The sequence below is a fragment of the Methylobacterium oryzihabitans genome, assembly GCF_004004555.2.
In the GTDB taxonomy this organism is placed as follows: domain Bacteria; phylum Pseudomonadota; class Alphaproteobacteria; order Rhizobiales; family Beijerinckiaceae; genus Methylobacterium; species Methylobacterium oryzihabitans.
The window spans coordinates 1-57399 of sequence record NZ_SACP01000009.1 but is presented as its reverse complement, the minus strand read 5'-3'; the positions used below and the strand labels follow the sequence as shown (position 1 = coordinate 57399).

Annotated in this window: 52 protein-coding genes (1 of these 52 only partly in view); 37 read left to right on the top strand and 15 right to left on the bottom strand. The window is 68.2% G+C overall.

Annotation, left to right across the window (positions count from 1 at the left end; genetic code table 11):
* The 4 genes in view from EOE48_RS10860 to EOE48_RS10845 are tightly spaced (at most 59 nt apart) and all read left to right on the top strand, a layout consistent with a single transcriptional unit that may run on beyond the window.
* Positions 1-40: the final stretch of a YncE family protein gene (locus EOE48_RS10860; RefSeq protein ID WP_246154131.1), read on the top strand. 899 nt of this gene lie to the left of the window's left edge; 40 of the gene's 939 nt are visible here — the last part of the coding sequence; its start codon lies beyond the left edge, outside the window; it ends in the stop codon at positions 38-40.
* Positions 37-570 (top strand): hypothetical protein, encoded by a 534-nt coding sequence (locus EOE48_RS10855; protein WP_127728821.1) that lies wholly within the window; start codon positions 37-39, stop codon positions 568-570. Before EOE48_RS10860 ends, EOE48_RS10855 begins: the two co-directional genes overlap by 4 nt.
* A gap of 55 nt (positions 571-625) precedes the next feature.
* Positions 626-1105 (top strand): response regulator, encoded by a 480-nt coding sequence (locus EOE48_RS10850; protein WP_127728820.1) that lies wholly within the window; start codon positions 626-628, stop codon positions 1103-1105.
* Positions 1106-1164: 59 nt separating this feature from the next.
* Entirely contained in the window at positions 1165-1455 is a 291-nt protein-coding gene (locus EOE48_RS10845) for a hypothetical protein (RefSeq protein ID WP_127728819.1), read from the top strand.
* Between the two features lie 13 nt (positions 1456-1468).
* Here EOE48_RS10845 and EOE48_RS10840 read toward each other — a convergent pair whose 3' ends face one another.
* Positions 1469-2275, bottom strand: coding sequence for a trypsin-like peptidase domain-containing protein (locus EOE48_RS10840; RefSeq protein ID WP_127728818.1), 807 nt, complete (start codon positions 2273-2275; stop codon positions 1469-1471).
* Between the two features lie 123 nt (positions 2276-2398).
* Positions 2399-2779 carry a hypothetical protein gene (locus tag EOE48_RS10835; RefSeq protein ID WP_127728817.1) on the bottom strand — a complete coding sequence of 127 codons (381 nt, stop codon included), beginning with the start codon at positions 2777-2779 and terminating at the stop codon, positions 2399-2401.
* 792 nt (positions 2780-3571) lie between these two features.
* On the opposite strand from EOE48_RS10835, the gene EOE48_RS10830 reads away from it, so the two are divergent.
* The 6 genes from EOE48_RS10830 (at position 3572) to EOE48_RS10805 (ending at position 10623) form a co-directional block, all read left to right on the top strand.
* On the top strand, positions 3572-4213 hold the full coding sequence (locus tag EOE48_RS10830) for a QcrA and Rieske domain-containing protein (RefSeq protein ID WP_127728816.1): 642 nt from the start codon (positions 3572-3574) through the stop codon (positions 4211-4213).
* A gap of 41 nt (positions 4214-4254) precedes the next feature.
* Positions 4255-6033 carry a PQQ-dependent dehydrogenase, methanol/ethanol family gene (locus tag EOE48_RS10825; protein ID WP_127728815.1) on the top strand — a complete coding sequence of 593 codons (1779 nt, stop codon included), beginning with the start codon at positions 4255-4257 and terminating at the stop codon, positions 6031-6033.
* Between the two features lie 1676 nt (positions 6034-7709).
* Positions 7710-7856, top strand: a complete 147-nt coding sequence (locus EOE48_RS10820) for a hemin uptake protein HemP (protein ID WP_246154128.1) — start codon at positions 7710-7712, stop codon at positions 7854-7856.
* On the top strand, positions 7853-8740 hold the full coding sequence (locus tag EOE48_RS10815; protein ID WP_127728813.1) for a heme/hemin ABC transporter substrate-binding protein: 888 nt from the start codon (positions 7853-7855) through the stop codon (positions 8738-8740). The genes EOE48_RS10820 and EOE48_RS10815 overlap by 4 nt, the downstream gene beginning before the upstream one ends.
* Before the next feature lie 13 nt (positions 8741-8753).
* A complete protein-coding gene (locus EOE48_RS10810) occupies positions 8754-9800 on the top strand; it encodes a FecCD family ABC transporter permease (RefSeq protein WP_127728812.1) in 1047 nt (348 codons plus the stop codon).
* Positions 9793-10623, top strand: a complete 831-nt coding sequence (locus tag EOE48_RS10805; protein ID WP_127728811.1) for a heme ABC transporter ATP-binding protein — start codon at positions 9793-9795, stop codon at positions 10621-10623. Before EOE48_RS10810 ends, EOE48_RS10805 begins: the two co-directional genes overlap by 8 nt.
* 112 nt (positions 10624-10735) lie before the next feature.
* On the opposite strand, the gene EOE48_RS29815 is transcribed toward EOE48_RS10805, so the two are convergent.
* Positions 10736-11011, bottom strand: coding sequence for a hypothetical protein (locus EOE48_RS29815; RefSeq protein ID WP_246154127.1), 276 nt, complete (start codon positions 11009-11011; stop codon positions 10736-10738).
* On the opposite strand from EOE48_RS29815, the gene EOE48_RS10800 reads away from it, so the two are divergent.
* Positions 10989-12956, top strand: coding sequence for a TonB-dependent hemoglobin/transferrin/lactoferrin family receptor (locus EOE48_RS10800; protein ID WP_246154125.1), 1968 nt, complete (start codon positions 10989-10991; stop codon positions 12954-12956). The two genes, EOE48_RS29815 and EOE48_RS10800, sit on opposite strands and share 23 nt — an antisense overlap.
* Positions 12957-12990: 34 nt before the next feature.
* On the opposite strand, the gene EOE48_RS10795 is transcribed toward EOE48_RS10800, so the two are convergent.
* Genes EOE48_RS10795 through EOE48_RS10785 form a run of 3 tightly spaced genes read right to left on the bottom strand, consistent with a single transcriptional unit; the run spans position 12991 to position 16251 of the window.
* Positions 12991-14109, bottom strand: coding sequence for a CaiB/BaiF CoA transferase family protein (locus EOE48_RS10795; protein ID WP_127728809.1), 1119 nt, complete (start codon positions 14107-14109; stop codon positions 12991-12993).
* A gap of 35 nt (positions 14110-14144) precedes the next feature.
* Positions 14145-14915, bottom strand: coding sequence for an SDR family NAD(P)-dependent oxidoreductase (locus tag EOE48_RS10790; protein WP_127728808.1), 771 nt, complete (start codon positions 14913-14915; stop codon positions 14145-14147).
* 46 nt (positions 14916-14961) lie between these two features.
* Positions 14962-16251 carry an ABC transporter substrate-binding protein gene (locus tag EOE48_RS10785; RefSeq protein ID WP_425463649.1) on the bottom strand — a complete coding sequence of 430 codons (1290 nt, stop codon included), beginning with the start codon at positions 16249-16251 and terminating at the stop codon, positions 14962-14964.
* Positions 16252-16418: 167 nt separating this feature from the next.
* On the opposite strand from EOE48_RS10785, the gene EOE48_RS10780 reads away from it, so the two are divergent.
* A complete protein-coding gene (locus EOE48_RS10780; protein WP_127728806.1) occupies positions 16419-17177 on the top strand; it encodes an IclR family transcriptional regulator in 759 nt (252 codons plus the stop codon).
* Here the strand turns inward: EOE48_RS10780 and EOE48_RS10775 are convergent.
* The gene (locus EOE48_RS10775) at positions 17159-18004 is read right to left on the bottom strand and encodes an AraC family transcriptional regulator (protein ID WP_093570954.1); all 846 of its coding nucleotides are present in this window, start codon (positions 18002-18004) and stop codon (positions 17159-17161) included. The genes EOE48_RS10780 and EOE48_RS10775 overlap by 19 nt on opposite strands.
* A gap of 180 nt (positions 18005-18184) precedes the next feature.
* Here EOE48_RS10775 and EOE48_RS10770 point away from each other — a divergent pair, with 180 nt between their 5' ends.
* Genes EOE48_RS10770 through ggt form a run of 7 tightly spaced genes read left to right on the top strand, consistent with a single transcriptional unit; the run spans position 18185 to position 26931 of the window.
* Positions 18185-19762 (top strand): ABC transporter substrate-binding protein, encoded by a 1578-nt coding sequence (locus EOE48_RS10770; RefSeq protein WP_127728805.1) that lies wholly within the window; start codon positions 18185-18187, stop codon positions 19760-19762.
* A gap of 5 nt (positions 19763-19767) precedes the next feature.
* The gene (locus EOE48_RS10765; protein WP_187371378.1) at positions 19768-20760 is read left to right on the top strand and encodes an ABC transporter permease; all 993 of its coding nucleotides are present in this window, start codon (positions 19768-19770) and stop codon (positions 20758-20760) included.
* A gap of 1 nt (position 20761) precedes the next feature.
* Positions 20762-21595 (top strand): ABC transporter permease, encoded by an 834-nt coding sequence (locus EOE48_RS10760; RefSeq protein WP_127728803.1) that lies wholly within the window; start codon positions 20762-20764, stop codon positions 21593-21595.
* Positions 21596-21600: 5 nt separating this feature from the next.
* Positions 21601-23277 (top strand): dipeptide ABC transporter ATP-binding protein, encoded by a 1677-nt coding sequence (locus tag EOE48_RS10755; RefSeq protein ID WP_127728802.1) that lies wholly within the window; start codon positions 21601-21603, stop codon positions 23275-23277.
* On the top strand, positions 23274-24596 hold the full coding sequence (locus EOE48_RS10750; protein ID WP_127728801.1) for an ArgE/DapE family deacylase: 1323 nt from the start codon (positions 23274-23276) through the stop codon (positions 24594-24596). Before EOE48_RS10755 ends, EOE48_RS10750 begins: the two co-directional genes overlap by 4 nt.
* The gene (locus EOE48_RS10745) at positions 24593-25225 is read left to right on the top strand and encodes a pyridoxamine 5'-phosphate oxidase family protein (protein ID WP_127728800.1); all 633 of its coding nucleotides are present in this window, start codon (positions 24593-24595) and stop codon (positions 25223-25225) included. The genes EOE48_RS10750 and EOE48_RS10745 overlap by 4 nt, the downstream gene beginning before the upstream one ends.
* On the top strand, positions 25225-26931 hold the full coding sequence (ggt, locus tag EOE48_RS10740) for a gamma-glutamyltransferase (RefSeq protein WP_246154123.1): 1707 nt from the start codon (positions 25225-25227) through the stop codon (positions 26929-26931). The genes EOE48_RS10745 and ggt overlap by 1 nt, the downstream gene beginning before the upstream one ends.
* A gap of 26 nt (positions 26932-26957) precedes the next feature.
* Here ggt and EOE48_RS10735 read toward each other — a convergent pair whose 3' ends face one another.
* On the bottom strand, positions 26958-27893 hold the full coding sequence (locus tag EOE48_RS10735) for a LysR substrate-binding domain-containing protein (protein ID WP_127728799.1): 936 nt from the start codon (positions 27891-27893) through the stop codon (positions 26958-26960).
* Between the two features lie 211 nt (positions 27894-28104).
* Between EOE48_RS10735 and EOE48_RS10730 the strand changes: the two genes are divergently transcribed.
* The 11 genes from EOE48_RS10730 (at position 28105) to EOE48_RS10680 (ending at position 42624) form a co-directional block, all read left to right on the top strand.
* Positions 28105-28884 carry a siderophore-interacting protein gene (locus tag EOE48_RS10730; RefSeq protein WP_127728798.1) on the top strand — a complete coding sequence of 260 codons (780 nt, stop codon included), beginning with the start codon at positions 28105-28107 and terminating at the stop codon, positions 28882-28884.
* Complete coding sequence (locus tag EOE48_RS10725) at positions 28868-29668, top strand: ABC transporter ATP-binding protein (protein ID WP_127728797.1); 801 nt, start codon at positions 28868-28870, stop codon at positions 29666-29668. Before EOE48_RS10730 ends, EOE48_RS10725 begins: the two co-directional genes overlap by 17 nt.
* A gap of 71 nt (positions 29669-29739) precedes the next feature.
* Positions 29740-30561 (top strand): ABC transporter substrate-binding protein, encoded by an 822-nt coding sequence (locus tag EOE48_RS10720; RefSeq protein WP_246154121.1) that lies wholly within the window; start codon positions 29740-29742, stop codon positions 30559-30561.
* The gene (gene fhuB / locus EOE48_RS10715; protein ID WP_127728795.1) at positions 30558-32594 is read left to right on the top strand and encodes a Fe(3+)-hydroxamate ABC transporter permease FhuB; all 2037 of its coding nucleotides are present in this window, start codon (positions 30558-30560) and stop codon (positions 32592-32594) included. Before EOE48_RS10720 ends, fhuB begins: the two co-directional genes overlap by 4 nt.
* Before the next feature lie 161 nt (positions 32595-32755).
* Positions 32756-34981 (top strand): TonB-dependent siderophore receptor, encoded by a 2226-nt coding sequence (locus tag EOE48_RS10710; protein ID WP_210249561.1) that lies wholly within the window; start codon positions 32756-32758, stop codon positions 34979-34981.
* Positions 34982-35452: 471 nt separating this feature from the next.
* Positions 35453-36334, top strand: coding sequence for a helix-turn-helix transcriptional regulator (locus tag EOE48_RS10705; protein ID WP_127728794.1), 882 nt, complete (start codon positions 35453-35455; stop codon positions 36332-36334).
* A gap of 321 nt (positions 36335-36655) precedes the next feature.
* Positions 36656-38791 carry a TonB-dependent siderophore receptor gene (locus EOE48_RS10700; protein ID WP_187371376.1) on the top strand — a complete coding sequence of 712 codons (2136 nt, stop codon included), beginning with the start codon at positions 36656-36658 and terminating at the stop codon, positions 38789-38791.
* A gap of 24 nt (positions 38792-38815) precedes the next feature.
* Entirely contained in the window at positions 38816-39652 is an 837-nt protein-coding gene (locus tag EOE48_RS10695; protein ID WP_187371375.1) for an alpha/beta hydrolase, read from the top strand.
* Complete coding sequence (locus tag EOE48_RS10690; RefSeq protein ID WP_127728791.1) at positions 39640-40764, top strand: ABC transporter substrate-binding protein; 1125 nt, start codon at positions 39640-39642, stop codon at positions 40762-40764. The genes EOE48_RS10695 and EOE48_RS10690 overlap by 13 nt, the downstream gene beginning before the upstream one ends.
* A complete protein-coding gene (locus tag EOE48_RS10685) occupies positions 40761-41840 on the top strand; it encodes a FecCD family ABC transporter permease (protein ID WP_127728790.1) in 1080 nt (359 codons plus the stop codon). The genes EOE48_RS10690 and EOE48_RS10685 overlap by 4 nt, the downstream gene beginning before the upstream one ends.
* The gene (locus EOE48_RS10680) at positions 41833-42624 is read left to right on the top strand and encodes an ABC transporter ATP-binding protein (protein WP_127728789.1); all 792 of its coding nucleotides are present in this window, start codon (positions 41833-41835) and stop codon (positions 42622-42624) included. Before EOE48_RS10685 ends, EOE48_RS10680 begins: the two co-directional genes overlap by 8 nt.
* Positions 42625-42999: 375 nt before the next feature.
* Here the strand turns inward: EOE48_RS10680 and EOE48_RS10675 are convergent, their stop codons facing one another.
* Complete coding sequence (locus tag EOE48_RS10675; RefSeq protein WP_127728788.1) at positions 43000-44109, bottom strand: tyrosine-type recombinase/integrase; 1110 nt, start codon at positions 44107-44109, stop codon at positions 43000-43002.
* 221 nt (positions 44110-44330) lie between these two features.
* On the opposite strand from EOE48_RS10675, the gene EOE48_RS10670 reads away from it, so the two are divergent.
* Positions 44331-45218 (top strand): DUF1403 family protein, encoded by an 888-nt coding sequence (locus EOE48_RS10670; RefSeq protein WP_187371374.1) that lies wholly within the window; start codon positions 44331-44333, stop codon positions 45216-45218.
* A 76-nt stretch (positions 45219-45294) separates the two neighbouring features.
* Positions 45295-45882: an SMC-Scp complex subunit ScpB gene (scpB, locus tag EOE48_RS10665; protein ID WP_127728786.1), complete on the top strand. Its 588-nt coding sequence runs from the start codon at positions 45295-45297 to the stop codon at positions 45880-45882.
* Positions 45883-46061: 179 nt separating this feature from the next.
* Here scpB and EOE48_RS10660 read toward each other — a convergent pair whose 3' ends face one another.
* From EOE48_RS10660 to EOE48_RS10635, 6 genes are all read right to left on the bottom strand, one after another.
* Positions 46062-47639: a hypothetical protein gene (locus tag EOE48_RS10660; RefSeq protein ID WP_127728785.1), complete on the bottom strand. Its 1578-nt coding sequence runs from the start codon at positions 47637-47639 to the stop codon at positions 46062-46064.
* Positions 47636-48298 (bottom strand): hypothetical protein, encoded by a 663-nt coding sequence (locus EOE48_RS10655; protein ID WP_127728784.1) that lies wholly within the window; start codon positions 48296-48298, stop codon positions 47636-47638. Before EOE48_RS10655 ends, EOE48_RS10660 begins: the two co-directional genes overlap by 4 nt.
* Before the next feature lie 285 nt (positions 48299-48583).
* Complete coding sequence (locus EOE48_RS10650) at positions 48584-49867, bottom strand: hypothetical protein (protein WP_127728783.1); 1284 nt, start codon at positions 49865-49867, stop codon at positions 48584-48586.
* Between the two features lie 214 nt (positions 49868-50081).
* A complete protein-coding gene (locus tag EOE48_RS10645) occupies positions 50082-50357 on the bottom strand; it encodes a WGR domain-containing protein (RefSeq protein ID WP_127729041.1) in 276 nt (91 codons plus the stop codon).
* A gap of 267 nt (positions 50358-50624) precedes the next feature.
* On the bottom strand, positions 50625-51335 hold the full coding sequence (locus EOE48_RS10640; protein ID WP_210249560.1) for a type II toxin-antitoxin system PemK/MazF family toxin: 711 nt from the start codon (positions 51333-51335) through the stop codon (positions 50625-50627).
* The gene (locus EOE48_RS10635; protein ID WP_127728782.1) at positions 51325-51792 is read right to left on the bottom strand and encodes a hypothetical protein; all 468 of its coding nucleotides are present in this window, start codon (positions 51790-51792) and stop codon (positions 51325-51327) included. Before EOE48_RS10635 ends, EOE48_RS10640 begins: the two co-directional genes overlap by 11 nt.
* A 212-nt stretch (positions 51793-52004) precedes the next feature.
* Here EOE48_RS10635 and EOE48_RS10630 point away from each other — a divergent pair, with 212 nt between their 5' ends.
* The 5 genes from EOE48_RS10630 to EOE48_RS10610 form a co-directional block, all read left to right on the top strand.
* The gene (locus EOE48_RS10630) at positions 52005-52565 is read left to right on the top strand and encodes a hypothetical protein (protein ID WP_246154118.1); all 561 of its coding nucleotides are present in this window, start codon (positions 52005-52007) and stop codon (positions 52563-52565) included.
* Positions 52565-52915, top strand: a complete 351-nt coding sequence (locus EOE48_RS10625; RefSeq protein WP_127728781.1) for a hypothetical protein — start codon at positions 52565-52567, stop codon at positions 52913-52915. Before EOE48_RS10630 ends, EOE48_RS10625 begins: the two co-directional genes overlap by 1 nt.
* Positions 52912-54189 carry a hypothetical protein gene (locus EOE48_RS10620; protein ID WP_127728780.1) on the top strand — a complete coding sequence of 426 codons (1278 nt, stop codon included), beginning with the start codon at positions 52912-52914 and terminating at the stop codon, positions 54187-54189. Before EOE48_RS10625 ends, EOE48_RS10620 begins: the two co-directional genes overlap by 4 nt.
* An 864-nt stretch (positions 54190-55053) precedes the next feature.
* Positions 55054-57018: an ATP-dependent nuclease gene (locus EOE48_RS10615; protein WP_127728779.1), complete on the top strand. Its 1965-nt coding sequence runs from the start codon at positions 55054-55056 to the stop codon at positions 57016-57018.
* Between the two features lie 3 nt (positions 57019-57021).
* Positions 57022-57399: UvrD-helicase domain-containing protein (locus EOE48_RS10610; RefSeq protein WP_148239781.1), on the top strand; the 378-nt coding region annotated here is incomplete at its 3' end.

The following is a 57399-nucleotide window of genomic DNA, read 5'->3' as shown; positions in this document are numbered from 1 at the left end:
GGCGGACGGCCCCCGCGGCCTCGCGGTCTCCCTCCGATGAGTCTCGGATCGGCCGCCGAGAGGGGATCCGCCGCCCTCGTCCTCGTGGTGCTGGCGGCGTGCGGCGACGAGCCGGCCCGGGAGGAAGCCCGTGACGAGCCTCCTGCCGCCATCGTCGCCCGTCGCGACGACGGCGCCCGGTCCGACTGGCTGACGCCGGACGACCGCACCGATCCCGCCCGCTGGCTCGCTGCCCGCGCCGCCGGGCGGACGTCGCCGCCGGGCGATGCGGCCGTGGCGAGCCTGCAGGCGGCCTTGGCGCGGGCCCGGCCGCACTTCATCGAGGATCCGCGCATGATCGCCAACCGCACGGCGCAGGTGGCCAGCATGATGACGAACGCGCCGGCGCCCGACACGCTGATCGCCGGGCTGACAACGGTCGCGGCTCCCACCGGGCGTCGGCAACTCTACGGCAGTCTGTGCCAGCAATACGTGACCCTGCGGGCCGGCGGAGCCGACCATGACGCGGCCCTCGATCGCCTCCGGAGAAGTTACGGGACGCAAACCACCGGCGTGCCGACGGCCCGGTGAACGACTGGCCTGCGGGTCGGATGTCTGCCCATCACGCACAAGGGAGATGAACGCCATGCCCGACAGCAGCGTCCTCGTCGTCGACGATCACCCTGTCATTTTAAGGGCTTGCGGCATGGTGTTCGAGGAAGCCCATGCGGCCGTCTACTGCGCGAGCGATGTCGAGGAAGGCTATCGCTGCTTCGTTGCGAACCGGCCCGCCGTCGTCGTGGCGGACCTAACGTATCGCGACGGCTCCCTCTCCGGGCTCGCGCTGATCGCGCGCATCCGCGCCCTCGCGCCGGAGGCGCGCATTCTCGTGTTCAGCATGCACGATGATCCGACCGTCGTCGCCCGAGCTCTGGCCGCCGGGGCGACCGGCTACCTGCTCAAGGACACCACGACCTCCGACCTGCTGGCGGCCTTCCATCGGGTGCGCGCAGGGATGTTATCGATCGACCATCGCCTCGCCATCGCGCGACGAGAAGCGATGCCACATCGGTTCCGCCAAGATATCCGCCAAGATACCCGCCACCACACACGGAGCCTGTCTTGATCCTCCATGCCATTTCGTTGTTCGCTCTCGTCCTCACGGCGGCCGAAGCCGCCGAGGGCGTGAGTCCAGCCGATAAGGTCGCGGTCAGCAATGACGCCGTCAAGCTCGCCGGGTTGGTCCGGTTCGTGGCCGAATCCTGTCCCGGCACGACGCCCGACTACGCCCGGTTCCGCGAGGTGGTGGAGCGGCTCGGCACCGATCTCGCGGCTTTGTCCCACGGCGAGGCGCTGATCCGCTCGGCCGCCTACACCCAGGCCTACCAGAAGGACCCGGAGGCGAGCTGCCGGCGGGCGCAGGAGAGTTTCGGTCCGAACGGAACGGTGGTGCCGGGCCTGCTCGGTCCCGGCTGATCGGGCCGATTGCTCACCGGGTGCGGCGGACCGCGTCGCGCAGGGCATCGACGAAGGCGCCCTCGAGCAGCAGGGCCGAGCCGTAATGGAACTCGCCGTCGTAGGGGCGGCGGGAATTCATCGACAGGGACGCGCTTTGCATCGCGATCAGGCGGCCACCGGCATCGAACAGCCCGGAGCCGGATCCGCCATAGCCGTTGTTGCAATCGTGCCGGGCCTGCCGGATGCCGTCCTCGCCCGGCGGGTCGATCTGCCGGATGGTGCAGGCCTCGAGGCTGGTCGCGCTGCCGAAATTCTCGTGGCCGGCCGGCGAGACCATCGTCACCGCGATGGCCTCGCTGCCCGTTCGCAGCCCGGCCGGTGCGTCCGGGATCGGCTGCGCGACCGCTGTCGTGACCGGCTCCTTGAGGTGGAGCAGCGCCCAGTCGTCCGTGATGTGCAGCGCCTCCGCGCCGGGCCGGACCCCGAGTTGCAGGCTGTCCGGCTCGAAATCGTAGTTGCGGCCGGCGATCTGGAAGAAGCAATCCGCCACCGCGCGGGTGACCTCGAGCCGCCGGCTCCGGAAATTGTGGGCGTTGAGCATGACGACCCGCGGCCCGGCGATCAGCCAGGCGGCGGCGGCCCGCTTCGGCACGCCCGAGGCATCTCGGCAGAAGAGGATTCCTGCACCGGGGAACCTGGCGAAATCCGCGCCGGTCATGGCCCGACGGCTATCCTGCGGATAGAGCGCGGCCAGCCGTCCATCGCCGGCCGCCGCCGGTCCGGACAGGGCGGTGCCGACCGCGACCGCAGCCAAGATGCATCGTCCCGAATGGGTCATGGCCGCGACCGCCTCGAAGTCTTGCACAAAATCCGGCGCCGAGATATCTCAGCCCAGCTAACGCCAATGAAGAATGCCCGGTGCTGAAGCGTCAATCGGGAGCAGTGACGCGGCGTGGCGGAATCACTCGTGGGACACCAGGTTTCTGACGTGCGCGACCCGCTCGGCAGCTGGGAGCATGCGGGTGTTGATCGCAACCTGCTGGATGAGAAACTGGCCGGCGCCGACGATTTTGCCGATATAGACCGACACTGAATGCGTTCCTTTTGCCGTGCAGACGATTCGGATGCGCCTCGTCTTGCCGTCCTTCGCCTCACATTCCGTCCCATCGGCCGTGATGCGCCTGAACAAGGATGAGGTCTCTCCAACCGTCTGAGCGTCGATGGAGCCGTCCGATGTCGAGACGAGCAGCGGTCGACCGGCTTCGGTGAGCAAAGCGTGGCTCTCCCAATCGATGGCTCGGGTTTCGGTCGACCAGAATGCCAAGACGAGTGCTGGGATCATGTTTCGAAGTAACATGTCACCTCCATATTGAAACCTTCCGATGTTTGCCCGGGCGAGAATTGACAAAGGGCTATCCTGATTGTCTATGTGTGCAACTTTTCTCTCAAGGAATAAATTGCATATATCGATGCGGATTTCTGATGAGCGCTGGTTTCTGCCATCGGCCAACTCGTCCCCGGGGCGGGCGATCGAGGACCGCCAGCTTCAAAGATCGAAGTAGGATGTCCCTGTCCAACCGGGCAACGTTCTTCAAGGCTCATAGACGCTCGTCCCTCGGGACGAGATCGCAGCTGTGAGACATGAGCATCGATGATGCCGGTTATTCACGTCGAGCGAGTTCTGTATTTCACGCCATGAACAAGGGCCGGCACAGCGATCCTTGCCAGTTGACAGGCTGCCGGACGGCAGGGCCGTTACAAAGATGCGTTCGATGCAAGACGGTTAGTCTCGTTCATGCGCGCTTCCGAAAGATATTTCATGGCCGGCCGCAGCGTGCAAACAAAAACGAGCTGTGATAGTTTTATTATGATATTATTATCATAATGTTTCGTTCGATTTCTCGTATGTGAGCCGTTGCAATCTGGAAATTAGTGGTGCTACCGTTCGTCAAAGCGTCGGCAGTAAGCTTGTCGCCTGCACGATAACTAAAATTGTGAGGAAACAGGAGGGCTCTCCATGCGCCGAAGTCGCGCGGGGACCGCATGAACGTCTGCACGCTGCGCGGCCGCATCAGCGTCCGGTCGCAACGGCAGGCCGGATCCGCCCTACACGCCACGTCCCAGAGAGATCATCATGAGTGACGAGACCACGCAGGCGCCGTGTCCGTGCGAGTGTGCCGCCACGGGTTGGCCGCGACGGGACATTCTCACGGCCGCCATCGCGCTGCTCATGGCTCCGACAGCGACGGTCCTGGCGGCAGGAGAGCCGGGCGCTGGCGCGCCCCCCGCCAGGGCGCCCAATCCGAAAGCTCTGCGGCCTCAACCCGGCGACCGCTTCGCGTATCTCAGCGGCGAGAACAAGGACAAGCCGGTGATGGCGGCCGACATCAAGATCGGCGATCCGCCTCGCCTCGCCTATCCCGTCGATCCGGCCACCGAGACCATCCGCAGCGGGTCGCGCGTCAACCAAGTCCTGCTGATCCGCACCGATCCCTCCGCCCTCACGCCTGCCACGGCACCGCGGGCGGCAGAGGGCATCGTCGCCTACTCGGCGATCTGCACCCACAATGGCTGCCCGATCACCTTGCTCGACGGCGACAACCGCTCGGTGGTCTGCACCTGTCACGGTTCGCGTTTCGATCTGGCCGACAACGGTGCCGTCCTGACTGGTCCTGCCACCCGTCGTCTCGCCGGCCTGCCGGTGGCCGTCGCGGACGGTTTCGTCACCGTTGCAGGCGCGTTCACCGGCGCGCTCGGTGCAGCCACCTCACAATAAAAATTCAGCACGGGAACCGTGCGATATCGGAGGAAGACGCCATGTTGCGCTCGCTGTCCCTGGCTTTGCTCTCGACCGTCCTGATCCCGACACTCGGTTTGGCGGAGCCTTTGAAAAACTATAGCCCTGTTACTCAGGAACGGCTGTCCAACCCGGAGCCTGAGAACTGGCTGATGGCCAAGGGCAACTACGCCGGCTGGAGCTATACCCCGCTCGAGCAGATCTCGGCGAGCAACGTCAAGAACCTCCGCCCGGTCTGGAGCTACTCGACCGGCGTCACGTCGGGCCACGAGGCGCCTCCGATCGTGAACAACGGCGTCATGTACGTCGCGACCCCCTACAACCAGGTCATCGCGATGAACGCGAAAACCGGCGACTCGGTCTGGCGCTACAAGCGCGATTTTCCCGAGGGCTTCAGCGCTTTCCACTATACCAATCGCGGCGTCGCGCTCTGGGGCGACAAGGTCTTCGTCGCCGGCCTCGACTGCCGCCTCGTCGCGCTCGATGCCAAGACCGGCAAGGTCGTGTGGGACGTCGAGGTCTGCGACTGGACGCAGGGCGCCTACATCACCTCGGCGCCGGTCGCGGTCAACGGCAAGATCATGATCGGCCCGTCCGGGGGCGAGTTCGGTGTCCGCGGCTTCCTGAAGGCGTTCGACGCCGAGACCGGCAAGGAGGCCTGGACCTTCTGGGCCGTGCCGACCCCCGGCCAGCCGGGATCCGAGACCTGGCCGAAGGACGGGCGCTGGAAGGATGCCTGGAAGATTGGTGGCGGCACGATGTGGATGCCGGGGAACTACGACACCAAGAACGACGTCCTGTACTGGGGCGTCGGCAACGGCTCGCCCTGGCTCGGCGACCAGCGGCCGGGCGACAACCTCTACGTCGCCTCCGTCGTCGCACTGAATCCGTCGGACGGCAAGATCAAGAGCCACTTCCAGTATCACTGGAACGATTCGTGGGATTGGGCCGCGATGAACGCGCCGACCCTGATCGAACTCGACCGCGACGGCAAGAAGGTGCCGGCGATGATCAGCGCGCAGCGCAACGGCTATCTCTATCGCCTCGGCCGCTCCAATGAGGGTCAAATCAGCTTTCTCGACGCCCGGCCCTTCGTGAAGAATACGGTTTTCACCAGCGTCGATCCGAAGACGGGCCGGCCGACTTATGATCTTGCTGGCGTTCCGGGTACGGGCCGGGCCGGCACTTACTGCCCGAGCGTCTGGGGCGGCAAGGATTGGCCGTACGAGTCATTCAACCCGAAGACCGGGATGCTCTACGTCCCGTTCAACGACAACCATTGCATGAAATATGAAGGCAAGATCCAGGAGCGGATCCCGGGGCAGTGGTCCGCGGGCGTCGATATTACCGACATCAAGCTCCTCATCGATAAGGACGTGAAGTATATCGGCGGTATCCAGGCGATCGACGCTAACACCAACAAGGAAATATGGCGCGATACCTACGCCAAGTCATGGATGTGGGGCTCGATCCTGTCGACGGCGACCGATCTGATTTTCACGGGTGGCACGAGCGACCGGATGTTCCGCGCTTATGACGGCAAGACCGGCAAGGAGGTGTGGAGCTTCAAGACCAATTCTGGTATCATATCGCCTCCCATCAGCTATGCGGTCGACGGCAAGCAATATATCGCCATCGTCTCAGGGTGGGGTGTCGACTCGGCGCTGGTTCAAGGCATCATGGCTGACGAGCACGGCTGGGAGAAGGACATCCCGCAGGGTGGGACCGTTTGGGTCTTCGCAGTCGAAGATGACCAAGCGACCGGGAAACGGGCAGAGACAGGCAGTGGCATCAAATGACGTAATAATAGATCGTAGACGTCAGATGCCCGTCAATCGGACGACTTAAAAAATGCACTGCGTGAAGTTCGTATTATGTGCGACTTTCGCGCGGTACAGTTTATCTTTTTACTTAATTACAGATTGACGAATATTGCGTCAATAATCGAGGTCGCAAGACATTTTTCGTCATGCGCCAAATGCAATTGTCAGTATCATGGCCTTACTTTGCAATGTGCTAGCATGGCCCATTGCAGACTATTCTCGATACGGCTATCACTATCCTGAAATTGCGAGGAATTTGCAGCGAATGAGTAAAAACCGATCATATCATCGAGGTTGCAATATCAGATTGATATGATCGAGACATCTTGAATAGTCTTCAGCAGATGTCGCCAAAACAAAAAATGGCGAGAAGCCCATGACAACTTCTCACCAAACAGTTGAAGGTCTGATAGCGCTGAAAGATGAGAGCAGTCCGGCCTACGCCAAGGGGACGAGGCGTCAAGCGGCCGGACAGAAAAAGCCTCTCATTTCTAATTTCTCATAATTGTCTTATATTTCTAGGTGTGCGAGCCCGAAAGATTGGCGATCTACTCATTTTTCTCTTATACCCCGTCTCCCCTGTTTGCCGATTTTTCCCTTGGTCCTACTTCATGATATGATAGCGGGTCGCTGCGAGAATCGCCCAAGCGATCTCATGTGATGGGCAGGCCGGGTTGGCGCAGTCTGAACAGCTTCCCGTTGCAACCTGGCCTGCTGCCAAAGCACCAAAGTACCAAAGCATCTGTACGACGCTCAGCTCCTGCCGGACGCTTCACGCCGCCATTACACTGCTGTCGCTTCCGTCGATTGTTGGATTATGATTTCGACGGGATTCGGATGACATGGAGTTGCTCCTTTCTTCAGGAATAGATTGAATAGCTAGTTTTTGAACGCCTTGTGGCTCGCCTTGTCGAGTTCGATAATCGCCTCGAGACAGCGCCGCTGGATCGATTGGGACAAGGTAAGCAGTCTCCCTGCCGAAGCAGTTGCGGAACTGTCAGCATCACTTACTGTCAGCACCACTTGCGGCTCAGGTCTCGCTGCATTCTCACAGTCATCCACAAGAGCGCGTGCATCGAGACTTGGCTCGGTTGTGCCGCGGCGCGGGCACGTCGCGCATTCGCTCGTCGTCGTGATCGATCAAAGCCACGGCGGCGGCCCGCAAACGGTGCTCACGGTGGATCTCCGGGAGGGACCTTGGGATCGGCCGGCCTGGGTAGGAGCCGGCGGTCGCACGAGAGGGGAGGACTCGTGAGCGGCGCGGTGCGTCCCACCACCGATCCGGCATTTTTGGCACCGCGCGAAATCGACGCCACCCGAGCGCCGGTTGCTGCAGGCCGGCTGGAACACTCGCGTCCGGCGCGTCAGGATCGCTGACTGCCCGCTCGCTCCTGGGGCGCCGACGGCTTCTCCTGTTGGGCGGCAAGCGCCGCCGCTATAAGGGTCGAGGATCTCCGATCACTCGAAGCGCGCCACGTCAACCGCTCCGATGCAACGCATCTTGTGCAGCGGAGGACGATCTCCTAGGACGGGTTGTCATCAATTTTCCCATGTTTGAAATAGAATGTTTCAAACATACGGAACGCCTCAAAGTCTACGCCATGACAAAACGAGAGGATGTCGCCGCCGGCAACAGCGGTGGTCCTGAGGGTTTGGCACGCAACCGGCGGCCGGAGCTGCCCACCACGATCGCCTCGACCGTCCTGATGCATGGGGCCCGCGAGGTGACGATCCTGCATGCCGGCGAGCATTACCGGCTCCGGATCACCGCCAACAACAAGCTGATCCTCACGAAATGACCGACCGTTCCACTCCGCGGCTCTGGAGCCGCCGCGCCCTCCTCGCCGGCGTCGTTATCGGCGTCGTTCCCAGGGTTTCGCGAGCGGCCGAGCCGGCGGCCCGCATCGCCTCGCTCGGCGGTGCCGTCACCGAGATCCTCTACCGGCTCGGCGCCGCCGAACGTGTCGTGGCCGTCGATACGACGAGCCTCTTCCCGGCAAACGTCCTGCGCGAGAAGCCGAATGTCGGCTACCTGCGGGCCTTGTCGGCCGAGGGGCTGCTCTCCCTCGGCCCGGACCTCGTCATCGCCGCGGAGGGCGCCGGGCCGCCGGAGGTGCTCGCCCTGGTGCGGGAGGCCGGTGTCCCGGTGTCGATCGTCAGGGAGCCGCCGACGCCCGAGGGTGTCCTCGACAAGATCCTGACCGTCGGCCACCTCGCCGGCCTCGCGCCGGCGGCCGAGAGGCTGGCGGCGGAGGTCGGCGCCCGGTTCGCCGAACTGGCGCGAGCGCGGGCTCGGGTCGACAGGCGGGCCAGGGCCCTGGTGATCCTGTCCGTCGCGAACGGCCGCATGATGGTCGGGGGTCGCGGCAGCTCCGCCGACGGCATCCTGGCGCTCGCCGGGATCGACAATGCCGTGACGGGCTTCGACGGCTACAAGCCGATCGGCGACGAGGCCATCCTCGCGGCGGCGCCCGACGCCGTGGTGATGATGCAGAACGGGGCCGACGCGCCGAGCCCGGACGGCGTCTTCGCGCCCGGCACGGCGCTCGGACAGACCCCGGCCGCCGCCAGGCGCGCGCTCGTGGCGATGGACGGCCTCACCCTTCTCGGGTTCGGCCCGCGCACCCCGGACGCCGCGCGGGACCTGATGCGGGCGATCTATCCCGACCTGCCCCGTGACTAGGGCGCACGCGCCGATGCGGGCACGGCGGCGGAGCGGCCTGATCTTCGCCGCTCTCACCCTGCTGGTTGCCGCGGTTGCCATCCTCTCCGTCGGTGTCGGGGCGGTCCCGATCCCGCCGTCACGCATCTTGAAACTGGTGGCGCACGCGAGTGCCGATCCGGCTTCCGCGCGCGACGCTCTGGTCATCCTCAACATCCGCCTGCCCCGCACCCTCCTCGGCCTCATGGTCGGAGCAGGCCTCGCGGTCTCCGGCGCGCTGATGCAGGGGCTGTTCCGCAACCCCCTGGCCGACCCGGCCCTCGTCGGGGTCTCGGCCGGGGCGGGCCTCGCGGCGGCCACCATCATCGTGCTGGGCGACGGCGTTCTGCGGAGCCTCGGCCTTCCGGGACCTCTTCCCTACGCGGCCCTGCCGGCCGGGGCGTTCCTGGGCGGGCTCGCCGCGACGCTCGGCCTCTACCTCGTCGCGACCCGGTCCGGGCGGACCTCGGTGGCGACGATGCTGCTGGCCGGCATCGCCCTCGGAGCGCTCACCGGGGCGATGACCGGCCTCCTGGTCTTCGCCAGCAACGACCGGCAGCTGCGCGACCTCACCTTCTGGTCGCTCGGCAGCCTCGGGGGCGCCAGCTGGACCAAGGTCGCGGCGACGGCTCCGGCGATCCTGCCGGTCCTCCTCGCCGTGCCCTTCCTGGGGCGCGGCCTCAATGCCCTGGTCCTCGGCGAGGCGGAGGCCTTCCACCTCGGCATTCCGGTCGAGCGCCTCAAGCGCGCGGCGATCCTGCTCGTCGCCGTGGCCGTCGGCGCGGGCGTCGCCGCGGCCGGCGTCATCGGGTTCGTCGGTCTCGTGGTGCCGCACGCGCTGCGCCTCGTGATCGGCCCCGACCACCGCCGCCTCCTGCCCGCCGCCGCGCTGCTGGGCGGCGCGCTGCTCGTCCTGGCCGATGTCGCGGCGCGCCTCGTCGTCGCCCCGGCCGAGCTGCCGATCGGGATCGTCACCGCGCTCGTCGGGGCGCCCGTCTTCCTGTGGCTGCTGCTCTCCGGACAGAGAGGCTTCGATGGCTGAGCTGCCGCTCCTCGCTTGCCGCGACCTCGGCTTCACGACGGACGGGAAGATCCTCGTCCAGGGCGTCTCGCTGACGGTCGAGCCCGGCACGCTGCAGGTGATGATCGGGCCGAACGGCGCCGGCAAGTCCACCCTGCTGCGTCTCCTCTGCGGGGAGCTGCGCCCGACATCGGGCAGCGTGGCCTATGCCGGGGAGCCGGTCGCCGGGATCCCGGCCTGGCGTCTCGCGACCTTGCGCGCCGTGCTGCCCCAGCAGGCCCGCGTCGCCTTCCCGTTCGCGGTCGCCGAGGTGGCGCGGATCGGCCTCGACGGAATCGGCCGGGGGCTGACCCGCCGCGACCGGGAGGCGATCCTGGTGCAGGCCCTGAAGCAGGCCGACATCCTGCACCTTGCCGAGCGCTCCTATCCTGGCCTCTCGGGCGGCGAGCAGGCCCGCGTACACTTCGCGCGCGTGCTCTGCCAGCTGGCGGCCGGCCGCACGGTCGCCGCGGGACAGGTGCTGTTCCTCGACGAGCCGACGGCGAGCCTCGACCTGCGCCACCAGAGCGCGATCCTCGACGCCGTGGACGATCTGCGCCGCACGGGGGTCGGCGTGGTGGCGATCCTGCACGACCTCAATCTCGCGGCCGTCTATGCCGACACGTTGCTGGTGCTCGACGGCGGCCGGCTCGTGGCGCGCGGTGCCCCCGGTGCGATCCTGCGCGACGACCTGATCTCCGACGTCTTCGGCGTGCGATGGCCCGTCGGGCGGGTTCCGCCAGGCGGCAAGCCGTTCATCCTGCCGACCCGCCTGTTGCTCGGCGGCAACTCGCCGACAGGTTAGACGATCTGTCTGGAATGCTTATGAACGCGCGCCACCGTAACTTCGAGCTGTAACAATCCGGTTCTTCTCTTCATGCATTGACGCCGAGGCGGCCGGGCTCGCATGACGAGCCTCAGCCAGCCAGCTCTCCGCCAGCCAGCCAACCCTTCGACGTTGCGCCCTGCCTCGCGGAACTGGTGATGATCTCCCGCCGTCCCATCCTGTCGTGCCGCTCCGGTCTCCTGATCGGTGTCTCGCTTCTCTCCCTCGGCTCCGCCCACGCGCAGACCGCGGCACCGCCACCGGCGGCCCCTCTGGAGGCGCCGATCGCTCTCGACACGATCACGGTGACGTCGACGAAAACCGAGGAATCGGCGATCGACGTCTTGTCGGGCACGAGCGTGGTCACGCGCGAGCAGATCCGGCGCCTCCAGCCGAGCCGGCTGTCCGATGTGCTGCGCGACGTGCCGGGCGTGACGACGCAGGAGAACCAGAACGATCCGGCCCAAGCCATCAACATCCGCGGCCTGCAGGATTTCGGGCGGGTCAACGTGCTGGTCGACGGCGCTCGCCAGGACTTCCAGACCTCAGGGCACAGCGCCAACGGCGTCTTCTACCTCGACCCGGAACTCGTCGGCGGCATCGACATCACGCGGGGCCCCACCTCGACCATCTACGGCTCGGGCGCGATCGGCGGCGTGGTGGCCTTCCGCACGCGCTCGATCGACGACATCCTGACGCCGGACGAGACGGCCGGTGCGGTGCAGAAATGGGGGTTCGGCACCAACGGGCAGAGATTCCTGAACTCGACCGCTCTCGGCGCGCGCGTCGGCACCGCCGCCGACATCTTCGGCCAGTTCGTCTACCGCAACAACACGCCCTACCGCGACGGCCTCGGCAACCTGGTGCGCGATACCGGCAACGAACTGACCTCGGGCCTCGCCAAGTTCAACGTCCGGCCCGCCGACGGCCACGAGGTCAGCGGCACCGCCCTGATCCAGAACTTCGATTTCGCCAATAACGGCTCCAGCAACGCCGGCGCCCGCTTCGCCAACGCCGTCCAGGCCGACACCTACACCCTCGGCTACCGTTTCGCCCGCCCGGACGTGCCGCTGATCGATCTCAGCGCGAAGGGCTACTACACCACGACGCACAACACCCTGACCTTCCTGAGCGACACGGCGAGCGGCCTCTACGGCAATCTCGGCGTGCGGGCGGGCAACCAGATCAACTACGATATCGACACGTCGGGGTTCGACATCCACAACACCGCCCGTTTCGACACCTGGGGCGCGAGCCATGCCCTGACGCTCGGCGGGGACATGGTCTTCGACAGCGTCAGGACGACGGACCGGGCCGGTGGCTTCGGATCCGCTTTCACCCCTTCGGGAGAGCGCAACCTCGCGGGCGCGTTCGTCCAGGACGAGGTGCGCTACGCCTCCTGGCTGCGCGTGATCGGCGCGCTGCGCTACGACCGCTACGATCTCTCCGGCGGCGCCTACGGATCGAGCGGCGATCGCCTGTCGCCCAAGATCACCGTCGGCGTGTCGCCGTTCGCTGGCATCGAGTTCTACGCCACCTACGCCGAGGGCTATCGCGCGCCGTCGATCACCGAGACGCTGGTGCAGGGCATCCATCCGTTCCCGGCCTTCAACATCCTGCCCAATCCGACGCTCCGGCCGGAGGTGGCCCACACCATCGAGGGCGGCGTCAACCTGAAATACGGCGACGTGCTCCAGCCGGGCGACGTTCTGCGAGCCAAGCTCAACGTCTTCAACACTATCATCGACGATTATATCAACATCTCGCCGGTCGGACCGACCTATTTCGTCCCGGCCATACCCGGCATACCGGCGTCGATCTGCACGCGGCTCCCCGGACGGTTTCCGTGCGTGATCCCGGTGCAATCGCTCCAGTACCTCAACATCGCGCAGGCCGAGCTGTCCGGCGTCGAGATCGAAGGTGCGTATGACTGGGGCGGGGGTTTCGTCTCGCTCGCCGCCACGCACACCGACGGGCGCAACAAGGCGACCCGCGAGACGCTGCTGACCGTTCCCCCGGATCGGATCAGCGCGACGCTCGGGCTGCGCTTCCTCGACGAGCGCGTCACGGTCGGGAGCCGCCTCACCTTCGTAGACAGCCGCCTCGACGTGCCGGCCGGCACCACGATCCTGACGACGAAGGCCTACGCGCTCGTGGACTTCTTCGCCTCCTACCGCTTCGACGATCGCATCCGCGCCGACGTCATCGTGCAGAACGCCTTCGACAAGCGCTACACGCAGTACCTCAACCTGCTGCCGAGCCCCGGCCTGACGGCCAAGGCCGCGCTCAGCATCAAGTTCGCGACGCGGTGATGCCGCGGCGGCCCGCGCCCTCCTGATGCCGGCTTCAGGGGTTGCCCGTATCCAGGGGCGGCGCGGGCCGCGTCGCGCCACTGGGCGTGCGCGAGAACCGGACCGGCGGCCGCGTCGCCAGGAGCGGTCCCTCCGTCGGATGGTCGATCGCCTCGAAGAAGCCGGTGGCCGCGAGGTGGGGATCGTCGAGCAGGTCCTCGATCCGGTTGACCCGCGTGCAGGGCACGTCGAGGGGTGCGAGGCGCGAGAGCCACGCCTCCGTCGTGTCCTGTACGAGGCAGCCGGCCAGGCGCTCGTAGAGGGTGTCGATCATCGCGGCGCGGGCGGCGTCGGAGCCGAGGGCCGCCTCCTCTGCCCAATCCTCGCGGCCGGCGGCGCTAAAGACCGCGCGCCAGTGGCTCGCATTGTAGGGCAGGACCGCGATGTGGCCGTCGCGGGTCGGGTAGGGCCGGCGGTGCTTCGAGAGGAGGCGCGCGTAGCCGGACGGGCCGAGGGGCGGTCGGAAGGTGAGGCCGGCGAGGTGCTCGACGGCGAGGAACGACACCATGGTCTCGAACATCGGCACCTCGATTGCCTGTCCCTCTCCCGTGCGGGCGCGGTGGAACAGGGCGGCGGCGACCGCCGTGGTGACGTAGAGCGACGCGGTCTTGTCGGCCGCGATGGTCGGCGCGTAGCGGGGCTCGCCCCCGGCCCGCCGCTCGAGATCGGCCCAGCCGGACGCCGCCTGGACGATGTCGTCGTAGGCCGGCCGGTCCCGGTAGGGCCCGTCCTGGCCGAAGCCGACGATCGCGCAGGTGATCAGCCCCGGATTGATCGTGCGCAGGCGCGCGTCGTCGAGGCCGAGTCGCGCGGCGGCCTTCATCCGCATGTTGTGGACGAGGATGTCGGCGCCCCGGACGAGGTCGTCGAGCCGGGCACGGCCGGCCTCCTGCTTCAGGTCGAGGACGACGCTGTCCTTGCCGCGATTGCAGTTGAGGAACGCCGCCCCCATGCCGGGCGAGCGGGCCGGACCCGGCGCGCGCAGGATGTCGCCGCCCGGTCCCTCGACCTTGACGATCTCGGCGCCGAGCTCGGCGAGGATCTGCGTCGCGAAGGGGCCCGCGACGACCGTGCTTAGGTCAACGACCCTGATGCCTGCGAGCGGACCCGGCATGCCACTTCTCCTTATCGTTGCGCGGGCCCCGGCGCTCAGCGCGCCGTGAAGCCGCCATCGACGGGCAGGGCCACGCCCGTCACGTAGGAGGCATCGTCCGAGGCGAGCCAGAGCACCGCGTGGGCGGCCTCCTCCGGCCGGCACAGGCGCCCCATCGGCACCGCGGAGACCATGCGCGCTTCGGCGGCGGCGGCCTCCGCCGGATCGCCCGAGCGGCCGGTGAAGCCGAGCTTCATCGGCGTCTCGGCGAGGCCCGGGCAGACGACGTTCACCCGGACGTTGTCGGGTGCGAAGGTCTGGGCGAGGGACTTCGTCAGCCCGACCACCGCGAACTTGGCAGCCGAGTAGATCGGGCTCCACATCGAGCCGACGAGGCCCGAGACTGAGGCGGTGAACACGATCGACCCGCCGCCGCGCCCGCGCATGTGCCCGATCGCCTCGCCGGCGGCGAGGGCTGCCGAGGTGACGTTGAGGTCGATGGCGAGCCGGTAGGCCGATACGTCGAGGTTCTCGATGCCGCCGGGCCCGGGGATGCCGGCATGGGCCCACAGCACGTCGATCCCACCGAGCGCGGCGGCGGCGTCGTGGATCGAGCCCCGCATCTCCTCGGGCTGCGAGAGGTCGGCCCGCACCGTCGCGACGTCATGGCCCTGCGCCGCCATGTCGGCGGAAAGCCGCGCGAGCCCCTCGGCGTTCACGTCGATGGCCGCGACCCGCGCGCCCTCGCGCAGGAAGAGCTCGACGCCGGCGCGTCCCATCCCAGAGGCCGCGGCCGTCACCACCACGAGCTTGTTGGCCAGTCGCATGGTCGTTGATCCTTAGCTTGCGTAGATGCCGTCGGGGCGGCGCCCGCTACTTCACGAACGGGCATCCGCCGTCCTTGAGGGGACGGAAGGCCTCCGTGCCCGGGATGGTGGCCAGGACCTTGTAGTAGTCGTAGGGCCTCTTCGATTCGTCCGGCTTCTTGACCTCGACGAGCATCATGTCGTGCAGCACGCGGCCGTCCTCGCGCAACATCGTCTTGCCGAACAGCGGGTCGTCGAAGGTCCCCGCCTCCCGCATCGCCTTCACCACCGCGCCCCCGTCCTTGGCCGATCCGACTTTCGCGACGGCCCTCAGGAAAGCCAGCGTGGCGGAATAGGCCCCGGCTTGGTTCATGGTCGGGTAGCGGCCGATGTTGCGCGCGGCGAAGCGCTCGCCGAAGGCCCGCGTCGCCGCGTTCAGGTCCCAGTAGAACCCGGTCGTCAGGCGCAGGCCCTGGGCGGTGCGCAGGCCCAGCGAATGGATGTCGGAGAGGAACAAGAGCATGCCGGCGAGCTGCTGCCCGCTCTGGACGATGCCGAATTCCGCCGCCTGCTTGATGGCGTTGATCGTGTCGCCGCCCGCATTGGTCAGGCCGATCACCTGCGCCTGCGAGGCCTGGGCCTGGAGCAGGAACGACGAGAAGTCCTTGGCGTCGGTGGGATGGCGCACGGTCCCCGCCACCCGGCCGCCCTCGGCCTTCACCACGGCACTGGCGTCGCGCTCGAGCGCATGACCGAGCGCGAAATCGGCCGTGATGAAGTACCAGGACTTGCCGCCGGCCTTCGTGATCGCCTCTGCGGTGCCGTGGGCGAGCGCCCAGGTATCGTAGGTCCAGTGGACGGAGTTCGGCGTGCAGGATTTGCCGGTCAGGTCCGAGGAGCCGGATGCGGTGAATAGTGCGACCTTGTTCTTCTCCCGCACGAGCGGCGCGAGGGCGAGAGAGATTGCGCTCGTCGGCATGTCGACGACGGCGTCCACCCCGTCCGAGTCGAACCACTTGCGAGCGATGGTACTCGAGATATCGGGCTTGTTCTGCGCATCGGCCGCGACGACCTCGACCTTCAGGTCCTTCGCCTCCGGCAGCTTGGCGAAATCCTCGACGGCCATCCGGGTCGCCTCGGCGGCCCCGGCGCCGCCGATATCCGAGAAGATCCCGGACATATCGGCGAGGACGCCGATCTTGACCGGGACCTGCGCCAGGGCGCCCGAAGACAGCATCGTCGAGGCGGCGAGGGCGAGCGTCCCGAGGGTACGGCGAAGCGACATGCATTCCTCCCTGCGGCGGGCCGACTTATCGCGGCCGTCCGCATCACGGCACCGATCGTCGCGGTCCGCCAAATTCTTATGTAGGAATTTTTCATTCCTGCTTATGAATAAGTCAAGGGCCCTTGGAGGTACGGGGGTGACGGGATGCGTGTGGTGCCCCGAAGCACCGGCCGTTAGGTTGCGCAGCCATGAACCCGGGCGGCGGTCGACCCCCGCACCGGCACGGGGCGACGGGACAGATGCAGGTCAAGCAGGCAGCCAACGTTCTCGAACTGATGGAGTATTTCGCCGAGCGGCGGCGGCCGGCCACCCTCGCCGAGATCTCGGACGATCTCGGCTGGCCGCGCTCGAGCACGTTCAACCTTGTCGGGACGATCGTCGAGAGGGGCTATCTCTACGAGCCGCGGCCGCGGGCAGGGTACTACCCGACCCCTCGCTGGCTCACGCTCGCCCTCACCGTGGCTGAGGCCGAGCCGCTGCCGGGCGTCGTCGACGACCTCGTGGCCGATGTGGCGGCCGCCACCGGCGAGACCACGGCGGTCGGCACCCTGACCGGCATCCACGCCCTGTTCCTCGTCGTGGCGGAATCCCGGCACCAAGTGCGCTACCACGCCCGGGTCGGCGACCGGGTTCCGGTCCATGCCAGCTCCGCCGGGCGGGCGATCCTCGCCCAGTATCCTGCGGCCTCGCGCGAGGCGATCTACCGCCGGGTCGCGTTCGAGCGCTTCTCCGACACGACGCCGTTGGGCGTGGAGAACGTGGAGCGTGCGCTGCTGGAGGCGGAGGAGCGCGGCTATCACCAGAGCGACTCGGAGTACATCGCCGACCTCGCCGGCGTCGCCCTCCCGCTCCCCCTCGGCGACCGCCGGCTCTCGATCGTCGTCGCGGGGCCGACCTCGCGCTGCCTCGCGCGGCGGCCCGAGACCGCCGCCATCCTGAAGGCGGCCCTGTCCCACCATGGCCTCGCGGAGCCCGGCCCTCAGGCCCAGTCGAGGTAGGTCCGCGGGCAGGTGCCGAGGACCCGCTTGAACATCGCCGTGAAGGCGCTCGGGCTGTCGTAGCCGACATCGAGGGCGACGCTGGTGACGGAGGCGCCGCCGCCGAGGCGGGCGAGCGCCTCCATGAGGCGCACCCGCTGCTGCCAGGCCGAGAAGCTCATCCCGGTCTCGCGGCGGAACAGGCGCGTGATCGTCCGGCGGCTCAAGCCCGTGAGGAGCGCCCACTCGTCGAGGGTCCGGGTCTCGCCGGCGCGGGAGAGCACGCTCTCGCAGATCCGGCCGAGACGGTCGTCCTGCGGCACCGCGACGTGGAGCGAGGAGGCGGGCATCCGACCGATCTCCGCGAGCAGGAGGTCGACGAGCCGGCCCTCCCGTCCGTGCTCGTCGTAGAGGACCGGCATCGCCAGCACCTCGGCGAGGAGCGCCCGCAGGAGCGGCGTCGTGCGCACCAGGCGGCAGGCGCCGTGACCGGCCGGCATCGCGTCGGCCTCGACGTAGAGGGTCTGCACCTCCACATCCGCCCATGATCGGGACTGGTGCACCACGCCCGGCGGGATCCACAGCCCGTGATCCGGCGGGACGACGAAGCACCCCTCGTCGGTCAGCATCGCGGTGACCCCGGTGACGCCGAGGATGAACTGCCCGCGCGCGTGGGCGTGCCGGGTGCTGGTGCTGGTATCGGGGTAGAACGCCCCCATCCCGCCCACCCGGCGCGGCACGGCCTGGAGGCTGGCCGAGAGCGCGCGGGCCGCCCGCGGGTCGGCGGCCCGCCGTCCCTGCGGGATCGTCTCGCACCGCTCAGCCTCAAGCGGGAACGGCTTCCTCATCCTGCGCTCCTTGGACGGACGATCGACCAGGCCGGGGGAGGCAACCTGCATACCACGCTCGGCTGCCATCGCAGCCCGCCGGCTGGCCCGATCGCGATACTCGGCGGCCCGGATGCGACGGCGGGCCGGTATTCGCTCGGCTAGGCTCTCACGATCGCTCAACGATCGGGAGAGGCCGGGATGGATCGCCGCCAGTTCACCGGGGGATTGCTCGCCGGCGCCGCGTCCCTGCCGCTCGGCGCGGGACGGGCGGCGGCGCAAGGTCGCGGCGGCACGCTCAACGTCATCATCCAGCCCGAGCCGCCGATCCTCGTCACCGCCCTGAACCAGCAGCAGCCGACGCTGACCCTCGGCGGCAAGATCTACGAGAGCCTGCTCAAATACGCCCCCGACCTGAAGCCGATGCCCGGCATGGCGCGGTCCTGGGAGATCTCGCCGGACGGGCTCACCTACACGTTCCGGCTGTTTCCGGGCATCACCTTCCACGACGGCACGCCGATGACGGCGCAGGACGTCGTGTTCTCGTGCATGACCCTGCTGATGGAGACCCATCCACGGGCGCGCAACACCTTCCGACGCGTGGCGAGGGCCGAGGCGCCCGATCCCCTGACCGTGGTCTTCACGTTGAAGGAGCCCTTCGCGCCGTTCCTCGGCTCGTTCGACTGCACCACCGCGCCGATCGTCCCGAAGCACGTCTACGAGGGGACCGACTTCCGCAAGAACCCGATGAACGACAAGGCCATCGGGACCGGCCCGTTCAAGCTCAAGGAATGGGTGCGCGGCTCGCACGTCCACCTCGTGCGCCACGATGGCTACTACCGCAAGGACGAGCCGCACCTCGACGAGATCATCTACCGGGTCATTCCCGACGCGGCTTCGCGCACGCTCGCCCTCGAGAACGGCACGGTGCAGCTCGCGCAATGGTCCGACGTCGAGTTCTACGACGTCGCCCGTCTCAAGGCCCGCCCGAATCTCGCCGTCACCACCGCGGGCTACGAATACTTCGCGCCGCTGCAGTGGCTCGAGATGAACAACCGCGTCGCGCCGCTGAACGACCGGCGCTTCCGCCAGGCGGTGATGTACGCTCTCGACCGCGAGGCGCTCGCCAAGCGCGTCTATTTCGGGCAGGCGAAGGTCGCGACCGGGCCGATCGCTTCGAAGACGAAGTTCTACGACCCGAACGTCCGTAAGTACGAGTACAGCCTCGACAAGGCAAAGGCTCTGCTCGACGAGATGGGCCTGAAACCCGGCGCCGGCGGCAAGCGGGTCGAGGTCAAGTTCCTGGTGCCGCCCTACGGCGAATCCTATCAGCGCTCGGCGGAGTTCTACCGCCAGTCCTTCGCCCGCGTCGGCATCGACCTCGTGCTCGAAGCGACCGACATGGCGGGCTGGGCGTCGCGGATCGGCAACTGGGACTACCAGATGACGACGAACCTGCTCTACCAGCTCGGCGACCCGGCGCTCGGCGTCTCGCGCACCTACGTGACCTCGAACATCGTCAAGGGCATCCTGTTCTCGAACACGCAGGGCTACTCGAACCCCGAGGTGGACCGGCTGTTCGACGAGGCCGCGAGCGCGCTGGACGAGAAGAAGCGCCAGGAGCTCTACACCAAGGTCCAGCAGATCCTGGTCGAAGACGTGCCCGTAGCCTGGACGCTCGAGATCGAGTACCCGATCATCTACGACAATAGCCTCAAGGACGTCGTGACGACGGCGATCGGCTCGCACGAGACCTTCGGCGCGGTGACGAGGTCGTGACCGGCATGAGACGTGCCGCCGAAATCGGGATCGCGCTCGGTGCGTGGATCGTCCGGCTCGTGGCCGTGGTCCTGGTGATCGCGACCTTCAACTTTGCGCTCGTGCGGGCCGCGCCCGGCGACCCGGCGCAGGTGATGGCCGGGCAGTCGGGCGGCGCGGACGCGAAGCTGCTTGCCGACCTGCGCGCCGAGTACGGCCTCGACCAGCCCTACGCGGTGCAGCTCGCGCGCCATCTCGGCCGGGTGGTGCGGCTCGATCTCGGCACCTCGACCCAGCAGCGCCGGCCGGTCCTCGACCTGATCCGCGAGCGCCTTCCCGCCACCCTCCTCCTGACGGTCACGGCCTTCGCCCTCGCGCTCCTCCTCGGCTCGACCCTCGGCGTGATGGCCGGCCTCGCGGCGGGCAGCGCCGCCGACACCGCCTTCACGGTCCTGTCGCTCGTGCTCTACGCCATGCCGGTGTTCTGGCTCGGGCTGATGCTGGTCCTGGTCTTCTCGGTCTGGCTCGATTGGCTGCCGCCCTTCGGCTACGGCACGATCAACGCCCGGCTCGGCCCCCTGGGCCAGGCCCTCGATCTCCTCAAATACCTCGCGATGCCGGCGGCCTCCCTCGGGGCCATCTACCTCGCGATCTACGCTCGGCTGATGCGGGCCTCGATCATCGAGGTGGCGCAGCAGGACTTCGTGAAGACCGCCCGCGCCAAGGGCCTCAACGGAGCGCAGATCGTCGTCGGGCACATGCTGCGCAACGCCCTCGTGCCGGTGGTCACGGTCGCGGGCATGCAGGCCGGCGCCCTCGTCGGCGGCGCGGTCGTGGTCGAGACGGTGTTCGCCTGGCCGGGGCTCGGCCGGCTCACCTTCGACGCGCTGCTCCAGCGCGACTACCCGGTGATGCTCGGCGTATTCCTCATCCTCTCCGTCATCGTCATCCTGTTCAACCTCGCGACGGATCTGGCCTACCGGCTCATCGATCCGCGCATGCGGGCGGGGAGCGCCTGAGATGGACGCGCTCAAGGCTTTCCTGCGCCACCCGAGCGGCATGGCCGGGCTCGTGCTCATCCTGGCGGTGCTGGTCCTCGCGGCGAGCGCCCCCTTCCTCTACCCCGAATCCCCCTGGGAGATGGTGGCGACGCCCTTCGCCCCGCCCGGCGAGGACGGGATGCGGCTCGGGGCCGACACCCTCGGGCGCGACGTCGCGGCGGGCATCGCCCACGGGGCCCGGGTCTCGCTCCTCATCGGCATCGCCTCGGCGCTGGCGGCGCTCGTCATCGGGGTGACGGTCGGGGCGCTCGCCGGCTATGCCGGCGGCGGGCTCGACGCGGCGCTGATGCGCATGACCGAGCTGTTCCAGACGATCCCCGCCTTCGTGCTGGCGATCCTGCTCGTCGCGACCTTCACGCCCTCGCTCGCCACCATCGTCGCCACGATCGGCGCGGTATCCTGGCCGCCGCTGGCGCGGCTCACCCGGGCCGAGTTCCTACGCCTGCGCCGCCGGGAATTCGTCGAGGCGGCGATCTGCCAGGGCGAGCGCGCCGGGCGGGTGGTGTTGGGGCACGTGCTGCCGAACACGGTCTCGCCGATCCTCGTCACGGCCTCGCTCACTGTGGCGAGCGCGATCCTCATCGAGAGCGCGCTCTCCTTCCTCGGCCTGGGCGATCCCAACATGATGTCCTGGGGCTTCATGGTCGGCTCGGCCCGCAGCTCGATCCGGCAGGCGTGGTGGGCGAGCGTGTTCCCGGGCCTCGCCATCCTCGTCACCGTGCTCGCCATCAACCTGTTCGGCGAGGGCCTGAGCGACGTGCTCAACCCGCGCATCGCGCGGCGCCGGGGCTGACGACCATGACCGACGCCAAAGCTCCCGTATCCACGGCTCCCGTCCTAGCCGTCGACGGGCTCACCATCGCGCTGCCGCGGGGCGGCGACCGGGCCTACGCGGTCGAGGACGTCTCCTTCGCGATCCAGCGCAACGAGGTGGTCTGCCTCGTCGGCGAGTCGGGTTCCGGCAAGTCGATGATCGCGCACGCGATCCTCTCCCTGCTGCCGTCCGGGGTGCGCGTCGCCGGCGGCGCGGTCGCGGTGAACGGGCGCGACACCGCGCGGCTGTCAGGCCCCGACCTGCGGGCCTTCCGCGGCGGCGAGGCCGGGATGATCTTCCAGGAGCCGTTGTCGTCCCTCAACCCGCTGAAGCGCGTCGGCGCCCAGATCGCCGAGACGATCCGCACCCACCAGGGCGGGCTGCCGCGCGACGAGATGCGGGCCCGGGTCGAAGGCCTGCTCGCCCAGGTCGGCCTGCCGACGCCCGGGCTTCTCGCCCGCTCCTACCCGTTCGAGCTCTCCGGCGGCCAGCGCCAGCGGGTGATGATCGCCATCGCGATGGCGAACCGGCCGGCCCTCCTCGTCGCCGACGAGCCGACGACGGCCCTCGATGTGACGACCCAGGCGCAGATCCTGCGGCTGATCGACGATCTCAGGCGCGAGCGCGGCATGGGCGTGCTCCTCATCACCCACGATTTCGGCGTCGTCGCCGATGTCGCCGACCGGGTCGTGGTGCTGCGGGGCGGGCGCGTGGTCGAGACCGGGAGCGCGGAGGCGGTTCTGCGCCGGCCCCGCGATCCCTATACCCAGGCGCTGATCGACGCGGTGCCCCGCGCGCGGCTGCGTCCGCCGGCTCCCCGGCCGGAGGGAGCGCCGGTCCTCTCCGTCGAGGACCTGCGCAAGACCTTCACGGTGCGACGGGGCTTGTTCCAACCGCCGCGCCGGGTCGTCGCCGCGGACGGCCTCTCGCTCGCCCTGCACCAGGGCGAGACCCTCGCGGTCGTGGGCGAATCCGGATCGGGCAAGTCGACCCTCGGGCGGATGATCATGCGCCTGACCGAGCCCGACGGCGGCGCGATCCGGCTCGGCGGCGAGGATCTGCGCTCGCTCCAAGGCGAGGCCCTGCGCCGGGCCCGGCGTGGGCTCCAGATCGTGTTCCAAGACCCCTTCGCGAGCCTCGACCCACGCCAGAAGGTCGGGGACGCGGTCGCCCGCGGGCCGATGGCGTACGGCACCCCGCGCCGCGAAGCGATGGCGGCCGCCCGCACGCTCCTGGAGCGTGTCGGTCTCACAGCGGCAGCGGCGGAGCGCTATCCGCACGAATTCTCCGGCGGGCAGCGCCAGCGCATCTGCATCGCCCGGGCGCTGGTGCTGCAGCCGCAGGTGCTGATCGCCGACGAGGCGGTCTCGGCCCTCGACGTCTCGGTCCAGGCCCAGGTGCTGGCGCTGCTCGCCGAACTGCGCCGCGAGATGCGCCTCGCGATGATCTTCATCACCCACGACCTGCGCATCGCCGCCGAGATCGCCGACCGGGTGATCGTCCTGCAGAAGGGCCGGATCGTCGAGGAGGGGGCGACGCGCGACGTCTTCTCCGCGCCGCGCGAGGCTTATACCCGCGCCCTCCTCGACGCGATTCCGGGGCGGCGATTTTTCGAACATCCCGGATTTACGCGCGAGCCCGTCGCGCCGGAGGTCGCATGACAGACGAGACGCAACCCCGCACGACCCTGACCGGCCCCGAGCGCGACGCACTCTTTGCGGCGGTGGATGCCGGTTTCGAGTGCCAGATCGCCGACACCATCGCCTTCGCGGCGATCCCCTCGACCCGCGGCCAGGAGGGCCCGTGCCAGGACATGATGGCCGACCTCCTGCGGGCGCGGGGCTACGCCGTCGACGACTGGCGCATCGACCAAGACGACCTGCGCCACCTGCCCGGCTTCGGCCCGGTCGAGACCGACTTCTCCCGCGCCCGCACGGTGGTCGGGACCTACCGGCCGGAGCGGGCGCAGGGCCGCTCCCTCATCCTCCAGGGCCATTGCGACGTGGTCCCCGCCGGCCCCCTCGACATGTGGAAGCGCCCGCCCTTCCAGCCCGTCGTGGAGGATGGCTGGCTCTACGGCCGCGGCGTCGGCGACATGAAGTCCGGCACCATCGCGGCGCTCTACGCCCTCGACGCGCTCGAGGCCGCGGGCCTCGCGCCCCAGGGCCGCATCCACGTCCAGTCGGTGATCGAGGAGGAGAGCACCGGGCTCGGCGCCCTCTCGACGCTGCAGCGCGGCTACCGGGCGGAGGCCTGCTTCATCGTCGAGCCGACGAACGGGCGCCTGATGCGGGCGCAGACCGGGGTGATCTGGTTTCGCCTCAAGGTCCGGGGCGAGCCCGCCCACGCGGCCCATGCGGCGGTCGGCTTCAATGCGATCAAGGCGGCCTATCACGTGATCCAGGCCCTGGAGGGCCTGGAGGCGGAGTGGAACGAGCGGGCGAAGGACCATCCCCGTTTCGGCACGCTCACGCACCCGCTCAACCTCAATGTCGGCATCATCCGCGGCGGCGAATGGGCCTCGAGCGTGCCGGCCTGGTGCGACGTCGATTGCCGCATCGGCCTCCTGCCCGGCTGGAGCGTGGCCGAGTGCCAGCGCGAGATCGAGGCCTGCGTGGCGCGGGCCGCAGCCAGCCATCCCTTCCTCGCCCAGAGCCCGCCCGAGGTGGTGTGGTCCGGCTTCCTCTCGCCAGGCTACGAGGTGACGGGGGCCGAGGCGGCGGAGGCCGTGCTCGCCGAGGCGCACGGCGCCGGCTGGGGCGGGCCGCTTGAGGATTCGCTGTTCACGGGGCTGACCGACGCCCGCTTCTACGGCCTCGATTACGGCATCCCGGCCTTCTGCTATGGGGCGACGATCGAGAACGCCCACGCCTTCAACGAGCGCGCGAACGTCGAGTCGCTGCGCAAGCTCACCCGCACCGTCGCGCTGTTCGTCGCCGGCTGGTGCGGCGTGGCGCCGATCACCGGAGGGACGCGATGACCGAGACACCCGGGCAGACACCCCCGATCCGGACGCAGGACGAGCTGCGGGCCGAGTACGGGCCGATCAACCCGCTCGCCGAGAAGAAGGTTCTCGGATACCTCGACGGCTTCTGCCGGGACTTCATCGCGCTCTCGCCCTTCCTCGTGCTCGCCTCGAGCGACGGCGAGGGGCGCTCCGATGCGAGCCCGCGCGGGGACGCGGCCGGTTTCGTGGCGGTGCTCGACGAGCGCACGCTGCTGATCCCGGACCGGCTCGGCAATAAGCGGGTCGATTCCTTCGCCAACATCCTGCGCTATCCGGCCGTCGGGCTGATCTTCATGGTGCCGGGGATCAACGAGACCCTGCGGGTCAACGGCCGCGCCAGCCTCGCCCGCGACGCGGACCTGCTCGCGCCCCTCGCCGCCCAGGGCAAGGTCCCGCCGGTTGGCCTCCTCGTCGAGGTGCACGAAACGTTCTTCCATTGCGGCAAGGCGCTGATGCGCTCGAAGCTCTGGGATCCCTCGCTCCACGTCGAGCGCAGCAGCTTCCCGACGCTCGGCCGCATCATCGCCGAGCAGACCGCCTCCGTGACGGTCGAGGCGGCCGAGCGGACGATGGAGGAAGGCTACCGCACGAGGCTGTACTGATGGCTCATGACGACTGGCGGGCGCGGGCCGGCACGCCCTTCGCGTGCGAGAAGGCCCCGGTCGCGGCCCGGCGCGGGATGGCGGTGACGAACCATCCTCTCGCCTCGGCCGCTTCCCTCGAGATGCTGGCCGCCGGCGGCAACGCGATCGACGCTGCGGTCGCGGCGCTCTTCGCCCTCACGGTGGTCGAGCCGATGATGGTTGGCATCTTCGGCGGCGGCGTCGCGGTGATCCGCCTCGCCGACGGGACGACCACGACGATCGACGGCCTCGCGACCGCGCCGGCCGCCGCCCGGCCCGACGCCTACGAGCCCGTCTCCGACACCTGGCCGGACTACATGGAGACGCGGGGGCGGCGCAATTTCATGGGCGCCTCCGCGGTCGCGGTGCCGGGGACGCTGAAGGGCTGGTGCGAGGCGCTCGCCCGCTTCGGCCGCCTGCCGCTCGCCGACGTGATGGAGCCGGCGATCCGCTACGCCCGGCGCGGCTTCACGGTCACGCCCTACCTCGCCGCCTGCACGGCGGAGAACGCGCCGCTCCTGGCGCGCGACGCCGCGATCGCAGAAATCTTCCTGCCCGGCGGCGAGCCGGTCGCGGCCGGGGCGCGCCTCGTCCAGGGCGATTACGCGCAGACGCTCGCCACCATCGCCCGCGAGGGGCCGGACGCGCTCTACGGCGGCAGCCTCGGCAGCGAGATCGGTTCGGCGCTCCGGGCCGCCGGTTCCTACCTCGCGCCCGCCGACCTCGCGGCCTACCGCACGGTGGAGCGCACACCGGTGCGGGGGACCTATCGCGACGTCGAGATCATCGGCCCGGCGCCGCCGGCCTCGGGCGGGGTCCACATCGTGCAGATGCTGAACCTGCTCGAGGCCTACGATCTCGCCGCCATGGGCTTCGGCACGCCGGACACGCTTCACCTCCTGCTGGAAGTCCTGAAGATCGCCGCCGTCGACCGGCGCGCCGCCACCGCCGATCCGGCCTTCGTCGACGTGCCGGTGGCCCGGCTGACCGCGAAGGACTACGCCGCCCTGCGCCGCCCGGAGATCGACCCGGCGCAAGCCGGCCGCTACGCGCCGGGCGTCAGCACCAACGAGTCCCAGAACACCACCCACGTCACCGTGGCGGATGCCGACGGCGCCATCGTCACCTCGACCCAGACGATCAACAGCCTGTTCGGCGCCAAGATCATGATCCCCGGAACCGGGATCGTGCCGAACAACTACATGTACCTGTTCGATCCGCATCCCGGCCACGCCCTGTCCCTCGCGCCCGGCAAGCGGATCACGAGCGGCATCTCGGCCCTTATCGGCTGCCGCGCGGGCCGGCCGGTCTTCGCTCTCGGGCTTCCCGGCGCGCACCGGATCCCCGCCGGCGCGCTCCAGGCCGTCCTCAACCTCGTCGATCACGGCATGTCGCTGCAGGAGGCGGTCGAGGCGCCCCGCGTCTTCACTTGGGGCGAGGAGGCGGAGGTCGAGGACGGCGTTCCGGAGACCGTGCGCGCGGCGCTTGCCGCCCGCGGCCACCCGGTGCGGCCGGTGGCGCATGTCGGCGGCGGGATGTGCGCGGTCGGCTTCGAGCCCGACGGCACGATGACGGGGGCGGCCTGCTGGCGGGCGGACGGTTCGCCGGCGGGGCTCGGCGGCGGGCTCGCCCGCGCCGGCACCTCGTTCTGGCCCGACCCGCGCCGGGACGCTCCGTCGGCCTGACCCGTCCGGGTCGGTCCGGCGGCGCATCACGTCGCCGCGTCGCGCCCGGCCGGGTCCGCCCGATGATGGTGGCGGATGAAGGCCCGCACCGCCGGCGCCGGCTCGTTGCGGCGGTAGGCCACCGCGAGATCCGACGTCGTCGTCGATCCGGTGACCGGGCGGTAGACGAGGCCGGGCAGTTGCAGGCAGGTCAGGGATCGCGGCACGAGCGCTACCCCGAGCCCGACCGCGACCATGCTGGCGATGGTCGTGAAGTCCCGCCCGGTGGCGCTGATCGTCGGCTCGAAGCCGCTCTCGCGGCAGGCGGTGACGGCGTTGTGGTGAAAGCCGACATCGACGGCCTGGCGCGGCGCGATGAAGGTCTCCTCGCTGAGGGCAGCCAGGGGAATCGTCTCGTGATCGGCGAGCGCGTGGGCCGCGCCGACCGCAACGACGAGGGGCTCGCGCAGGACGCAGGTCGTCGCGACCCCGTCGGGGACCTTCACCGGGGGGCGGACATAGCCGAAATCGAGGGCGCCGCCGGCGATCGCCGCGAGTTGCAGGCCCATCTCCATCTCGGTGAGCTGAAGCTCCACCTCCGGATGCGTCGTCCGGAAGCCGGCGAGCGACGCCGTGAGCACGCCCGCATAGGCGGCCGAGGCCACGTAGCCGATGGAGATCCGGCCCGTCTCGCCCCGCCCGGCCCGGCGCACGGCGGCCAGAGCCGTGTCGGCTTGGAGAAGCGTCTTGCGGGCCTCCTGCAGGAAGACCTGGCCGGGCAGCGTGAGCTGGACCGAGCGCCGGCTGCGATCGAGTAGAGCGGTGCCCACCAGCGCCTCCAGGTTGAGGATCTGCTGGCTCAGCCCCGGCTGGGCGATGCCGAGCCGCTCCGCGGCGCGGCTGAAGTTCCGCTCCTCGGCCAGGGTCACGAAGTAGCGCAGGTGCCGCAGCTCGAACGCGCCCGTCGCCTTGTTGACGCTCATGATCCCCCTCTCGCATCCGCGATTCCGCAGGCCCTCACGAGCAAGTCGGGCCTGAAATTTTAATAATTACAAACAATCTCGCTCCTCCTATCATAAGCTTCACTTCTAAAAATCGCATGGGCCGATTATTGGACCCTAGGCACCCGGCTCGGCTAAGCCCGTACCCGGACGGCTGTTCTGCGCCGCGTCGGCACCCGTCGGGAACCGGATCATGTCGTTGCCTCCCTCGGCCCCGCCGACTGTCGTTCGTGCTGCCCCATTGCCTTCCTCCGGCCCGAATGAGACCCCGCGCACGCTTCGAGTCCTGGCAAGGCAGGCCGTGACGCCGCGGCTGCGCCGGATCACCCTCGCCTGCGACGACGCGGCGTCCTTCGCGGGGCCCGCGATGCATGCCCGCCTCCTCGTCCCATGCCCCTGCGGTCCGTTGCGCGGCGTGGACGGAGCGCCGGCGGCGTCGCGCTATTACACCGTGCGGTTCGTCCGGCCGGAGGCGGGCGAGATCGACATCGACGTCGTGCTGCACGCGCCCGCGGGTCCCGGCTCCTGCTGGGGCGCCCGGGCCCGTCCCGGCGACCGTGTGGGACTGATCGGGCCGCTCGGCCGTCCCGTTCCGCCGATGGACCGCCTCGTCCTCGTCGGCGACGAGACCGCGCTGCCGGTGATCGGCCGCCTGATCGAGGAGGCGGCGCCCGGCCGGCGCATCGATGCGCTCGTCGAGGTGGCGGACCGGGACGAGGAGCAGGCCGTGGCCTGCGGCGCCGGCGCGCGGCTCGACTTTCTCCACCGCTCCGGGCGGGGCTCGCAGCTCGTTCGGGCGGCGGCCGGCCTCGCCCGGGACGCGGGTCGCGATTCCTTCCTCTATGCCGGCGTCGAAGCCGGTACGGCCCGCGACCTCACCGCCGTCATGCGCGAGCGCCTCGCCCTCGGCAGCGCGCAGGCGCGGATCGTCACCTACTGGCGCCGGCAGGACGACGATGCGGCGGCACGCTGATCGGAGCGCGACCGCCCTGTTCGAGCTCGCCGGGATCCGTGTCGAGGCCGGCGGACGGACCCTGCTCGACGGGATCACCCATCGCTTCGCACCGGGCCGGATCTGCGGGCTGATCGGGCCGAACGGCTCGGGCAAGAGCACGCTGATGCGCCTGCTCGCCCGGCAAGCTCCATCCGGCTTGGGCCGTATCCGGTTCCACGGCGAGGACCTCGCCGCGATCAGCCCGCGAGAGTTCGCCCGGCAGGTCGCGTACCTGCCCCAGTTCACCCCGCCGACGGACGGAATGCGGGTCGAGGAACTGGTCGCGCTCGGCCGCTTTCCCTGGCACGGCCTGCTCGGCCGCTTCGGGGCGCGGGATCGGGAGAAGGTCGACGAGGCGCTCCGCCGGACAGGCACCGGGGCCTTCCGCGGCCGGGTGGTCGCCTCGCTCTCCGGCGGCGAGCGCCAGCGCGTCTGGCTCGCCATGCTGCTCGCCCAGGACGCCGCCTGCCTGCTCCTCGACGAGCCGACCTCCGCCCTCGACATCGCCCACCAGATCGACGTGCTGTCCCTGGTTCGGGCGCTGGGGCGGGAGGGCGGCCTCAGCGTGATCGTGATCCTGCACGACATCAACATGGCGGCGCGGTTCTGCGACGACATCGTGGCGCTGGGCCATGGCCGCATCGTCGCGCAAGGAACGCCGGATGCCGTGATGCGGGAGGACGTGCTGGCCCGGATCTACGGCCTGCGCATGGGCATCCACCGCCTGCCCGGGACCGGCGACGTCGTCGGATATCCCCTGTGAGCCGGTGCGGCCCCACATCCGGGGCGCTCCTCCCGACGCGGCGGGCCCTGCTCGCCGCGGCGGCCGGCGCCGTGCTCCCCCGGTCCCCGGCCTGCGCCGCCGGGGCGGCGGCGCCCCGCATCGCCGCGATCGACTGGGCGATGCTCGAGACGGCCCTCGCCCTCGGGGCGGAGGTCGTGGCGGGCGCCGAGCTGGTGCTCTACCGCAGGCTCGTCGTGGAGCCGCCGGTCCCCGATCGCGTCGCGGATCTCGGCCTGCGCGGCAGCCTGAACTTCGAGGCCCTGCTGCGGGCCGCGCCCGACCTGATCCTGTCGGCCCCCTGGTACGGCCGCATCGAGGGCCAGCTCGGCCGCATCGCCCCGGTCCTGTCGCTGCGCATCGACCAGCGCGGGCGTCCACCCTACGCGGCGGCGATCGAGGCGACCCGCATCGCCGCCGCCCGGGTCGGGCGCGAGGGCGAGGCCGAGCGGGTCGTCGCCGAGGCGGAGGCGGCGCTCGCCGCAGCGGCGCAGCGGCTCGCATCCCGGCGCGGGGAACGGGTCTTCGTGATCAGCGTCGGCGATCCACGCCACTTCCGGGCCTTCGGACCCGACAGCATGCACGGTGCCGTGCTCGACCGGCTCGGCCTGGCGAGCGCCTGGACCGGCAACACCCGCTACCTCGCCCAGGCTCCGGTCGACATCCTGGCGCTGGCCCAGGATCCGGGAGCCAGCATCGTCATCGTCGGCCCGCTGCCACCGGACGCCGCCCGGGCACTGCCGCAGAGCGCCCTGTGGAACGCGCTGCCGGCGGTGCGCGAGAACCGCGTCCGGTTACTGGCCCCGGTCAACCCCTTCGGCGCCCTGCCCACCGCTGCGCGGTTCGCCCGCCTGCTCGCAGAGGCGCTGGCATGACCTGCGACCCCGGGTCCCGCGCCGGCACCGTCGCCGATCCCTCCCGAGCCGGGTGCGCCTCGCCTCCAGGCGACCGGGCGCACGCGCTGCGCTTCGCCTGTCTCTGCGCCGGGCTCGCGGGGCTCGGCGCCCTTCTGCACGGCCTCGGCATCCGGGCCATGCTGGACGATGCGAGCCACCCCCTGCGCGACCTAGTCGTGCTCCACAGCCTGCTGCCGCGGGCCATCGTCGCGCTCGCGGCCGGGGCGGCCTTGAGCCTCGCCGGGATGCTGCTGCAACGGGTGCTGCGCAACCCGCTCGCCGATGCCTCGACGCTCGGCGTCGCGGCGGGTGCGCATCTGGCGATCGTCGCCGCGCTCGCCTTCGCGCCGGATCTGGGCGGGCTAAGCCGCGAGGCGGTCGCCTTCGCGGGCGCGCTCGCCGCAGCGGCCCTGGTGCTCGGCCTCACAGCGCGGCAGGCCTTCGAGCCGACGAGCGTCGTGGTCGCCGGCATGCTGGTCGGCCTCGTCTGCGCCTCGGCGAGCGCGGCGCTCGTCCTGTATGGCGGGCAATACCTGACCTCCCTGTTCCTCTGGGGCGGCGGCTCGCTGGCGCAGCAGGACTGGGGACCGGCGGAAAGCCTCGGGATCCGGCTGGCCCTGGCCTGGCTGCTCGCCGCCCTGCTCCTGCGCCCCCTTGCCCTGCTCGCCCTCGACGATGCCGGCGCCGGCGGCCTCGGCCTGCCCATCGCCCGGATCCGGACCGCCCTGCTGCTGCTCGCCGTCGTCCTGGCGGGATCGGTGGTGGCGCAGGTCGGCGTCATCGGCTTCGTCGGCCTCGCCGCCCCGAACCTCGCGCGGATGCTCGGCCTGCGCACGCCCCGCGCCCTCCTCGTCGCCGCGCCCGTCCTCGGCGGGCTGATCCTGCTCCTGACCGATGGGATCGTGCAGGCGATCGACCGCGGCAGCCGTCTCGCCCTGCCGACCGGCGCCGTCACGGCGTTGCTCGCCGGTCCGTTCCTGCTCCTGCTGCTGCCCCGGCTCTCCGGCCTGCGCCCCATCGCGTCGGGGACGACCCATGCTCCCCGGAGCCTCGCCAAGCCGTGGCGTTCGCTGATCCTCCTCGCGGGTGCCGTCGTCGTCCTCGTCCTCGCCGGCCTGGTCCTCGGGCGCGACCGCACCGGGCTCGTGCTCGCCGGTCCTTCGGACCTCGCGCTCCTCCTGCCCTGGCGGCTGCCCCGCCTCGCCGCCGTGATGGCGGGCGGAGCCATGCTCGCCGCGTCCGGCTGCGTCCTGCAGCGCATGACCGCCAACCCGCTGGCGAGCCCGGAGGTTCTCGGCGTCAGCGGCGCGGCGAGCTTCGGCCTCGCCACCTGCATCCTCGCGGCGCCGGCCGCGGGCCTCGCCGCGCAGGTCGGCAGCGCCGCTCTCGGCGCCGGAATCGGGCTCGCGGCGCTCCTCGCCGTGGCGCGGCGCGCCGCGCTCCAGGGCAGCCGCATGCTGCTCGGCGGCATCGCGCTCGGTGCCCTGGCCGGTGCCGGCCTCACGGTGATCATGACCCGCGGCGGCCTGGAGGCCGCGATGATCCTGGCCTGGATCACCGGCGCCTCGACGCAGGTCGATCCGGCCCTCGCGCGACTGGCGGTCGCGGGGGCGCTCGCCAGCATCGCCGCCCTGGCCCTGCTCGCGCGGTGGCTCGACGTGCTGCCGCTCGGCGATTCCGCTGCCCTCGCCCTCGGCCTGCCGCTCGGGCGCGCCAAGCTCGTCCTGCTCACCATCGCCGCGCTCGCGACGGGCGTGAGCGCCCTGACGGTCGGGCCCGTGAGCTTCGTCGGGCTGATGGCGCCGCACCTCGCCCGGTCCGCGGGCTTCGTCGGGGCGCGGGGGCATCTCGCCGGCTCGGTCGCGATCGGCTGCGGGCTGATGGCCGGGGCCGACCTGCTCTCGCGCCTCGTCTTCTACCCCTACCAGATGCCCGTCGGCCTCTTCGCCTCGCTGATCGGCGCGCCGTACCTGATCGGCGCCGTCCTGCGCAAAGCGGGCCCGCGATGCTGAGTGCCGCCGCCTCCCATCCGTCCCGCGAGAAGGGCCGGTAGCAACGGTCAGACCCAGTTGAACCAAATCAACCGAGCGGTGATGCCCGGGCTAACAAGAACTATCGAAATAATATCGAATAACAGCGTGGCCGGTTCGCGTCATGCACGAGGGGTGACATCATGAAGGACTCTCCGATGCCGTCGCGCATCCTGCGCCGCCTTGCGCTCACCGGCGTTTCGCTTGGCGCCCTCGCGGCCCCGGTCGGTGTTGCGCACGCGCAGGCGGCATCGTCCGAGCCGGTCGTGGCGCTGGAGGAGATCACCGTGGCCGGCTCGGGTACGGGCGGCCCCGCCCGGGCCGGCGGCCCGGCCGTGGAGGATCCGCGCGGCCCGCTCGACGGCTTCGTGGCGACCCGCTCCGCGACCGCGACGAAGACCAACACACCCCTGATCGAGACGCCGCAATCCATCAGCGTCGTCGGCCGCCAGCAGCTCGACGCCCAGCGCGACCTCACCGTGGCGGAGGCCCTGCGTTACGTGCCCGGCGTCTACGGCGGGACCTACGGGCCCGGGACGCGCCAGGACTTCTTCCTGATCCGCGGCTTCACCGCCAACGACACAGGCCTCTATCTCAACTCGCTGCAACTCCTGAACTACGGCTTTGCCGGCTTCCAGGTCGACCCGTTCGGGCTCGAGCGCATCGAGATCCTGCGCGGCCCCGCCGCAGTGCTGTTCGGGCAGGGCGGTCCCGGCGGCCTCGTCAACCTGATCAGCAAGCGTCCGACCCTCGAGCCGCTCCGTTACATCGAGACCGGCGGCGGCTCCTTCGGGCAGAAATATCTCGGGATCGACCTCGGCGGCCCTGCCGACGCGGACGGCCACTGGTTCTACCGCCTGACCGGCATCGGGCATAACGGCGGAACGCAGCTCGACGGCACGGACGACAACCGCGGCTACATCGCCCCGTCCTTCACCTACCGGCCCGATGCCGCAACGACGTTCACCGTGCTCACGAGCTACCAGCACGACGAGAGCGGCCGCATCGGCGGCTTCCTGCCCTATGTCGGCACGGTCCGTCCGCAGGCGCTCGGGCTGCGCATCCCCCTCAACCTCAACGTCAACGACCCGGAGGCCAACCGCTACCGGCGCACCCAGGCCTATGCCGGCTACGAGTTCGAGCACCGCTTCGACGACGTGTTCACGGTCCGGCAGAACCTGCGCTACGCCTTCACCGAGGCCTACGACAATACGCTGATCTTCGGCAGCTACGTCACCGGGACGAACCAGACGGTGCTCAACCGCTACCGCTCGCAATCCTCGGGCCGCGCCGGCGTGTTCAACGTCGACACCCAGATCGAGGCCCGCTTCGACACCGGCCCGTTCCACCACACCCTGCTGATGGGCCTCGACTACAAGCAGGCCGACCTCGACGGCACGAACGCGCGCAGCTCGACCGCCGCGAACCTGCCCGGCCTCCGGTTCAACATCCTGTCGCCGGTCTACGGGGTTCCGACCCCGCTCGCGGTCCCGTATTCCGTGACGCGCAGCTTCTTCAACCAGCTCGGCGTCTACGCGCAGGACCAGATCAAGCTGACGCCAGAGCTCACCCTCGTCGCCAGCGGTCGCGGCGACTTCACCGAGAACGACGTCTTCAACAAGCTGACCCGGGGCGCGACCGAGCAGCACGCCGCCGCCGGGACGCAGCGCTACGGCCTGATCTACAACTTCGATTTCGGGCTGGCGCCGTACCTGAGCTACGCGACCTTCTTCAACCCGGTGATCGGCGTCGACTTCTACAGCCAGCCGTTCAAGCCAGAGACCGGCGATCAGTACGAGGCCGGCATCAAGTACCAGCCGCCGGGCCTGCCGCTGCTCGCCACCGCCGCGGTGTTCGACCTCATCCGCACCAACGTCTCGACATCGGACCCGGCCAACATCAACAACACGATCCAGATCGGCGCGGTGCGCTCGCGCGGCGTCGAGCTCGGGCTGCAGGCCACCATCACGCCCGACTTCGCCGTCACGGCGTCGTTCACGAAATACGAACTGAAAACGGTCGCCGACGGTTCAGCCGCCCGCATCGGCCGCACGCCGGCCGGCGTGCCGCAGACCTTCGCGTCTCTGTTTGCCGACTACACGATCCCGACCGGGCCCCTGGCCGGCTTAGGCTTCGGCGGCGGCGTGCGCTACGTCGGCAAGTCCTACGCCACGGTCGACAATTCCCTGACCGTGCCCGACTTCGTCCTGTTCGACGCGCAGGTGCACTACGTCCGCGACGGCTGGCGCTTCGCCATCAACGCGACCAACGTCGCCGATCGGCGGTACGTCAGCGCCTGCATCTCCGCGAATGCCTGCTACTACGGCGATGCGCGCCGCGTGATCGCCAGTGCGAGCTACCGCTGGTGATAGGCGAGACGGCGCAAGTCCCGCCCTTTTCGGGCCGCGTCGGCGGTCTGTCCCGCGCGAGATATCGACTGTCCGAAATTCGGAGCGAGGGATGGCGACGAACCGTTCGATCGCCGCCGCGATGGCGGCGCGTACACCGCTGAGGGCGTAGGGGCCTCTGACGTGCCCGGGGGATGTGGGAGAAGCCGACGGGAGAAGGCGTTGCCGTTAACGAGCCGTCAACGTGGCGGCAGCAGCCCTGCGCCGTCAGCCCTACGCCCGACGACACGCGCGGGACCGGCGCCCGGCTCGGGAGACGCAGGTCGAAGATCAAGGCTATCGACCGTTCCCGCCATGCGGTAGGTTCACACGCGCAGCGTCCAAAGCTCGGAGCAGATCAATCCGTAGGCTGATCGGTGTTGCACATTCATATCATTCAAAGTCGAGCCTGACCCTCCTTGACAAGGGCGGGCCGATGAAGACCGTGACGCGATGTCGACCCCGATCAACAGCATCCTGCTGCCGAGAAATTTCATGCCGTTGCTCGGCGGCGAACTCGTCATTTCGACTGGCGAGAACGAGTTCGTCGAAGAGCGGCGCGTCATCGAACCCTTCAAGAGAGGCCTGACTGTCGCGGTGACCCTCGACGGGCGCATGTCGTGCCGGATCGACGATCGTCCCGCAATCCGGGTCAAGGCGCCGTCCGTCAGCCTCATCCTCAGCAGCTCGGCGCATCGCCGCGAGCAGGTCTTTCCGCCGAAGCAGACCTTCCGATATGCCCTCGTCCATCTGTCGGTCGGGGCCGCCCAGTCCCATACCGGCATCCCCTTCGACGCCTTGCTCGCGCGCGCAACGCAGCACGCCGGTGGCCACGCGCCTGCCTTCCTGACTGCGGGCGCCGATGCCGTCGTGCGATCGATCGCCGCGCAGATCATGGTATGCCCGATCCAGGGCATGGCCCGCGACCTGTTCCTCCTCGGCAAGGGCCTGGAACTCGTGGCCTGCGCGATCGAGATCTGCCTGCCCGCCGACGGCCTGTCGGAGGCCGGAAGCGGATTGTCCGCGAGCGAGGTCGAGCGCGCGACCGCCGTACGGGACATCCTGGTGCAGCGCTACGCCGAGCCCCTCGTCGTGTCGCAGCTCGCCGCGATGGTGGGCCTGAACGCGAAGGCCCTCGGTCTGGCGTTCCGGCGCCTGTTCGGAACGGGCATCCCGGAATTCCTTCAGGAATACCGGCTGCAGCTCGCCTACACCTTGCTGGCAGCGGGTGAGAGCGGCGTCGCCGAGACGGCCTACCGGGTCGGGTACACACCAGCCTACTTCTCGACGTTGTTTCGCAGTCGTTTCGGCGTCTCGCCGCGCGACTTGCGCTGAGGTCAAATCGGAATTGTTCCGATTCAGACCGAAAGGGAAAGTCCGGATCCCGAAAGTCGCAGCAATTGTCGGCATCGGCCCTCGTTTCCTATGAGCGGCCCTGCGCCCTGCGGGAATTCGACGACGCGCGAACCTGCGAGGCCCCATTCGGGAACGACGAACGTGCCGCACATCTCACATCCGCGCCGCGGGTCACACGCTCGTTGCGAGGCTTGGCCGACACTTCTCCTGCTCGGTGGCGCGCTCGCCTCGCTTCCCGGTGCAGTTGCCCGGGCCGAGCCTGCCCCACCGGTCGGGGAGATCGCGCTGGACGCGATCTCGGTGGACGGGGCGGGCGGCCTCCTTCCGGGGGCCTACGCCCCGGCCGTCACGGCGACCGGCACGAAGACCGCGACGCCGATCGCGCGCACGCCCCAGTCGATCACGGTGGTGCCTCGCGCGCAGATCGAGGCGCAGGCCTCGCTCACCGTCAGCCAGGCCCTGCGCTACGAGCCCGGCCTCGCGTCCGAGACCCGGAGCGGCAATCGCTCGGATAGCGTCTTCATCCGCGGCTTCGGCGGCTTCGGCGGCAATGCCAGCTACGTGCAGTTCCTCGACAACCTGCGCCTGCCCAAGGGCGTGAACTACGCGATCCCGTCGATCGAGCCGTACCTCCTCGAGCGCATCGACGTGCTGCACGGGCCGGCCTCCGTGCTCTACGGCCAGTCCAATCCCGGCGGCCTCGTCAATCTCGTCGGCAAGCGCCCGCTCTCGGTGCCATACAACGAGGTGCTCACCCGGATCGGCAATTTCGGGCACGTCGAGGGCGGTTTCGACCTGAGCGGACCGGTCGCCCCGGAAGGGCGCCTGCTATACCGGCTGATCGGCCTGGGGCGCGACACCGACAACGCGGTCAAGGACAGCGCCGACCAGCGGATGATGATCGCCCCGATGCTGACCTGGCGCCCGGATGCCGGCACGACCCTGTCGGTGCAGGGCCTCTACCAACGCGATCCCAACAGCTTCCAGTCGAACTGGATGCCGGCTCTCGGGACCCTGCTGCGCAACCCCAACGGCCAGATCCCCTACACCTTCCAGAGCGGCAATCCGCTCTACAACAGCTTCCGGCGCGAGCAATCGGCCTTCAGCTATCAGTTCGAGCACGCTGTCGACGACACGCTGACCTTGCGCCAGAACTTCCGCTACTTCCACCTCGATACCGACTTCAAGGCATTCTCGGTGCCCGCGGGCGGCAGCGCCTTCGCGGCCGCCTCCCTCTGCGGTGGCCGAACCAACCTGTGCCTTGCCCGCACGCCGCAGGCCTACGTCGAGAGCCTCGACGCGGTCGCCCTCGACAACGAGGCGGAGGCGCATGTCTGGACGGGGCCGCTCAAGCACACGGTGCTGACCGGGCTGGGCTATCTCTGGACCGGTCCGAGCGCCCGTTACGGCACCGGAACGACAAGCTACGTCAATTACCTCACCGCGGCCTACGGCGCCTTCACGGTGCCGACCATCACGACCGAGCAGCGCCAGGACAACAGCCAGCTCGGCCTCTACGGCGAGGACCAGATCCAGTGGGGCAACTGGAACCTGCAGGTCGGCCTGCGCCATGACTGGGCACGGAACCGGGCGCAGACCACGACCCTGTCCACCGGACGCACGACGCTCGCCAGGACGGACAGCGAGGCGACGACCTGGCGCGTGGGCCTGCTCTATCAGTTCGAGAACGGCCTCGCGCCGTTCGCGGATTACGCGACATCGTTCGAGCCGCAGGCGGGGACCGGGTTCGGCGGCGTGGCGTTCCGGCCGACGACCGGGGAGCAGGTCGAGGCCGGCCTCAAGTACCAGCCGCCGGGCGTCGATGCCCTGCTGCAGGTCGCGGCCTTCGATCTCACGCAGTACAACGTCCTCACCACCGACACGGCACATACCGGCACCAACACGGCTGTCACCGGATGCAGCGCCACCGTCTGCCAGGTCCAGACCGGCACGATCAACTCGCGCGGCGTGGAGTTCAGCGCCAAGGCCTCGCCGCTGCCCGGCCTCGCGCTGATCGCCGCCTACGGCTACGCCGACGTCACCGTCACCCGCAGTTCCGTGGTGACGGACGGGGTCGCGGTGCGGGGCAAGCGCCCGGTCGGCGTGCCGGACCGGACGATCAGCGGCTGGGGTGACTACACCATCCAGAGCGGAGAATGGCGCGGCTTCGGCTTCGGCGGCGGCCTGCGCTACGTCGGCTCCTCGTTCGGCGACGCGATCAACTCGGCCGCCTACAAGGTGCCGGGCGTCCTGCTCGCCGACGCCCAGGTCCACTACGATTTCGGGGCCGTGAACCCGTCGCTGAAGGGGCTCACCGCCGCCGTGAATGCCACCAACCTGTTCGACAAGCAGTACGTCTCGGCTTGCGCCTCGGCCAACCAGTGCTTCTACGGGACGAGCCGCACGATCCTCGCCACCGTGTCCTATCGCTGGTGAACCATGTCGACATGCGGGGAGCCCGTGCTCCCGACTCCCGTGCAACTGCCCAATACCGAGCGGTGGGACATCCGCTCGCGGTCGGGCCGACCCTACCGCATCTTCCTCGCCTGGCCCGACACGCCGATGCCGCGGGACGGCTGGGACGCCGTCTACCTCCTCGACGGGAATGCCTGGTTCGGCACGCTCGTCGACAGCCTGCGGATGCGGGCGCGCCGGCCTGAAGTCACCGGCGTGCGCCCGGCGGTCGCCATCGGCATCGGCTATCCGACGGACGATGTGGTGGACGTGCCGCGGCGCCTCTACGATTTCACGCCCCTGCGCACCAGTGAGGCGGGAAACGACCGGGAGACCGGGGGAGCGGAGACCTTCCTCGACTTCCTCACCGGCGAACTTGCCCCGATGGTCGAGGCTCGCTTCCACCTCTCCGGCCAGCGCCGTGCCCTGTTCGGGCACTCGCTCGGCGGCCTCTTCGTCCTCCACGCGGTCCTGACCCGGCCCTCGGCCTTCGCTGCCTACGCGGCCGCCAGCCCGTCGCTGTGGTTCGACGACCGAGCCCTGGTGCGGGCCTGGGGCGCGGCGCCGATCTCGCACGCCGTCCGGCTGATGATCGCGGTCGGTGCCCTCGAGCAGCCCTCGGCGCGGTCGGCCCTGCCCGCCGAGGGTGGCCTCGAAGACCGCGCCATGGTCGCCAATGCCCGGGCCGCCGCCGAAGCCCTGCGGAGGCGAGGGGGCACGGGGGCCGACATCCGCTTCCACGTCTTCGAGGACGAGAACCACGCCTCGGTGGTCCCCGTCGCGCTCGGCCGCGCGCTGCCCTTCCTCCTCGCCCCTCCCGGAGCCACTCGATGCACCGTTTGACGCGCGCGTTCGCGGCCGGAGCCTTCATGCTCGCGGCAACCCTCCCGATCGTGTCGCATGGCGCGAGAGCGGAGCCCGTGACGGCCACGGACAGTCTCGGCCGCGCCGTCACGCTGGGAGCGCCGGCCCGGCGCATTCTGCTCGCCGCCGGCCGCATTCTGCCCGCCCTCGCCATCCTCGACCATGCGGTGGTCGATCGCCTCGTCGCCGTCGGCCGCGACCTTCCGCGGCAGAATCCCGACATCCACAAGGCCTATGTGGCGCGCTTCCCGCGCCTCGTCGCGCTGCCGGTGATCGAGGCGGGCCCCGGCGGCTTTCCGGCGGAGCAGGCGATCGCCCTCGCGCCCGACCTCGTGATCCTCGACCGCGCCCAGGCCGGCGCGACCGGGCCCGACGGCGGCAATCCGCTGCTGGGCGCGCTCGCTGCGGCAGGTATCCCGGTCGCGGTGATCGACCTTCACGGTCACCCTTTGCGCGATACCGCCCCCGTGATGCGCCTGCTCGGTCGTCTGCTCGGCCGGGAACGGGAGGCCGAGGACTTCACGGGCTTCATCGAGGCGCATCTCTCGACCGTGGCGGCCAGCCTGGCCGCTCGGGCAGCGACGCCCGCTGTGTTCCTGCACGCCCATGCCGGGGCCACGCCCTGCTGCTTCTCCCCTGGCCAGGGGACCTTCACCGACGACATCCTGGCCGCTGGGGGCTTGAACGCGGCGGCTTCGCTCCTGCCCGGTGCCGCAGGCCAGGTCAGCGCCGAGGCGCTGCTCGGCCTCGATCCACCCGTCTACGTCGCGACCGGGGGAAGCCACCTTTCCGGCCGGGGCGGCGTGGTGCTCGGCACGGGCGTCGCGCGTGACACGGCGCAGACTACCCTCGCGACGGTGCTTCAGAGCCCGGGCCTCGCGCAGCTCTCCGCGATCCGCTCGGGAAGAGCGTACGGCCTCTGGCAGGGCTTCAGTACCTCCCCGGTGAACGTGCTGGCGGTCGAGGTCCTGGCCAAGTGGCTGCACCCGGACCTGACGGGCGACCTCGATCCGGAGGCGACCCTCGCCGAGCTCAATGCCCGCTTCCTCGCGGTCCCGATGGACGGCACCTACTGGATCGGCCCGCGATGACCGCCCTCACCACGCAGCCTTCCGCGTCCCGGGAGACGGAAGAGGATCTCGCCGCGCGCTACCGCCGGAGGCAGGCTCGGCGCAAAGGATGGCTGATCCTCGCCGTCCTCGGCGTCGGGCTCGCGTTCCTCCTCGACCTGGCCACCGGTCCCGCCCTGCTGTCGCCGGACCGTGTGCTGCGCGCGCTCCTCGACCCGTCCGGCGTGACGGTCGCCGAGGCGACGATCGTGCGCGCGCTCCGGCTGCCCCCGGCGGTGACCGCGATCCTCGTCGGCGCAGCCTTGTCGCTGGCCGGGACGGAGATGCAGACGGTGCTCGACAATCCCCTGGCGAGCCCCTTCACCCTGGGCCTGTCCTCCGCCGCGACCTTCGGGGCGGCCCTCTGCATCGTGCTGGGCACGACGCTCCCGAACCTGCCGCCGAGCTGGATCCTGCCGGCCTACGCGTTCGCGTTCGCGTTCGGGGCAGCCCTGCTCCTTCAGGCGCTGTCGCGGCTGCGGGGCGGTCGCGACGGTGTCGTTCTGTTCGGGATCGCCCTGTTCTTCTCCTTCAACGCGCTGGTCGCGCTCCTGCAATTCGCCGCGACGGAGCAGGCGCTGCAGCAGCTCGTGTTCTGGACCATGGGCAACGTGACTCGAACCGACTGGCCGCAAATCACGGTGCTGGCCCTCGTCCTGGGGGGAACCGTGCCGCTGTCGCTGCGCGCCGCCCCGGGCCTGACCGCGCTCCGGTTCGGGGCTGAGCGGGCACGGACGCTCGGGGTCGATGTCGACCGCCTGCGTCTCGGCGCGATGGTGCGGATCAGCGTTCTGACCGGCGTGGCGGTGGCCTTCGTCGGGACGATCGGCTTCGTCGGCCTGGTCGGACCGCACCTCGCCCGGCTGCTGACGGGGGAGGACCACCGCCTCCTGCTCCCGATGAGCCTCTGTACGGGGGCGCTGCTCCTGTCCCTGGCCTCCACGGTGAGCAAGCTCGTCGTTCCGGGCGTCACGGTCCCGATCGGCATCGTCACGGCCCTGATCGGCGTGCCCTTCTTTCTCGCTCTCATCCTGCGCCGAGGTCGTCGCGATGCGTGAGCCGGAGAACGGCCTTGTGGTCGAAGGGTTGCGCGTCCGCTATGGCCGCCGGATCGTGCTGGCGGACCTGTCGTTGCCGCCGATCGAGGCGGGCCATCTCACGGTGGTGGCCGGGCCGAACGGGGCCGGTAAGTCGACTTTCCTGCGCGCGCTCGCGGGGCTTATGCCGGTCGAGGGATCTCTTCGGCTCGACGGGTGCGAGCTCGTCGGCGCCCGGCCGGCGGACCGCGCGTCGCGCGTCGCCTACATGCCGCAGACCCTGCCGCAGGATCTCGGCTTCACGGTGCTGGAGGCTGTGCTGCATGCCTGCCGGTCGGGCGTGGCACGGCCGCCGACGATCGATGAAGCAGTGTCGCGTGCGGCCGCGACCCTGGATCGGCTCGGCCTCGTGACCCTGGCCGACGTGCTGCTCGACCGCCTGTCGGGCGGCCAGAGGCAGTTGACGAGCCTCGCCCAGGCCCTCGTGCGTCGGCCGCGGCTCTTGCTGCTCGACGAGCCGCTCAGCGCCCTCGACCTGCACCACCAGCATGCTGTTCTGAGCGTCCTCCGCAGCTTGGCGACGGAGGGCGTCACGGTCGTCGCGGTTCTGCACGATCTCGGCCTCGCGGCGAACTGGGCCGACCGCGTGATCCTGATCCGCGATGGCGCCGTCGTGGCCGATGGTCCCCCGGAGGCCACGGTGACGCCCACGGCTCTGGCGGATGTCTACGGCGTGACGGCAAGCATCCACCGTCACGCCGACGGTGCGTTCAGCATCGCGGTGTCGGGTCTCGCGACTCGCTGAGCACCCCTTGCGCCGAGGTGAGGAAGGCGACGGTCCTCGGGTCGCAGTAGGGGAGGGAGGTGATGGGGAGTGGCCGGCGAGCTTGCGCCAACGCGGGCGCGAACTCGCGCACGGGGTTGCCCGTTCACCGGCGCCGGCTCGATCGGTCGCCCTCGGGTCGGCGGAACGTCAACCCCACGGCCACGCGACCTTCCATCATATGGCCGGGTCGCTTCGCGTCCGGAAGTGAAGACGAGGGGGCAGCTGCTTACCAGCCTTGCACCAGCTGGCCCAGGCAGCAGGCTCGTCCCAGCGGCAATCTCGAATGTCGGAAAGCTCCTGTTTCTCGCCTGCATCGCTCCATTTATTCTTGACCTCTCCGCCTCCAGACGGGCGTCACAGCCCTGATGCCTTGGTCAAGTTAATCCGGAAGCGCTCGCGCCGCCGCTGATATCGCCTCGTCATCTCGGCCGAAGCGTGACCGAGCTGACGCTGCACCAGCGCCTCCTCGACCTCAGCCGAACTCGCCAGGCCCGCCCGCAGCGAGTGACCCGCGAAGGCCAATGCCCGCTCGCCCTCCGGCAGATCGCCGCGCAGGCCCGCCGCCAAAGCCGTGCGCTTGACCAGCCGCACGACGTGCTTGTCGGACAGCCGGGCCGCCGAGACGACGCCCTTGGCTCCAGCGATCGACCGGAACACCGGCCCGTGGGCGATCCGCCCCAGCCGCAGCCACGTCTCAAGCGCCGCCACCGGGCAGCTGCGCTCCGACGAGCCGCGCCCGACCTCGACCGCGCGCCAGCCCGTCTTGCCGCGCACCGTCAGCAGCGCCCCCTCGGCCAGGATCTCGATCCAGCCCGCGCCGTCGGTCGTCTGGCGCGGGCCGCAGTCGAGCCCGACGATTTCAGAGCGGCGCAGGCCCCCCGCGAACCCGACGAGCAGGATCGCCTTGTCGCGCAAGCCCCGCAGGTCGGCCTCGAGCGTCGCCACCATGGCGAGCAGGTCGCCGCCGAGCACTGCCTCCTTCTGGCGCGGCGGGCGGGCGTGGCTGCGGCGGATGCCGGCCATGACGTCGGTGATGTGGCGATCACCGCGGGCGAGCGGCGTTCCATCCGAGCGGTAGTGGGTGGTGAGGGCGGCGAGGCGTCGCTCGAGGGTGGCGACGCTCACTTGGGGCAGGCCGTGTCCGTCGGCGGCAGCCGCGAGGAAGAGCCCGACGATGCGGGGATCGGGGACGAGGGGATCCAGTCCCTGGCGCAGGCACCAGCGCTCGAACAGACGCCAGTCGGCGGCGTAGGCGCGGCGGGTGTTGGGGCTGTCCTTGCGGGCGGCGTAGGCGCGTGCGGCCTCGGCGAGCGGCTGGAGCGTCAGCAGCGATCCTGCGTGCCCGTCCGGCGCCGCCGTTCCCAATACCGTGCCCGCGTCGGGAGGAACGGTGAGGGGCCCAAACGAGCCCTCCGTTGCGAGCGCGCAGGTGTCCGGTGAAGGCGGGGAGGGGGGATCAGCCATGCTTCCAGAACCATGGCTTGGAACGTCCGATAATGCAATCTTACCGGACATGACAATTGACACGACACCCGCGGCGGTTCGACCGGTATCAGAGCGGACAAACCGCCGTGTGCGAGTTAGGGTGGCGTATGGATCAGACAGCTGCTGCACCCGCCAGACCGGCTCGCCGCGCGACAAGAACGACCGCGGCTCCGTCTGCCAACCCGTTGATCCTGCAACCCTTGCCGGCTTGGGTCCGGCACGGCCGGGACGAGGGCGGGGCAGCGCTGGCGGCCGGCGCGGCCCTCCTCGGCCTCGATCAGATCTTGCGCGTCGCGCCGCCCTGGCTCGGCACCCTGCGCCTGCGCCAAGCCCTTGTTGCCGCCGCCGCGACCGGCCGCCTGCTCCGCCTGCGCGAGGACCTCGCCGCGTTCCGCGACGCCCATCACCTCACCCGGCCCACCGACGATCCCGGTCCGGCCGGGCATCTCCACCGCGCCTGGCGTGGCCTGGCCTCGCAGCCCACGCGGCTCGATTTAGGCAGTCTCGCTCGCCTCGGCAGCCTGATGGCCCCCGCCGTCGCTCCCGAGCACCTCCTCTTGACGGTCGGCGACCACGACGCCGGTGATCCGGTCGTCGCCGCCGCGACCACCGCCGCGCGCCTGCGGATCGCGATGCCGGGCCCGGACGGTGTGCTCCTCGGCCTGATGGTCGCCGACCTCGTTCTCGCCGCCCGCCTCGGCTGGGCCAATCCGGTCCCGCTACTCGCCACCGCCCTGGCGCAGCCCGCGCTCCGCGCCCGGCTTGATCACAGCCGCGCGTCCGTGAGCGATCCGGACTGGATCGCCGCCTGTCAGGCCGGCTACGCGGCCGCACTTGCCGAGACCTACGCTCGCGCAGTCGACCTCGCCCGGCGCGCGGACGCGCTGACGAGTGCGATGCGGGTCGTTCGCACCAAGGGCGCCAACCACGGCCTCACCGCCCTGCTCGCCGACGACGTCGTCGCGGCGAGCCACCTTGCCGGCCTCGGCTCTGAACGGGCCGCCCGGCGCTTCCTCGACCGCCTGGCCACCCTCGGGGTCGTGCGCGAGCAGACCGGGCGCGCAACGTTCCGCCTGTACGGCCTCTGACGTGGCCCGCGCGCGATCCCGCCCGTTCGATCCCGCTCTCGCCGGCCTGCCGCCCGAGGCGCGCTGGCGCGCCTGGATGGGGCACGTCGAGGCCGTGCTGTTCGCCTCGCCCACGCCGGTTCCGCGCGAGACCCTGGCCCGGGTCGTCGGCCCGGAATGCCGGCTCGACGCACTGATCGCCGACATCCGCGAGGAGCTGCGCGCCCGGCCCTACGAGCTCGTCCCGGTCGCCGGCGGCTGGCAGCTGCGCACGCGGGCAGAGTTCGCCCCCGCCATCCGGGCCGCCGGCACCGTCCCGGAGGAGGCGAGGGGAGGGACGCTGACGGCGGGCGAGCAGCTGGTGCTCGCCACCATCGCCTACCTTCAGCCAGTGACCCGGATGGCCCTCTCCCGGGTGCTCGGCCGTGAGGTGAGCCGGGACGTGATCGGGCGGCTGAAGCGGCTCGATCTCGTTGGAGCCGGGCCGCGCGCGCCGGAGCCCGGCGCGCCGCTGACGTATGTCACCACCTCGACGTTCCTCGCCCGGTTCGGCCTCACCTCGCTGCGCGATCTGCCCGACATCGAGGCGCTGGAGGAAGCCGGATTGCTCGACCCCAACATGTCGGGCGACGCGCCATCCGATCCCTTCGACGCCATGCTGGGGCTGTCCGGTGAGGAGGCCTGACAACAAGCCATACAAGTCGGCCGGCGGCCCCCGTAGCCGTCGCCGCCTGCTCGCACCGATCGGCAACGTCCATCCCGCCCAGGCCCAGACGCGCTATCAAACCCACGTTGGAGATGAGGCCGTGGTCGCCTGACCCAAGGCAACAAGCCTCCGGAAAACCCGGAGTGGTTCAGCCCATTCTAACGGAAGCTGTCGGGATCGAAGCGTTTCAGGTGCGGCAGCCAATCGCTCCACGAGACCGTACCGGAAAGCTCTTGCGGCCCGATGGTGTTGCGGTCGGCGGCATAGCTCAGGGTGCGGATGAGGCTGGGACGGTCCGCTGCGCCACGTGTTCGAGCCACGATGCCGATCAGTTTCTGCGCAATCGGCGCCACCGGTGCTCCGAGCAGCCACTTCGGGCTCGCTTTAGAGAACGCCAGCGTCCCCGGTGTCGCCCCGAGCACAGTGGCGTTGCGAGATCGCAGCCACGGGAAATCCGCCGCGTAATTTTCCAGTTTCCGAACGATGGCCCGGAGCGCGGTGCCGCCGTCGCCAGGACCGATATAGAACGGCTCGCCGCCGTGTGGATCGACGACGATGCCGAGACGGTCCCGCCCGGCCGCGAAGGCGCGGTCGTCTAGGCATCCATCGACGAGAAGGACAAACGGGATCCCGCTTTCCGACAGACGTCTATGCACAACTCCAACGTCGAGGGTCCCGGCGTCCGGTACCAGTTCCGCCTTCGCTTGATCGATGACCTGCATGAGCTCCCGCAGGTTGCCTACGCTCGTCGCTGGCGCCGGCAGCCGGCTGACTGGTTCGGCGGGAGCGTCCGACATGAAAATGGTAAGGCCACCGGTCCCGGAGCGGGCCTGATGGCCTACGTAGTAGACAACCAAGAGAGAGGCCTTCGCTTTCTTCGCCTGCCGAGCGCCGTCTGCGAGGAAGGCGAGAACTCTGTCCCGCGTCAGGCCATCGCCAGGCCTGGCGTCGAGGCTCCTGACCACGGCAGGCGACCACTCGCTCAGCGCATCTCGCACCAGACGCGCGTTCTCCGCATTCCAATCCTGGTTCATGGCTGGAGGGAGAAAGCTGTAGACGCCCGAGGCAACCGTCAGGAGCGCCCATCGTTTTGGAGCGACAAGCCGCTCCTTCGTGCTTGCGGGGGAGGCGCGACGATCATCGGCGGGAAGCCACACGAGGGGAACTTGCTGCGCCGGTTCGAGCCGGATCGTCGACACCCCGGGTTTGACGGTTTCGGACTCGTCGTTGAGCGCGGCGGCACGCAGTGCCTGCCACCGCTCCTCGGTAAGATCTGGACCCTTCGAAACCGTGATCGAGAACCGGGCGCGCCACACAGTCCCCACCCGGAAGCCCTGTTCCGGTGCGGCAGACTGGTCGCCTCCCTGCACTGTCTCGCGAACGACGTCCTTGAGGGTCAATGCCAGCGAGAGATGGCGCAGGTCCTCAGCGAGGAACCGCCAAGGCCAGAAGGCACCGATGTCGAGCTTGTCCGGCGTGATCGGATGGCGATCCGCGGTGGCAGCCTGCTTTTCGACCTTCGCCTCCGCGGCGCCCATCTCGATGACTTGGCCGTCAGGCCCGACCCGATCTCCCGGGGAGAGGCGAGCGACCGGCGGCCAGGCCACGCGCGCCTCCACGGGCGCTCCCACTGCCGTGCGCAAGAACTGTTCGAGGTCATCTGCTTGCGCGGATGGTCCGCCGATGGCCAGAAAGGCCACCAGAAGCAGGCGCAGGCGGAGCTGGCGCGATCTCATCGGACGAAGAGATCTTCGGGGATCGGCACGAACCTGACGTCGTCTGGGTCTTTCCCGGGTGCAAGGTGCGTGGTCACGTAGTTGGTCCGCACCACTTCGAACGCGAACACGACGGGATCGTCCACGGTGATGACGACTTCATCCCCGGCACTGACGTGGACGCCCGCTTTCACCTCCACAGGCTGAGCCTTGAGATTAGCCCAAGCCTCGGCGCTCATCCCGGCCTTGCGGGTCAGACGCAGCGATACTTTGCCCTCGAAGGCGCGAGACACCATGAACGGAGAAACCTTCCGTTCAGCCGCCGCTTTCGCATCGGGATCGGCAAGCACCCGCTTCTTCATTTCCGGCCCGAGCATCTCGACGGCGTGCGCATTCCTGAACTCCAGCTTGGCATCCGACGCTTTGGAGGCGTCAGCTTTGACACCGAAGAACGAGGCCACGCCTGCATTCGCCTCGGCGCCCGCGTCGAATGACAGGTCTGCTGAAAAATCGAATGCGGGACCCCGATCGAGCGCAGGGTCGTCCCGCGCCGTGCGCTTCAGAGGAATTTTCAGATCATCCGTGAAGATGGACGCTGGAAGGCAACCTGGTCGAGGCGGGAAATTCAGTACGAACGAACCGCGTTCGATGCCGAATTGATCCGCGATCGCCTGCCGCATGTCCGCTTTCGCGACCTGCGTGGTCAGAGTGATCGCGGCAATTGTCGCTGCGGCTACTATTCGCATTGCGGTCCCTCTCGGTTTCAGTATACTCTACGATCACGGAGCGACAAGATGTATTATCTGATCGTTCTTCATGTTGAATTTCAGATGTTCAAGCGTGCTTGCTTGCCAGCAATTTTGCCATTCATGCCGCGATCTGCGTGTATTGTCCGTATGAAGCGCTGATATTTGGCCATGGGGGTTTCAGCGTGCCTCTTTCTGATGCATTCCATCGGGTGTCTATTAACGCTTCACCATGCTAGCGCCCGGTTCGATCAGCAGCGCGTAGTTGAGGCATTTTACGAGATGATGAATACGATGCACTTCGCGGAAGAGCACAAGCAGGCGGTGCATGTAATCGAGAAGCTGAATTTCTTGCTTCTTCTCCCGCTCCATTCCCTCCAGCTTCGGATAATAGGTGATAATCTGTGTTGCATCGTCGTAGTCAATCTTATTGTGCGCAATCGCATTCCTCAGCTCGTTGTCATGAGCGAGCGGGTCAACTATATACCATCCGCTGTCTAGGTCCTGCAGCTTGCTTCCCAATGCTACATCGGAATAATCGTTCAGTGACGCGGGTGATAGCCGCCTTCCGTTCTTACTGGTCCTTACCGCGAATGCGTTATGATCCCCACGTTCGATGAGATTGCCCATACCGGCCACCAGCACCAATTGTCGATTCAACACCTCCGCCATATCCTTATATACCTCACGGTACTCTATGAAATCCTGAGAGCTGACGCGCATCGCCGTCTTCGCGGCGGCGTACGTTTTGTCCACATCCAGGAAGAGCGCAGGCCGCAGCGGCAATTCGGCGTCAAAGATCGGCTTATAGACCTTCAGACAATCACGCTGGAGATTTGCCAAAAAATTCGTGTCATAGAGCTCTTGCAGGAAAGCAGCCATTGCGCCCGTCTTGTTCTGCATTAGATCAATAACGGTTGCTGTATATTTTTGAACGATTTCCCGATTATCATGAGGCAACGTGAATGGCAAAACATAATGATTGACCACCTTATAGAGTGTCGCATTTATGTCCTCCATTTTCTTTGATTTTACTGTTATTTTGAATCTTTTTTTCGCGTAATCGCTAAAAGGGCCATAGAAGCCCTTGATGTATTTAGAGATTAACTCAGTTACCTCTGGATATTTTTTATACTGTTCGTTGATAATGCCCAGCCTCTCCCGATGAAAAACAGCTAAGCGATTGCCCGAACGACCAACCGCCTGCATGTACGGCGTATTCCCTGGGACGTAGGTTCCAAACACAACTGGAAAGTCCAAATGTAAATCTACAAAATCTAGCGTAGGATCGAACATTCCTTCTAAGGCCACCTCAGATGCGTTTGTAACCGTCCACTTGACTCCTTGATTTAAATAAAGCTCTTGCGACTTTTTCCCCAGTGCGATTGCTGCGATGGCGCGATCATCGAGCGTGTTCGCTCCTTTGGCGGTTACATGAATTTCGATGACGGTTCCACATTTATTGCAAGAAAACTTCAACGGCTGTACGTCACGATTGCTCATGCCAACGCGACAATTTGTCTGATTTAAGCATTCATTGCACTTCAAAGACATGTTGATATTCAAAATTATCCTCCCGCACGGCTTCAGCGTTTGGGCGACCAAGATATGCCCTTCCGCTTCGTACCACAAAATGCTCGTTGGCAGATGCAGCGTGGGGTGGCGCTTGACGAGGATGCCCGATTACTGAAACGTAGTTATATAACCGCACTGAGACTCACGCGGTATTCGACGTCTCGCTAACTCGCTGGGCAGGCGAGCGGTAGCCACGACGTCTCTTCTGTCGAAGCAAGGCGAGGAAGAGGTCAACCGCCTCCCTTTCGTTCTTGAAATGATGCGTCATCGCTTGGCCGCGCGTGCCGATCCGCCCCCAGCGGCGGACGATGCATGCATCGCCGAACAGTGACGGTTCGATCGACATGGCGTAGAAGCGCGCCATGTTCTTCGCCGCATTCCACCGTTCGACGTAAAGCTGATAGGGCTGAACGATCATAGCGGAAAGTATTCCGCGATTCAGGATCTGGGTCCAATAAGCATTCGGAATCAATCTATGCTGACCGATGCGCGCTTGTGATTGAGATCCGGCGCGGATCCTCGCGATGCACCAAGACGGATTGGCAGGTGCGGCGCAACCGGCTAAAACGACGAAAGGGAACGGTTTGACCCGCTCCCTTCGCCTTGTCGCTCCCTTGCGGGAAGTGGACATCGGTCTCATAACCGAGCCATCGCGGTTCCAGATATACGCGATCTCGGTAATTTTTCAAGAGCCGTTCGGTGAGCCGTCGGAATTCCCTGGCTTGTTGGTGGTCCTAACCGTGCCTTTCTGCGCCTCTGGTTCCGGCTCTGGTGGGAGCTTCGGAAGCCAGGCAAAGGCCTTCCGCAAGACGGCGTTGAAATCCGCTTCCCCGAGGCGCGGGATGCGGCCCTTGCCCGGCGTGAGCCGACTGACCGCCACCGTCATCGGCTTATCGCAGATGGCCCAGCTCGGATTGCCGTTGATGCCCTTCTCGATCCGGACCGACCAATCGTTCGCGTCCTGATCGAGAGACGAACACGGGATCACCGTCACGGCACCATAATAGCGGTGCTTCCACGAGACGATGATGACCGGGCGCCGCTTCCAGAGCTCCGGTAGATGGGCGTCCTCTGGCATGTCGCACCAATACAGCTCGCGAATGCGCGGGTTCGAGGTGACGCGCGGCGGAACTTTCGGCGGCCTAATCGCCTCGTTATGCCGGTTCTGGGCCGCTGCGAGCCTGGCGCCGTGTCCGGCGCGCTCGGCGATGAAGCTCCATTCGCCCTCGTCGGAGTCCTTCATCGACGATACGAGTTCCTTACGCACATCGGCCGGCATCGCCAGCACGAGCCGCAGCGCTAGGCGCTCGAACTCGTCCGGCTCGGTCTCGGCATCCTTGGCCTTATCCGCCAGCGCTTCGCGGAGCTCCTCCAACGTCATCGGCTCATAGCTCACCGAGGACGACCTTGGTGCCCATGTGCAGATGCCTCCGGATCTCCTCGCAGACGGCCTTGTAGAAGCCGCCAGCGTCGTCGTTGGCCAGGAGATCACCCTGCCCATCCTCGAACATGCGCTGGCCGCTCGCGCGCGCCATGAGCGTGTGACGGCCGGAGGGATGAACCGCGACCTTGAACTCCACCATCGGCGGGATGGTGATCCCCAGGATCGAGCACATGATCGTCTGCTTGTCCTCGGGGAGCTGTTGAATGATCGCGAGGTGCATGTCCTCGTCGAGCATCGTCCAAGTAGGCAACCCGCGACTCTGCGGATTCCCAATCGGATTGTCGTCCGTCCCGTTCCAGCGGAAGCCGAGACGCGGCTTTCCATCCCACTCGCCCAAGGCATAGGCGACCTGTCCCGGTCCCTTGTCGAGCAGGACCGTGAACAGCTTCCAGTGTGCCTTGGGCGACACGACCGCGCTTGGTGATATGTACGCCATTTCGAAACCTCATACGTATGAAGCGACGAAATGGCATATGTTTATCGAGTTTTCAAGAGTCCCATGCGCTCCTCCTGTCTCCGGACTGGGCCTGCACCGGTCGGAGGGCTGCTGGGTAGGCACGGCGGCGCTTGACAAAAGTAGACAGCTTTGCCATCCTCACTGAGCTCAGTGAGGACGAAAGAGTGAAGTTGTCGATCATCGACTTGGAGGACGGTCAGAAGGTGCTCAGCGGGGTTCAGGCCGGTCGTCAGCTCTTAGGAAAGTTAGTGGCCGCTGCGCGACCATCGGCCGACCCGGAGCCCGCCTACCTTGACTTCGATGGAGTTGAGGTCGCCACCGCATCCTTCCTGCGTGAGGGCGTGATCGCCTTTCGTGATTACGCTCGAACAACCCTGCCGGCGCTCTATCCAGTGATCGCTAATGCGTCTCCGGCGGTGACTGAGGAGCTGGAGTTCTTCTTACGCCACCGTAAGGACGCGATGTGGGCTTGTCGTCTCGCCCGTGCAGGCGAGCCACGCGATCCCAAGATCCTCGGCGAGCTCGATGAGGCGCATCGCTCGACCTTTGAACTGGTGGCGCGCCTAGGAACGGCGAGCGCGCCAAGCCTCGCCGCACAGAGCGAAGAACGGCTTGCCCCGACCGCTTGGAACAATCGCCTCTCCAGTCTCGCCGCCCGCGGCCTGTTGATGGAGCGCCGTTCAGGGAAAACAAAGACCTTTGCTCCGGTTCTGGAGGCCTGTTGATGGGGATTGATTTTATCCGCAACGCTAGCGGTAAGCCTTACACCAAGCGGTGGGCGAAGGGCCTCGATCGCACCAAGTCGCCGACTTTGATGGACGTCAGCTTGTCGGAGGAGGGTCGAACCCTCACCGCCAAGCTGGCCGCGAAAGGAGCGACGCGCCAGGGCGCGACGGTTCTGGTGCAGTCGAAGGGCCCCGAACTGGTTGTCCTCGACGGGCTGCGCCAAGTAGCCAGCATAGCCAATCCCCCGGCGAGCGTGCGAGCTGCGGTTGAGGCGCGCCAGGGCATGGCGCCGGCCGTGGTCGAGCGTGTCGGCGTCCTCGGCGTGACGGCGGAGATCAAGCTCAAATGACCCGTCGCGCTCCGCAAGAGCCCAGTCGTCGCTTCGAGCCGTCATACCGACTCCGCGACGACACCACGATCTACGCGCCTTCGCTTGGCTGCGGCGGCTGTCCCGACTTCGAGACTTGCGGAGGTCTCCACACGGACGCCGACGTGTTCGACTGCAACGATTTATGCTCGTGTGGCGACCCCGCCCTGTGCGACACCGTTTGCCGAAACAAGCCCGATACCTTCTTCGAACGCTATCTTGAGATCGGCGGCTTCAATCTGGAGTCGACGCTGCAGGTCGCTGCCCTTCCGTCACCGAATCTGCCGCCGGTTATCCCCCTTATCGGCCACAAATATAGCCGTCAGGCCGTGCTGAATGAGCCTGTGGTCGCGGTTCCGCTCTACGAGCTTTTCCACATGGGGTCCGGCCAACCCTTGGTGCGAACGCGCGCGGAGCTGGCGGCCCGCTTCCGCATAGCCGAGGGGGCGGTCGTGATCGCCTCGGGAGTCGACCGCGACATCAAGCTCGAAGCCTGGTGGGCGTTCGCAGATCGGGACGTAATCCACGCGACGCTGCGAGACCTCGGGATCGCGCTGGTCACAGCCCCCAACTTCAGCCTGTTCCTCAACGTACCGCGCCCCGACAATCTGCACAGCATGAAGCGCATCGCGCTTGGCTGGGCCGAGCTGATGGCTGCTGGCGTCCCGTCGGCGCTGCATCTCAACGCTCGGACCGATCGCGACTATGCGCGGTGGATGCGTTTCGTCCGACAGCGCCCGGAGGTCCAGATCGTCGCCTTCGAGTTCGGGACGGGCGCTGGCGCGCCGAATCGCGTTGATTGGCATGTCGACCGCCTCTGCCGCTTGGCCGACGCGGCGGGTCGTCCTTTGACCCTCGTGGTGCGCGGCGGCGCCAAGGTCTTGCAGCGCCTCAGGCAGCATTTCGCGCAGGTCGTGCTGATCGAAACCGATGCCTTCACCCGCACCCTCAAGCGACGTCGCGCCGAGTTGACCGAAGCGGGCCGCCTGCGCTGGCCGCGGATCTCCACCCCGAAGGGCGCGCCGATCGACGAGCTGCTGGCCCACAATATCGTCACCAAGCGCGCCGCGTTGTTGCTGTCCGACTTCGCACCGCCGGCGCAATCAGAGCGTTCGGCCCGGCATGCTCGCCGGCCTGCACAGCACACTGACTGTGAGACCGGACAGGGCAGCTTTCTGACGCAGCTGGACGCGACCCTGCAGGCTCGGGCTGTGCCCGCGGACCTCCAGCGCATGGTCGTCGCTGCGGAATCGTAGGTCGCCATCGTGATTGACCAGTGCGCGGAACATTTGTCCCAGGCCGAAGCCGCAGCCGCTCTCGCGGCCGAAGCGGGACTCGCCATTGGCTACCGCGACCAACAAGGCTGCGCCGGCGTCCTCGAGGCGCTGATAGTCAGGATGGGAGCGAAGGCTGGCAAGCACGCCGATGCCGCAGTCGCTCACCACGACCTCGAACGCGCTTTGCCGCGCGGCGAAGGCGACGATCCCGGTCGGCGACGCCTCGCTGTGGCGGAAGACGTTGTCCTGAAGTTCGCCCAACGCCCCGACGATCTCGGCTGCGATCCGCGCCGGAAAACCGGCGGCGAGCGCTGCTTGGTCGGCCCGGCTGGCCCAAAGCCGCCATATGTCCGATCGCTCGCCATCCGCGCTCAGCCTCCGCAGCGGAAAGACTCCGGCCCGCGCGCCCTGATCGGTCCCGCTGACCACGTTGTGCTCGAGCGCGGCCTCAATGGTGGCGACGAACGGGGCTTCGAGCGTCACTGCAGCGAAGGCGTCTCGGTAACGTTGCCGTCCGCGCACCAATTCAATCAAGGGTCCGATGAGGCCCGACCGCTGGACGCGCAACGCACCGAAACCGGCGAGGTCACCGCTGGCGGCCGAAAACAACAGCTCATCGGCGGTGACGAAGTCGCCTACCAGCGTCTGCCCGGGTTCTTCAACTTCTTTATCCATCAGCCCCCGAACCGGCCGCGGCGGGCGTCGACGAACCACAAGGCGCGCCGGGCCTACGGTCCGGAGCCCCCGTCATAGCAGATTGGCCGACCATGTTCGCCACTCTTTGAGCGAGCTGTCCCGGGTCAGAACGGGAAGCCCGGTGCGCTCCTTCAATGCGGATGTGCCATGTACCTCGAACGACTTTTGCTGACCAATTTCCGGTGTTTCGGGCCGCAGACCACGACAATCGACATGCCTCCGGGCCTGACCGTGTTCGTCGGCGTCAATGGTACTGGCAAGACGGCCATGATGCAGGCGCTGCTGCGGCTGTTCGGCGTGACCCCCGACCATCGGCGTATCCGCCGCCAGGATTTCCACGTGCCCAGCGCCGAGGCGGCGCCGCCCGCGGAGCGTGAACTCGTTATTGAGGCGATCCTTTCGTTTCCTGAGCTTGACGGCGCAGCTGGCCACTCCGCTGTCCCCGAATTCTTCCACCAGATGGCGTGTGACCAGGATGGCCAGCTGAAATGCCGGTTGCGGTTCGAAGCCCGATGGACGGATGATGGCTCGCTCGAGGGCGTGATCGAGCAGAAATACCAAGCGGTTCGCGCGCTTGGTCCCTTTGAGGACGGCGATCGATCGGACCTGCGGCCGACAGACCGCGCCCGCATCCAGATGATCTATGTGCCTGCCAGCCGCGACGGCACCTCGCAACTCACCGCATTCCTGCGCGGCCGCCTCTGGCGCGCGATAACTTGGTCGCAGGCGATGAGGGATGTGTTTCTCGATGCAGGCGGCCGCCTGAACAATGCCTTCGGTGGTGAGGCGGCCGTTGATCTCGTCTCAAAGGCCGTCGAGCGGCGCTGGCAGCAGGTGCATAGCGCCGGCACCGACACCAAGCCAGCTTTTCGTCCGGTCGATCTGCGCTTCCAGGAATTCATCCGCAGGGTCGAGGTGGTGTTCCACCCTGATGAGGAGGGTCGCGATCGCAGTCTCGAGGATCTGAGCGACGGTCAGCGCTCGCTCTTCCACCTCGCGATGACCGCCGCAGCTCTCGACGTCGAGAGAGGCATTGCCGACGGCTCGGCCGGGGCGGCTTTTCAAGCTGGCGGCGTGACGCTTCCGGCCCTGACGCTCATTGCGGTCGAGGAGCCCGAGAACAACCTCGCGCCCTTCTACCTGTCGCGGATCGTGCGTCAGATCGAGGAGCTGACCGCGACGGGGCGTGCCCAGGCCTTCGTCTCAAGCCATTCCGCCAGCATCCTTGCACGCGTGAACCCCAAGCAGGTCCGGCACTTTCGCCTCGAACCCACCGACAGGACGGCTCGTGTAAAAGGCATTCGCCTGCCTGTGGGTGACGAGGACGCCGCGAAGTTCGTCCGTGAGGCGGTTCGGACCTATCCCGAGCTCTACTTCGCGCGGTTCGTCATCCTCGGCGAAGGGGCCTCCGAAGAGGTGGTGCTGCCTCGTTTGGCGGAGGCGCTCGATCTTCCGATCGATCGGTCCTTCGTGGCGATGGTGCCGCTCGGCGGACGCCACGTGAACCATCTCTGGCGGCTGCTGAGCGATCTTGCCATTCCCTATGCGACCCTGCTCGATCTCGACTGGGGCCGCGACGGCGGGGGGTGGGGGCGGATCAAGACGACCTGCGAGCAATTGTTGGCCCTCGGACGATTGCCGATGGAGGTCTTCGGCGCCGAGCTCGGCCCTGCTGAGATCGCAGTGCGGCTGACGGGGCTCGGCGCTGGCGATCAGCGCGACACCGCTGGGCTGCAGGCATGGATGAATGCGCTACGCGGGTTCGGAGTCTTCTTCTCCGCGCCCCTTGATCTCGACTTTTCTATGCTGACCGCCTTCTTGGCCGCATATCAGCGACTCGAGCCCGGAATGCGCGGGCCTCGCCCCGGCGACCCTCGCGCCGCGGTGCTCGGCGATGAAGGCCAGCCAGAACTATACGATGCAGGCTTTGATATCGTACTCCTCTGGTATCGCTATCTCTTTCTCGGCCGCGGCAAGCCGAGTACGCATGTGCGTGTCCTGGCGCGGCTTGAGACAGAAGCCTTGAAAACCGGAATCCCAGAAGAGCTGAAAGCGCTCCTCGATCATGTGATCGCTGCGATAGCGATCGTACCGGCGGAAGGGGCGTGCTGATCCATGCCGCTTGTCACACCCGAAGCTTGGCGGCCGCGCGGCATTGGCGATCTAGAGCCTAACGCTTGGTATGTGCTGCGCCGGCAGGGGAATACGTGCGTGGTGGCTGGACCCGGCGCCGGCAAGACCGAGTTCCTGGCTCAGCGCGCCGCCTACCTCCTCGAGACTGGCGCGTGCCCTGCGCCTCACCTCGTTCTGGCCATTTCTTTCAAGACCGCCGCCGCCGAGAACCTTGCGGCGCGTGTGCGCGAGCGCTGTAAGCGCGGTCAGGCCGAAAGGTTCACATCGCTGACCTTCGACGCCTTCACCAAAAGCCTCGTTGATCGTTTCCTGCCGTCGATTCCTGCGGATTGGCGACCAACAAAACCTTATGATATCGAC

Bases quoted from the DNA above. Each gene is read 5' to 3' on its own strand.
- EOE48_RS10855 (WP_127728821.1), top strand. From the start codon at position 37: ATGAGTCTCGGATCGGCCGCCGAGAGGGGATCCGCCGCCCTCGTCCTC.
- EOE48_RS10850 (WP_127728820.1), top strand. From the start codon at position 626: ATGCCCGACAGCAGCGTCCTCGTCGTCGACGATCACCCTGTCATTTTA.
- EOE48_RS10840 (WP_127728818.1), bottom strand. From the start codon at position 2,275: ATGACCCATTCGGGACGATGCATCTTGGCTGCGGTCGCGGTCGGCACC.
- EOE48_RS10835 (WP_127728817.1), bottom strand. From the start codon at position 2,779: ATGATCCCAGCACTCGTCTTGGCATTCTGGTCGACCGAAACCCGAGCC.
- EOE48_RS10830 (WP_127728816.1), top strand. From the start codon at position 3,572: ATGAGTGACGAGACCACGCAGGCGCCGTGTCCGTGCGAGTGTGCCGCC.
- EOE48_RS10825 (WP_127728815.1), top strand. From the start codon at position 4,255: ATGTTGCGCTCGCTGTCCCTGGCTTTGCTCTCGACCGTCCTGATCCCG.
- EOE48_RS10815 (WP_127728813.1), top strand. From the start codon at position 7,853: ATGACCGACCGTTCCACTCCGCGGCTCTGGAGCCGCCGCGCCCTCCTC.
- EOE48_RS10810 (WP_127728812.1), top strand. From the start codon at position 8,754: ATGCGGGCACGGCGGCGGAGCGGCCTGATCTTCGCCGCTCTCACCCTG.
- EOE48_RS10805 (WP_127728811.1), top strand. From the start codon at position 9,793: ATGGCTGAGCTGCCGCTCCTCGCTTGCCGCGACCTCGGCTTCACGACG.
- EOE48_RS10795 (WP_127728809.1), bottom strand. From the start codon at position 14,109: ATGCCGGGTCCGCTCGCAGGCATCAGGGTCGTTGACCTAAGCACGGTC.
- EOE48_RS10790 (WP_127728808.1), bottom strand. From the start codon at position 14,915: ATGCGACTGGCCAACAAGCTCGTGGTGGTGACGGCCGCGGCCTCTGGG.
- EOE48_RS10780 (WP_127728806.1), top strand. From the start codon at position 16,419: ATGCAGGTCAAGCAGGCAGCCAACGTTCTCGAACTGATGGAGTATTTC.
- EOE48_RS10775 (WP_093570954.1), bottom strand. From the start codon at position 18,004: ATGAGGAAGCCGTTCCCGCTTGAGGCTGAGCGGTGCGAGACGATCCCG.
- EOE48_RS10770 (WP_127728805.1), top strand. From the start codon at position 18,185: ATGGATCGCCGCCAGTTCACCGGGGGATTGCTCGCCGGCGCCGCGTCC.
- EOE48_RS10765 (WP_187371378.1), top strand. From the start codon at position 19,768: ATGAGACGTGCCGCCGAAATCGGGATCGCGCTCGGTGCGTGGATCGTC.
- EOE48_RS10760 (WP_127728803.1), top strand. From the start codon at position 20,762: ATGGACGCGCTCAAGGCTTTCCTGCGCCACCCGAGCGGCATGGCCGGG.
- EOE48_RS10755 (WP_127728802.1), top strand. From the start codon at position 21,601: ATGACCGACGCCAAAGCTCCCGTATCCACGGCTCCCGTCCTAGCCGTC.
- EOE48_RS10750 (WP_127728801.1), top strand. From the start codon at position 23,274: ATGACAGACGAGACGCAACCCCGCACGACCCTGACCGGCCCCGAGCGC.
- EOE48_RS10745 (WP_127728800.1), top strand. From the start codon at position 24,593: ATGACCGAGACACCCGGGCAGACACCCCCGATCCGGACGCAGGACGAG.
- ggt (WP_246154123.1), top strand. From the start codon at position 25,225: ATGGCTCATGACGACTGGCGGGCGCGGGCCGGCACGCCCTTCGCGTGC.
- EOE48_RS10735 (WP_127728799.1), bottom strand. From the start codon at position 27,893: ATGAGCGTCAACAAGGCGACGGGCGCGTTCGAGCTGCGGCACCTGCGC.
- EOE48_RS10730 (WP_127728798.1), top strand. From the start codon at position 28,105: ATGTCGTTGCCTCCCTCGGCCCCGCCGACTGTCGTTCGTGCTGCCCCA.
- EOE48_RS10725 (WP_127728797.1), top strand. From the start codon at position 28,868: ATGCGGCGGCACGCTGATCGGAGCGCGACCGCCCTGTTCGAGCTCGCC.
- fhuB (WP_127728795.1), top strand. From the start codon at position 30,558: ATGACCTGCGACCCCGGGTCCCGCGCCGGCACCGTCGCCGATCCCTCC.
- EOE48_RS10710 (WP_210249561.1), top strand. From the start codon at position 32,756: ATGAAGGACTCTCCGATGCCGTCGCGCATCCTGCGCCGCCTTGCGCTC.
- EOE48_RS10705 (WP_127728794.1), top strand. From the start codon at position 35,453: ATGTCGACCCCGATCAACAGCATCCTGCTGCCGAGAAATTTCATGCCG.
- EOE48_RS10690 (WP_127728791.1), top strand. From the start codon at position 39,640: ATGCACCGTTTGACGCGCGCGTTCGCGGCCGGAGCCTTCATGCTCGCG.
- EOE48_RS10685 (WP_127728790.1), top strand. From the start codon at position 40,761: ATGACCGCCCTCACCACGCAGCCTTCCGCGTCCCGGGAGACGGAAGAG.
- EOE48_RS10680 (WP_127728789.1), top strand. From the start codon at position 41,833: ATGCGTGAGCCGGAGAACGGCCTTGTGGTCGAAGGGTTGCGCGTCCGC.
- EOE48_RS10675 (WP_127728788.1), bottom strand. From the start codon at position 44,109: ATGGCTGATCCCCCCTCCCCGCCTTCACCGGACACCTGCGCGCTCGCA.
- scpB (WP_127728786.1), top strand. From the start codon at position 45,295: ATGGGGCACGTCGAGGCCGTGCTGTTCGCCTCGCCCACGCCGGTTCCG.
- EOE48_RS10660 (WP_127728785.1), bottom strand. From the start codon at position 47,639: ATGAGATCGCGCCAGCTCCGCCTGCGCCTGCTTCTGGTGGCCTTTCTG.
- EOE48_RS10655 (WP_127728784.1), bottom strand. From the start codon at position 48,298: ATGCGGCAGGCGATCGCGGATCAATTCGGCATCGAACGCGGTTCGTTC.
- EOE48_RS10650 (WP_127728783.1), bottom strand. From the start codon at position 49,867: ATGAGCAATCGTGACGTACAGCCGTTGAAGTTTTCTTGCAATAAATGT.
- EOE48_RS10645 (WP_127729041.1), bottom strand. From the start codon at position 50,357: ATGATCGTTCAGCCCTATCAGCTTTACGTCGAACGGTGGAATGCGGCG.
- EOE48_RS10625 (WP_127728781.1), top strand. From the start codon at position 52,565: ATGGGGATTGATTTTATCCGCAACGCTAGCGGTAAGCCTTACACCAAG.
- EOE48_RS10620 (WP_127728780.1), top strand. From the start codon at position 52,912: ATGACCCGTCGCGCTCCGCAAGAGCCCAGTCGTCGCTTCGAGCCGTCA.
- EOE48_RS10615 (WP_127728779.1), top strand. From the start codon at position 55,054: ATGTACCTCGAACGACTTTTGCTGACCAATTTCCGGTGTTTCGGGCCG.